This is a genomic window from Streptomyces caniscabiei (genome assembly GCF_014930365.1).
Taxonomy (GTDB): domain Bacteria; phylum Actinomycetota; class Actinomycetes; order Streptomycetales; family Streptomycetaceae; genus Streptomyces; species Streptomyces caniscabiei.
On the sequence record NZ_JABXWI010000025.1, the window covers coordinates 1 to 57,671 of the forward strand.

Annotated in this window: 44 protein-coding genes, 8 tRNA genes and 1 pseudogene (1 of these 53 running past the window's edge); 31 read left to right on the forward strand and 22 right to left on the reverse strand. The window is 70.4% G+C overall.

Going from position 1 to position 57,671, the window contains the following annotated elements; genetic code table 11:
- The 5 genes and pseudogenes from HW837_RS42020 to HW837_RS42040 all read left to right on the forward strand — a co-directional run.
- Nucleotides 1-794, forward strand: a pseudogene (locus tag HW837_RS42020) (DNA polymerase III subunit gamma and tau); the annotation flags it as partial.
- 207 nt (nucleotides 795-1,001) lie between these two features.
- Nucleotides 1,002-2,255: a phosphoribosylamine--glycine ligase gene (gene purD, locus HW837_RS42025; protein WP_093791068.1), complete on the forward strand. Its 1,254-nt coding sequence runs from the start codon at nucleotides 1,002-1,004 to the stop codon at nucleotides 2,253-2,255.
- A gap of 470 nt (nucleotides 2,256-2,725) precedes the next feature.
- Nucleotides 2,726-5,086, forward strand: a complete 2,361-nt coding sequence (locus HW837_RS42030; protein ID WP_193382725.1) for a M48 family metalloprotease — start codon at nucleotides 2,726-2,728, stop codon at nucleotides 5,084-5,086.
- A 417-nt stretch (nucleotides 5,087-5,503) separates the two neighbouring features.
- The gene (locus HW837_RS42035) at nucleotides 5,504-7,027 is read left to right on the forward strand and encodes a N,N-dimethylformamidase beta subunit family domain-containing protein (RefSeq protein WP_193381348.1); all 1,524 of its coding nucleotides are present in this window, start codon (nucleotides 5,504-5,506) and stop codon (nucleotides 7,025-7,027) included.
- Nucleotides 7,028-7,136: 109 nt separating this feature from the next.
- A complete protein-coding gene (locus tag HW837_RS42040) occupies nucleotides 7,137-8,036 on the forward strand; it encodes a phosphoribosylaminoimidazolesuccinocarboxamide synthase (RefSeq protein WP_045562548.1) in 900 nt (299 codons plus the stop codon).
- 64 nt (nucleotides 8,037-8,100) lie between these two features.
- On the opposite strand, the gene HW837_RS42045 is transcribed toward HW837_RS42040, so the two are convergent.
- From HW837_RS42045 to HW837_RS42080, 8 genes are all read right to left on the reverse strand, one after another.
- Nucleotides 8,101-8,173: transfer RNA gene (locus HW837_RS42045), tRNA-Gly, on the reverse strand.
- Nucleotides 8,174-8,196: 23 nt separating this feature from the next.
- Nucleotides 8,197-8,829, reverse strand: a complete 633-nt coding sequence (locus HW837_RS42050; RefSeq protein ID WP_045562549.1) for a response regulator transcription factor — start codon at nucleotides 8,827-8,829, stop codon at nucleotides 8,197-8,199.
- Nucleotides 8,826-10,187: a sensor histidine kinase gene (locus tag HW837_RS42055; RefSeq protein WP_045562550.1), complete on the reverse strand. Its 1,362-nt coding sequence runs from the start codon at nucleotides 10,185-10,187 to the stop codon at nucleotides 8,826-8,828. Before HW837_RS42055 ends, HW837_RS42050 begins: the two co-directional genes overlap by 4 nt.
- Nucleotides 10,188-10,200: 13 nt before the next feature.
- Nucleotides 10,201-11,046: an ABC transporter permease gene (locus HW837_RS42060; protein WP_093791064.1), complete on the reverse strand. Its 846-nt coding sequence runs from the start codon at nucleotides 11,044-11,046 to the stop codon at nucleotides 10,201-10,203.
- Entirely contained in the window at nucleotides 11,043-12,200 is a 1,158-nt protein-coding gene (locus HW837_RS42065; protein ID WP_313895639.1) for an ABC transporter ATP-binding protein, read from the reverse strand. The genes HW837_RS42060 and HW837_RS42065 overlap by 4 nt, the downstream gene beginning before the upstream one ends.
- Nucleotides 12,201-12,331: 131 nt before the next feature.
- Nucleotides 12,332-12,404 (reverse strand) — tRNA-Gly (locus HW837_RS42070).
- A gap of 80 nt (nucleotides 12,405-12,484) precedes the next feature.
- Nucleotides 12,485-12,556 (reverse strand) — tRNA-Gly (locus tag HW837_RS42075).
- A 158-nt stretch (nucleotides 12,557-12,714) separates the two neighbouring features.
- Nucleotides 12,715-13,032, reverse strand: coding sequence for a histone-like nucleoid-structuring protein Lsr2 (locus HW837_RS42080; protein ID WP_045562551.1), 318 nt, complete (start codon nucleotides 13,030-13,032; stop codon nucleotides 12,715-12,717).
- Nucleotides 13,033-13,373: 341 nt separating this feature from the next.
- On the opposite strand from HW837_RS42080, the gene purS reads away from it, so the two are divergent.
- From purS to purL, 3 genes are read left to right on the forward strand one after another with little or no spacing between them, the layout of a single operon-like run.
- Nucleotides 13,374-13,637 (forward strand): phosphoribosylformylglycinamidine synthase subunit PurS, encoded by a 264-nt coding sequence (gene purS / locus HW837_RS42085; protein WP_033526749.1) that lies wholly within the window; start codon nucleotides 13,374-13,376, stop codon nucleotides 13,635-13,637.
- Complete coding sequence (gene purQ / locus HW837_RS42090; RefSeq protein ID WP_045562552.1) at nucleotides 13,634-14,314, forward strand: phosphoribosylformylglycinamidine synthase subunit PurQ; 681 nt, start codon at nucleotides 13,634-13,636, stop codon at nucleotides 14,312-14,314. Before purS ends, purQ begins: the two co-directional genes overlap by 4 nt.
- On the forward strand, nucleotides 14,311-16,569 hold the full coding sequence (purL, locus tag HW837_RS42095; RefSeq protein ID WP_045562553.1) for a phosphoribosylformylglycinamidine synthase subunit PurL: 2,259 nt from the start codon (nucleotides 14,311-14,313) through the stop codon (nucleotides 16,567-16,569). Before purQ ends, purL begins: the two co-directional genes overlap by 4 nt.
- A gap of 66 nt (nucleotides 16,570-16,635) precedes the next feature.
- Here purL and HW837_RS42100 read toward each other — a convergent pair whose 3' ends face one another.
- Nucleotides 16,636-17,220: a Uma2 family endonuclease gene (locus HW837_RS42100; RefSeq protein WP_045562554.1), complete on the reverse strand. Its 585-nt coding sequence runs from the start codon at nucleotides 17,218-17,220 to the stop codon at nucleotides 16,636-16,638.
- Between the two features lie 125 nt (nucleotides 17,221-17,345).
- Here HW837_RS42100 and HW837_RS42105 point away from each other — a divergent pair, with 125 nt between their 5' ends.
- The 4 genes from HW837_RS42105 to purM all read left to right on the forward strand — a co-directional run bounded on the left by HW837_RS42105 (nucleotide 17,346) and on the right by purM (nucleotide 21,765).
- Complete coding sequence (locus HW837_RS42105; protein ID WP_045562555.1) at nucleotides 17,346-18,143, forward strand: maleylpyruvate isomerase family mycothiol-dependent enzyme; 798 nt, start codon at nucleotides 17,346-17,348, stop codon at nucleotides 18,141-18,143.
- Nucleotides 18,144-18,161: 18 nt separating this feature from the next.
- Nucleotides 18,162-19,016, forward strand: coding sequence for an META domain-containing protein (locus HW837_RS42110; RefSeq protein ID WP_419585530.1), 855 nt, complete (start codon nucleotides 18,162-18,164; stop codon nucleotides 19,014-19,016).
- Nucleotides 19,017-19,100: 84 nt separating this feature from the next.
- Nucleotides 19,101-20,627, forward strand: a complete 1,527-nt coding sequence (gene purF, locus HW837_RS42115) for an amidophosphoribosyltransferase (RefSeq protein WP_045562557.1) — start codon at nucleotides 19,101-19,103, stop codon at nucleotides 20,625-20,627.
- 67 nt (nucleotides 20,628-20,694) lie between these two features.
- Nucleotides 20,695-21,765 (forward strand): phosphoribosylformylglycinamidine cyclo-ligase, encoded by a 1,071-nt coding sequence (gene purM, locus HW837_RS42120; RefSeq protein WP_093791063.1) that lies wholly within the window; start codon nucleotides 20,695-20,697, stop codon nucleotides 21,763-21,765.
- A 202-nt stretch (nucleotides 21,766-21,967) separates the two neighbouring features.
- Here purM and HW837_RS42125 read toward each other — a convergent pair whose 3' ends face one another.
- The gene (locus HW837_RS42125; RefSeq protein ID WP_045562559.1) at nucleotides 21,968-22,225 is read right to left on the reverse strand and encodes a DUF3073 domain-containing protein; all 258 of its coding nucleotides are present in this window, start codon (nucleotides 22,223-22,225) and stop codon (nucleotides 21,968-21,970) included.
- A 312-nt stretch (nucleotides 22,226-22,537) separates the two neighbouring features.
- Complete coding sequence (locus HW837_RS42130) at nucleotides 22,538-23,632, reverse strand: Leu/Phe/Val dehydrogenase (RefSeq protein ID WP_093791062.1); 1,095 nt, start codon at nucleotides 23,630-23,632, stop codon at nucleotides 22,538-22,540.
- Between the two features lie 223 nt (nucleotides 23,633-23,855).
- Here HW837_RS42130 and HW837_RS42135 point away from each other — a divergent pair, with 223 nt between their 5' ends.
- Entirely contained in the window at nucleotides 23,856-24,713 is an 858-nt protein-coding gene (locus HW837_RS42135; protein ID WP_193381349.1) for a DUF8083 family protein, read from the forward strand.
- A gap of 612 nt (nucleotides 24,714-25,325) precedes the next feature.
- Entirely contained in the window at nucleotides 25,326-25,532 is a 207-nt protein-coding gene (bldC, locus tag HW837_RS42140; protein WP_003949541.1) for a developmental transcriptional regulator BldC, read from the forward strand.
- A 519-nt stretch (nucleotides 25,533-26,051) separates the two neighbouring features.
- Here bldC and HW837_RS42145 read toward each other — a convergent pair.
- The 7 genes from HW837_RS42145 to HW837_RS42175 all read right to left on the reverse strand — a co-directional run bounded on the left by HW837_RS42145 (nucleotide 26,052) and on the right by HW837_RS42175 (nucleotide 32,814).
- Nucleotides 26,052-26,243, reverse strand: a complete 192-nt coding sequence (locus HW837_RS42145; RefSeq protein WP_060884106.1) for a DUF6274 family protein — start codon at nucleotides 26,241-26,243, stop codon at nucleotides 26,052-26,054.
- Between the two features lie 255 nt (nucleotides 26,244-26,498).
- Nucleotides 26,499-26,573: transfer RNA gene (locus tag HW837_RS42150), tRNA-Asp, on the reverse strand.
- 100 nt (nucleotides 26,574-26,673) lie between these two features.
- Entirely contained in the window at nucleotides 26,674-30,651 is a 3,978-nt protein-coding gene (gene hrpA / locus HW837_RS42155) for an ATP-dependent RNA helicase HrpA (protein ID WP_045562563.1), read from the reverse strand.
- 138 nt (nucleotides 30,652-30,789) lie between these two features.
- Nucleotides 30,790-30,863: transfer RNA gene (locus tag HW837_RS42160), tRNA-Phe, on the reverse strand.
- A gap of 24 nt (nucleotides 30,864-30,887) precedes the next feature.
- Nucleotides 30,888-30,962 (reverse strand) — tRNA-Asp (locus HW837_RS42165).
- A 36-nt stretch (nucleotides 30,963-30,998) separates the two neighbouring features.
- Nucleotides 30,999-31,071 (reverse strand) — tRNA-Glu (locus tag HW837_RS42170).
- A gap of 81 nt (nucleotides 31,072-31,152) precedes the next feature.
- On the reverse strand, nucleotides 31,153-32,814 hold the full coding sequence (locus HW837_RS42175) for a metallophosphoesterase family protein (RefSeq protein ID WP_045562564.1): 1,662 nt from the start codon (nucleotides 32,812-32,814) through the stop codon (nucleotides 31,153-31,155).
- Between the two features lie 74 nt (nucleotides 32,815-32,888).
- On the opposite strand from HW837_RS42175, the gene HW837_RS42180 reads away from it, so the two are divergent.
- From HW837_RS42180 to HW837_RS42205, 6 genes are all read left to right on the forward strand, one after another.
- Nucleotides 32,889-33,239: a metallopeptidase family protein gene (locus HW837_RS42180; RefSeq protein WP_009327618.1), complete on the forward strand. Its 351-nt coding sequence runs from the start codon at nucleotides 32,889-32,891 to the stop codon at nucleotides 33,237-33,239.
- Nucleotides 33,240-33,385: 146 nt separating this feature from the next.
- Nucleotides 33,386-33,916 (forward strand): hypothetical protein, encoded by a 531-nt coding sequence (locus tag HW837_RS42185; RefSeq protein ID WP_045562590.1) that lies wholly within the window; start codon nucleotides 33,386-33,388, stop codon nucleotides 33,914-33,916.
- A 537-nt stretch (nucleotides 33,917-34,453) separates the two neighbouring features.
- A complete protein-coding gene (locus HW837_RS42190; protein WP_193381350.1) occupies nucleotides 34,454-36,670 on the forward strand; it encodes a DEAD/DEAH box helicase in 2,217 nt (738 codons plus the stop codon).
- A gap of 124 nt (nucleotides 36,671-36,794) precedes the next feature.
- Complete coding sequence (locus HW837_RS42195) at nucleotides 36,795-38,357, forward strand: amino acid permease (protein WP_237270624.1); 1,563 nt, start codon at nucleotides 36,795-36,797, stop codon at nucleotides 38,355-38,357.
- A gap of 232 nt (nucleotides 38,358-38,589) precedes the next feature.
- Nucleotides 38,590-38,662 (forward strand) — tRNA-Lys (locus HW837_RS42200).
- A gap of 270 nt (nucleotides 38,663-38,932) precedes the next feature.
- Nucleotides 38,933-42,457 (forward strand): WD40 repeat domain-containing protein, encoded by a 3,525-nt coding sequence (locus HW837_RS42205; RefSeq protein WP_196790118.1) that lies wholly within the window; start codon nucleotides 38,933-38,935, stop codon nucleotides 42,455-42,457.
- Nucleotides 42,458-42,549: 92 nt separating this feature from the next.
- On the opposite strand, the gene HW837_RS42210 is transcribed toward HW837_RS42205, so the two are convergent.
- Nucleotides 42,550-44,145, reverse strand: a complete 1,596-nt coding sequence (locus HW837_RS42210) for a site-specific integrase (RefSeq protein WP_193381352.1) — start codon at nucleotides 44,143-44,145, stop codon at nucleotides 42,550-42,552.
- Nucleotides 44,142-44,807, reverse strand: coding sequence for a helix-turn-helix domain-containing protein (locus tag HW837_RS42215; protein ID WP_193381353.1), 666 nt, complete (start codon nucleotides 44,805-44,807; stop codon nucleotides 44,142-44,144). Before HW837_RS42215 ends, HW837_RS42210 begins: the two co-directional genes overlap by 4 nt.
- Nucleotides 44,808-44,918: 111 nt before the next feature.
- On the opposite strand from HW837_RS42215, the gene HW837_RS42220 reads away from it, so the two are divergent.
- The 5 genes from HW837_RS42220 to HW837_RS42240 all read left to right on the forward strand — a co-directional run bounded on the left by HW837_RS42220 (nucleotide 44,919) and on the right by HW837_RS42240 (nucleotide 50,547).
- Entirely contained in the window at nucleotides 44,919-45,158 is a 240-nt protein-coding gene (locus HW837_RS42220; protein WP_060884114.1) for a hypothetical protein, read from the forward strand.
- 264 nt (nucleotides 45,159-45,422) lie between these two features.
- On the forward strand, nucleotides 45,423-46,685 hold the full coding sequence (locus HW837_RS42225; RefSeq protein ID WP_093791056.1) for a DUF3631 domain-containing protein: 1,263 nt from the start codon (nucleotides 45,423-45,425) through the stop codon (nucleotides 46,683-46,685).
- Nucleotides 46,686-47,078: 393 nt separating this feature from the next.
- Complete coding sequence (locus HW837_RS42230; protein ID WP_193381354.1) at nucleotides 47,079-47,930, forward strand: DUF2637 domain-containing protein; 852 nt, start codon at nucleotides 47,079-47,081, stop codon at nucleotides 47,928-47,930.
- Nucleotides 47,931-48,427: 497 nt separating this feature from the next.
- Nucleotides 48,428-48,835 carry a plasmid mobilization relaxosome protein MobC gene (mobC, locus tag HW837_RS50170; protein WP_313895640.1) on the forward strand — a complete coding sequence of 136 codons (408 nt, stop codon included), beginning with the start codon at nucleotides 48,428-48,430 and terminating at the stop codon, nucleotides 48,833-48,835.
- Nucleotides 48,832-50,547: a relaxase/mobilization nuclease domain-containing protein gene (locus HW837_RS42240; RefSeq protein ID WP_193381356.1), complete on the forward strand. Its 1,716-nt coding sequence runs from the start codon at nucleotides 48,832-48,834 to the stop codon at nucleotides 50,545-50,547. The genes mobC and HW837_RS42240 overlap by 4 nt, the downstream gene beginning before the upstream one ends.
- A gap of 257 nt (nucleotides 50,548-50,804) precedes the next feature.
- On the opposite strand, the gene HW837_RS42245 is transcribed toward HW837_RS42240, so the two are convergent.
- The gene (locus HW837_RS42245) at nucleotides 50,805-51,350 is read right to left on the reverse strand and encodes a flavoprotein (RefSeq protein ID WP_193381357.1); all 546 of its coding nucleotides are present in this window, start codon (nucleotides 51,348-51,350) and stop codon (nucleotides 50,805-50,807) included.
- Nucleotides 51,347-52,636 (reverse strand): helix-turn-helix domain-containing protein, encoded by a 1,290-nt coding sequence (locus HW837_RS42250; protein ID WP_193381390.1) that lies wholly within the window; start codon nucleotides 52,634-52,636, stop codon nucleotides 51,347-51,349. The genes HW837_RS42245 and HW837_RS42250 overlap by 4 nt, the downstream gene beginning before the upstream one ends.
- Nucleotides 52,637-52,812: 176 nt before the next feature.
- Between HW837_RS42250 and HW837_RS42255 the strand changes: the two genes are divergently transcribed.
- The 6 genes in view from HW837_RS42255 to HW837_RS42280 are tightly spaced (at most 39 nt apart) and all read left to right on the forward strand, a layout consistent with a single transcriptional unit that may run on beyond the window.
- Nucleotides 52,813-53,244, forward strand: a complete 432-nt coding sequence (locus HW837_RS42255) for an ATP-binding protein (RefSeq protein ID WP_193381358.1) — start codon at nucleotides 52,813-52,815, stop codon at nucleotides 53,242-53,244.
- Between the two features lie 39 nt (nucleotides 53,245-53,283).
- Nucleotides 53,284-54,570, forward strand: coding sequence for a UDP-N-acetylglucosamine 1-carboxyvinyltransferase (locus HW837_RS42260; RefSeq protein WP_193381391.1), 1,287 nt, complete (start codon nucleotides 53,284-53,286; stop codon nucleotides 54,568-54,570).
- Nucleotides 54,567-55,802, forward strand: coding sequence for a metallophosphoesterase (locus HW837_RS42265; RefSeq protein ID WP_193381359.1), 1,236 nt, complete (start codon nucleotides 54,567-54,569; stop codon nucleotides 55,800-55,802). Before HW837_RS42260 ends, HW837_RS42265 begins: the two co-directional genes overlap by 4 nt.
- Entirely contained in the window at nucleotides 55,799-56,338 is a 540-nt protein-coding gene (gene dcd, locus HW837_RS42270; RefSeq protein ID WP_193381360.1) for a dCTP deaminase, read from the forward strand. The genes HW837_RS42265 and dcd overlap by 4 nt, the downstream gene beginning before the upstream one ends.
- Nucleotides 56,335-56,871 carry a dCTP deaminase gene (locus HW837_RS42275; RefSeq protein WP_193381361.1) on the forward strand — a complete coding sequence of 179 codons (537 nt, stop codon included), beginning with the start codon at nucleotides 56,335-56,337 and terminating at the stop codon, nucleotides 56,869-56,871. The genes dcd and HW837_RS42275 overlap by 4 nt, the downstream gene beginning before the upstream one ends.
- Nucleotides 56,868-57,671, forward strand: partial view of a glycosyltransferase family 4 protein gene (locus HW837_RS42280; protein WP_193381362.1) — the 5' portion only. 312 nt of this gene lie beyond the right edge of the window; only the first 804 of its 1,116 coding nucleotides appear in the window; the start codon lies at nucleotides 56,868-56,870; the stop codon falls past the right edge of the window. The genes HW837_RS42275 and HW837_RS42280 overlap by 4 nt, the downstream gene beginning before the upstream one ends.

Here is a 57,671-nt window from a genome sequence, read left to right on the forward strand (position 1 = left end):
GATGGCCGACGGCCGCGCCCGCCGGCGGCTCCGCGCCCACCCCCGGCCCGGCCGCCCCCGCGCCCCCGGCGTACGCCCAGCCCGGTCCTCCCGCGGCGGCCCAGGTCCCGACCGCCGCCTACAACCCCGCCCCCGGCGGACCCGACCCCCGCACGCTCTGGCCCAACATCCTGGAGACGGTGAAGAACCGCCGCCGCTTCACCTGGATCCTGCTCAGCCAGAACGCGCACGTCGCCGGTTTCGACGGCACCACCCTGCAGATCGGCTTCGTCAACGCGGGCGCCCGTGACAACTTCGCGAGCAGCGGCAGCGAGGACGTCCTGCGCGCGGCCCTGGCCGAGCAGTTCAACGTCCACTGGAAGATCGAGGCCGTCATCGACGCCTCCGGCGGCTCGGTCGCCCCGCCAACCCCCGGCGGCTACGGTTCTCCCGCCCCGTCCGCAGGTGGTTACGGAGGCGGCGGCTACGGAGGCGGCGGCGCGGGCGCCGGTGGCTACGGCGGTGGCGGCACCGGCGGCGGCTACGGCGGCTCCCCGGCCCAGGCCTCCCACCCCGGCCCGCCCCAGGCACCGGCCCCCACCTCCCCGGGCACGGCCGCGCCCCACCAGTCGACGCCGACCGCCCGGCCCACCGCCCCCGCACCACCCCCGGCCCCCGAGCCCCCGCCGGTCTCCCCCGAGGACGACATCCCCGAGGACGACGACCCCGACCTCGACGAATCCGCCCTCTCCGGCCACGAACTGATCGTGCGCGAGCTGGGCGCGACGGTGGTCGAGGAGATCGTGAACGAGTAGCGGGGGGGCGCGCCGGAGGGCGAGGACACGCCGGGGCGTGCTGTGCTGGGACGTCCTGTGCTGGGACGTCCTGCGCCGGGACGTGCACGCCGGGACGGCAACGCAGGGCGTGGGGCACCCCCGTTCGTGCGATCCGACAAACTCCCGCCGTCCCACCCTTCGGAAGCCCCCACAAAGCCCCCCACCCCCTCCGGCTAGGCTGGCCCCGTGAAGGTCCTCGTCATTGGTACCGGTGCTCGTGAGCACGCGCTGTGCCGTTCGCTGTCCCTCGACCCCGATGTCACCGCACTCCACTGCGCCCCCGGCAACGCGGGCACCGCGGAGGTGGCCGAGTCGCACTCGGTCGACGCACTGGACGGCGCCGCCGTGGCCGCCCTGGCCACGCGGCTGGAGGCCGACCTCGTGGTCGTCGGGCCGGAGGCCCCGCTGGTCGCGGGTGTCGCCGACGCCGTGCGCGAGGCGGGCATCCCGGTGTTCGGTCCGTCCGGCGAGGCCGCGCAGCTGGAGGGCTCCAAGGCCTTCGCCAAGGAGGTCATGGCCGGGGCCGGCGTACCCACCGCGCGGTCGTACGTCTGCACCACGGCCGAGGAGATCGACGAGGCCCTGGACGCCTTCGGCGCGCCGTACGTCGTGAAGGACGACGGCCTCGCGGCCGGCAAGGGCGTCGTCGTGACGGCGGACCTCGCCCAGGCCCGCGAGCACGCGCTCGCCTGCGGCCGGGTCGTCATCGAGGAGTTCCTGGACGGCCCCGAGGTCTCCCTCTTCGCGATCACCGACGGCGTGACCGTCGTCCCCCTCCAGCCCGCGCAGGACTTCAAGCGCGCGCTCGACGGCGACGAGGGCCCCAACACCGGCGGCATGGGCGCGTACTCCCCGCTCCCGTGGGCCGATCCGAAGCTGGTCGACGAGGTCCTGGAGACCGTGCTCCAGCCCACCGTCGACGAGATGCGCCGCCGCGGCACGCCGTTCTCCGGCCTGCTCTACGCGGGGCTGGCGATCACCGGTCGAGGCGTACGGGTGATCGAGTTCAACGCCCGGTTCGGCGATCCGGAGACCCAGGTCGTCCTCGCCCGCCTCAAGACCCCGCTGGCCGGTGTCCTGCTCGCCGCCGCCAACGGCACCCTCGGCGACCTCGAACCCCTGCGCTGGAGCGGCGACGCGGCCGTCACCGTGGTCGTGGCCTCGCACAACTACCCCGGCACACCGCGCACCGGCGACCCCATCACCGGCCTCGACGAGGTTGCCACGGTGGACGCCCCGCACGCGTACGTCCTGCACGCCGGCACCAAGCGCGCCGGCGACGACATCGTCAGCGCCGGCGGCCGCGTCCTCTCCGTCACGGCCACCGGCAAGGACCTCACCCAGGCCCGCGACCGTGCCTACACCGCCGTGGCCCGCATCGGCCTGGACGGCTCCCAGCACCGTTCGGACATCGCGGCGAAGGCGGCGTCCGAGGCCTGACCGTCCGGCTCGGGCCCGACCGGCTGAGGGTCGCGCGACACCGCGACCCGCACGCCCATCCTCACGCAACCGAACACAACCGCCCCGTTCGCGACATCCGCATACGAAGCCTCATCAACGGGTACGAACCCCAGGCCCCGGAATCCCTCGGAGACCCCAGGAAACCCCTGGAGAATCCATCGGAATCCGGGGCCCCATCCTTGCCCAGCGTCATTCACCTCTCCCCAAAGCCATTCCATCGAGTGAGCGATGGTCCATCCGGCTGACGACGGCCGGACCCCCAACTAGGGTGCGGCGCAAGCATTCCGGCACTTGGCCCACCGGCATTGCGATGTCAGTGGTGGGTGCCACAGTGGGGGAGTGAGCAACGTCAGGGCATCCGGCGGCGACCACTTCGACGAGAAGTCGTCGAGGTCGTCGCGGTGTGCGCCACACGGGACAGCAGGGGGTGACGTCGGGTCGTGACCGGTATGGCAGGTGGTGAGGAGGCGGGCGCGCAGGCCGCGCGTTCCCGGGCCCTCGCCGTGCTGCGGGTCCGCAGCAGGGCGCTGGCCGTGGCATTGCTCCCCGCGGCGGTCGCCGTCGTCCTGCTGGCCGGCGGGGCGACCGGTCATCTGACCGGCCCGGGCTGGTCCATGGCGAGCTGGATCATGTCCGGCATCGCCGTCGTCGTGCTCCTCGCCGCCGTCGGCATCGCGCTCGTCGTCGCCCGCGCCCGGCCCGCCGTGAGCCCCACGGTCTCGATCACCGAGCAGGCGGCTCCCGATCTCTACCGCCTGGTCCGGGATCTGGCGGACCGTCTCGACGTCCCGCCCCCTTCCGCGATAGCGCTCACCCCGGACTGCGACAGCTGGCTGGAGGACCGCACCCACCCGTCCCACAGCTCGCCCGACCCCCGTTCGGAGACCGCCGGGTCCGGCTCGGCCGACAGCGGCACCGGCGCCGCGGGCACCGACCGGGCCGACGAGATGACGGACGCCCGAGGTTCAGCCCCCGGCGCCCCCGGCGCCCCCGGCGCCCCCGGCGCCCCCGGCGCCCCCGGCGCGCACTCGGGTCCGCGGTCGGGCCTGCCGTCCGGTCTTCAGTCAGGTCCGCGATCAGGCGCACCCTCGGGCGTGGAGCCCGGCTTCGCCGCTTCCCGTCGGCATCGCCCGCCCACCGCCCCGGTGCTCGTCATCGGTTCGCCCTTCCTGTGGTGGATGCGGGTCGGGGAGCTACGAGCGGTGCTGGCACCGGTCGTCGCCGGTACGGGACCGTCGGCGCACCCGGACATAGCCGCGGCCCGCCGTTTCGTACGCGGGCTGGACGCGGCCGTGGCCGTCTCCTCGTCGCCGACACACGGCCCGCTCGTCCGTTCGGTGCTGGCCGGGGTCGGCTGGGTCACCCGGCTGCTCCTGCGCGGCTGCCGCGTGCACGCGGCCGAGATGGAGCGCGGGGTCGCCGCCGCGGCGGCCGAGCGTGCACAGGCTGTGGACTACGGTCTGCGGATCGTCGCCCAGGAGCAGGTCGGCCTGGCCTACGCGGGCTGGGACCGCCTCCTCACCCGGGTCGCGCTGCCTGCCTGGCGGATGGGCCGCTGGCCGTCCCGCCTGGACGCGGGTGTCGTCGCCGCGCTGACCGAGCTGTCCCGGCGCGACCGCCTCGCCGAGGGCTTCGCCTCCCGGCTCGGCGAGCGCCCCGCCTGCGACCTCCTCGAAGAGCCCGGCACGGTCGACGAGGCCGCGTCCCTCCTCGCCGCCCGCCTCTTCCACGGCGGCCCGGCCGAGTCCGGCGCCGACTGGTCCCCGGTCGACTGGCACGAGTACCCGGACGAGGTCGTCGACCGCAAGTGGCGCACCGACGCGGCTCGCCTCCACCGCGTCCTCGACACGTTGGGCGCCCGCCACACCCCGAGCGACCCGGCCCCGGACCCCACCGGCCCGGCCCCCGGCGGCCCCACCCTCTCCCGGGTCCTGAACCATCTGACGACATCGACGACCCCGACGACCCCGACGACCCCGGCCCCGACCGAAGCCGCCGCGCACGAGCGGCATCACGGAAGCCCCGCCGACCACGAGCCGCACACCACAGCGCCCGACGAAGAGCCGCCCGCCCCGCCCACTGCCACCGGGCACACCGCCGACGGCGACTGGTCCACCGAAGGCCCCCGCACCGACCGCCGATACGAACACAACCTCTCCCAGGAACCGGACCGACACCACATATCCCATCCCGGCGACGGCGACGGCGACGGCTACCGCGTCCGCGACGGCGAGGGCGACCGCGACGGCGAGGGCGACCGCCCCAGCGCCGCTGCCACCCCCAACGCCAACGGCGACTTCGGTGCCGGCCTCAGGGCCAGCGACAGCGTCGGTATCCACATCGACATCGACATCGATCCCGGACTCGCTGAAGACGACGACGAACCCGGTCTCGCCAACGCCCGGTCCGCAGGTCTGGCCGCCGCGCTGACCGCGGAGTTGGCGCGGGAGGAGGCCGCGGCCCCGGCTGCCGTGTCCACCGCGGCCGGCGGAGTCGAGGCGCAGGGACCGGATCGGGCGCTGTGGGACGACGGACTGCTGCCGCTGTTCCCGATGCAGCCGCCCCGCACGGGCCGTGAGCTGCTGGCGGAGCACGTCACGGCGATGGTCTGCTGCGCGGCGATGGACACAGCCGGCGCGGCCCCGGGTCTGGACTGGCTGGACGGCCCCTCCCTCCTCGTCGACGGCGAACGAGCGGCCGACCTCGCCCCCAGGGTCCTGACCCTTGTGGAGGACGGCGACCCCGCCCCCCTCCGCGACTGGCTCCGCCGCCTCGGCGTCCGCCCGGAGAAACCGGTCCGCCTGGTCTGAGCACGGCCCCGCCACCACCCACGGCCGCCAGCTGACCCCAACCCACGGCCGAAACTCACCCCAACCCACGGCCGAAACTCACCCCAGCCCACGGTGGCCAACTCACCCCCACCCAGCCCGCGCCAACGCCCGCCGGCCCCGCCCAATGTCCCCCCACCCGACCCAGAACTAACGCCCCAAAGTTCCCACCCACGGGACCCCCCACCCGCCCAGCCCGAGGAACCCACCCGCCCCACCTGCGGGATCACACCTCACCCCTCCACCCCACCCAACTCCCCACCCGGAGCCAGCTGTTCCACTCTCGCCAATTAGCAACGAACGGTGACGGAGCGCGTGCGTAATGTGATGTGCTGGGACCGATCGCGTACATAGCAAGGGCTTGCGAAAGCTCGCGGGGGACGAAGGAGGGGACCCTTCATGGGCTCGGAGCACACCATCCGCCGTTGGGAGTCGGGCGCACTCGCCCACGCCGTGACGGACCCCTTCGGCCAGGGCCCCGTTCCCTGGCTACGGGGCAATGTGACGTACTTCGACGACACGGGCCACGTGGTCCCGTGGTACGTGGAGCCGGGCCCGCCGGAGCCCGACCCGCCGGCCAAAGGCGGCCGCACGGGCACGCGAGCCCGCGTGCCCGCCCCCCGCACCGCACCGGGCGGCCCCCGCTCCGCCGACGACGTGCGCCGCCAGATCAAGGGCTTCACCGCGACCGGCGCCGCCGCCCCCGGCGAATCCATCGACTTCCACATCACCGTCGACCCGCCCCAGGAGTTCGGCGTCGACATCTACCGCATCGGCCACTACAGCGGCGACGGCGCGGCCAAGATCACCACCAGCCCCCGCCTCTCCGGCATCGTCCAGCCCCCGCCCCTCACGGCCGACCGCACCGTCTCCTGCCACCACTGGTGGCTCTCCTGGCGCCTGCAGATCCCGGCCTACTGGAACGTCGGCGCGTACGTGGCGGTCCTGACCACCGCCGACGGCTACCGCTCGCATGTGCCGTTCACCATCCGCGACGACCGCCAGGCCGACCTGCTGCTCCTGCTCCCGGACATCACCTGGCAGGCGTACAACCTGTATCCGGAGGACGGCCGCACCGGCGCCAGCCTCTACCACGCCTGGGACGAGAACGGCCGGCTGCTCGGCGAGTCCGACGCGGCGACGACCGTCTCCTTCGACCGCCCGTACGCCGGTGCCGGCCTCCCCCTGCACGTCGGCCACGCCTACGACTTCATCCGCTGGGCCGAGCGCTACGGCTACGACCTCGCCTACGCCGACGCCCGCGACCTGCACTCCGGCCGCGTCGACCCCACCCGCTACCGGGGCCTGGTCTTCCCGGGCCACGACGAGTACTGGTCGCCGCAGATGCGCCGCACGGCCGAGCTCGCCCGGGACGGCGGCACCTCGCTCGTCTTCCTCTCCTCCAACACCATGTACTGGCAGGTGGAGCTGGGCCCGTCCCCGTCCGGAGCCCCCGACCGCCTCCTCACCTGCCGAAAACGCCGGGGCCCCGGCAAACCCGCACTGTGGCGCGAAATCGACCGCCCCGAGCAGCAGTTGATGGGCATCCAGTACGAAGGCCGGGTCCCCGACCCCCACCCCCTGGTCGTGCGCAACGCCGACCACTGGCTCTGGGACGCGACCGGCGCCCACGAGAACGACGAGCTGGACGGCATGGTCGCCGGCGAGGCCGACCGCTACTTCCCGCGCACACCGCTCCCCGAGCACCAGGGCCGCATCCTCCTCGCCCACTCCCCGTACCGGGACGCCCATGACGTCGTCCGGCACCAGGAGACCTCCCTGTACCGGGCCCCCTCCGGCGCCTGGGTCTTCGCATCCGGAACGTTCGCATGGTCCCCGGCCCTGGACCGACCGGGCCACGTCGACACCCGCGTCCAGCGAGCCACCGCCAACCTCCTGGACCGCATCTGCAAACGTGACTGAGTCCCGTATCGAGTCCCGCGCCGACCCTCGTCGGGGCGACCCCTGGGCAAGACCGGTCGCCCCCGTACGGGAGAATCGAGCCACTTGGACATCACCACGGGGAGGAACCGTGTCCGGATTCGTAGAAAAGCCCGAGCCGATCCAGGTTCCGGGCCTGGTGCATCTGCACACCGGCAAGGTGCGCGAGCTGTACCAGAACGAGGCGGGCGACCTCGTGATGGTCGCCAGCGATCGAACGTCCGCGTTCGACTGGGTGCTGCCGACGGAGATCCCCGACAAGGGACGCGTCCTCACGCAGCTGTCGCTCTGGTGGTTCGACCAGCTCGCCGACCTGGTCCCCAACCACGTCCTGAGCACCGAACTCCCGCCGGGCGCCCCCGCCGACTGGGCGGGCCGCACCCTCATCTGCAAGTCGCTCACCATGGTCCCGGTCGAGGCCGTCGCCCGCGGCTATCTCACCGGCTCGGGCCTGCTGGAGTACAACGACTCCCGTACGGTCTGCGGTCTCGCCCTCCCTGAGGGCCTGGTCGACGGCTCGGAGCTGCCGGCGCCCATCTTCACCCCGGCCACCAAGGCCGCCGTCGGCGAGCATGACGAGAACGTCTCGTACGAGGAGGTCGCCCGCCAGGTCGGCGCCGAGACCGCCGCCCAGCTGCGCCAGACGACCCTTGCCGTGTACAGCCGGGCCCGGGACATCGCCCGTGACCGGGGGATCATCCTGGCCGACACCAAGTTCGAGTTCGGCTACGAGGGAGACACTCTCGTCCTCGCCGACGAGGTCCTCACCCCTGACTCCTCCCGCTTCTGGCCGGCCGACCTCTGGGAGCCGGGCCACGCCCAGCCGTCCTACGACAAGCAGTTCGTCCGCGACTGGCTGACCTCCGAGGTCTCCGGCTGGGACCGCAAGAGCGAGCAGCCCCCGCCGCCGCTGCCCGAGGAGATCGTCGCCGCGACCCGCGCCAAGTACGTGGAGGCGTACGAGCGGCTGACGGGCACGAGCTGGTCGTAGAGCCGTAGGACGCGAAGAAGGCCCCGGTCCAGTGGACCGGGGCCTTCTTTCGATCTATCTCACGAGCGGACGACCAGGTTCGAACTGGCGACCTCAACCTTGGCAAGGTTGCGCTCTACCAACTGAGCTACGTCCGCGCTGCGCCGTGGCGCGAGGCCTACTATACCCAACCTCGCTCCCGGGCGAGCCGCACCGCCGCGTGCCGGTTCTCCACGCCGAGCTTGGAGACGGCCGAGGACAGATAGTTCCGGACGGTCCCCTGGGACAGCGCGGCCCGCTCGGCGATCTCCGCGACGGGCGCCCCGTCGGCGGCGAATTCGAGCACCTCGGCCTCCCGCGCGGTCAACGGCGAGTCCCCGGAGGAGATCGCGTCGGCGGCCAACTCCGGGTCCACATAACGGTTCCCCGCGTGTACGGTCCGGATGATCTCCGCGAGCCGCTGCGCGCTGACGGTCTTCGGGACGAACCCGCGCACACCCGCTTCAAGCGCCCGCTTCAGATGTCCCGGCCGGCCATGACCGGTCACGATCAGCACGCGGCAGCCCGGCAGTTCGGCCCGCAGAGATGTGGCGACCCTCACACCGTCCGCACCCGGCATCTGCAGATCCAGCACCGCGACATCCGGTTCGTGCGCCCGCGCCATCGCCAGCGCCTCCGGCCCGCTCGCCGCCTGCGCGACCACCACCAGATCGTCCTCCAGCGCCAGCAACGCGGCCAGCGCCCCCCGGATCAGATGCTCGTCGTCGGCGAGCAACAGCCGTACCCGCCGCCCCGCCTCCCGTACGTCGGTCATGAAGCGCTCTCCCGTACGACAGCCGGCCCGACACCGGCCCCAGCGCCTCGCGACGCCGCCCCGGCCCCCATCGCCTTCCCCTTCACCGAGTCCACCGAGTCCACCGAGCCCGACGCACTTCCCGTGCCCGTGGACCTCAACGGCACCCGGGCCACCACCCGGAACATCTCACCGCCCACCTGCCCCGCCTCCAGCGTCCCGTCCACGACCGCCAGCCGCTCCCGCAGCCCGGCGAGCCCGGACCCGGCACCGACCGAACGCCCGGGGTCGCCCGTCGCACCGTCGGCCGTGCGGATCCCGTCGTTCTCCACGGTCAGCACCACCTGCCCCTCCCTCACCCGCAGCACCACAGCGCACTGATCGGCGTTCCCGTGCCGCAGTACGTTCGTCGTCGCTTCCCGCACCACCCAGGCGAGCGCCGACTGCACTTCGCCGGGCAGCCCGGCGGTGTCCGCCCCGTCGACCGAGCAGTCGATGCCAGCCGCCGTCAACACCCCTTGCGCACCGGAGAGTTCGACCCCGAGGTCGGCCTCCCGGTAGCCCCGTACGACCTCCCGCACCTCGCGCTGCGACTCATGCGCGATCCGCTGGACCTCGATCATCTGCTCGACGGCCTCGGGCCGTTCCCGGCGGGCCAGCTGGACCGCCAGCTCGCTCTTCAGCGCGATGACCGCGAGGTTGCGGCCGATCACATCGTGCAGATCACGTCCGAAGCGGAGCCGCTCCTCGGCGACGGCGAGGCGGGCGCGCGTCTCGCGGGCGTCCTCCAGCTCGTAGACGGCCTTCAGCAGCCAGACGGAGAAGAAGGACGTGAAGGAGATGAGGGTGGTGCCGAGGAACACCGCCACCATCGTGGCCAGCGCGGAGGCGACGTCGGCCCCCACACCGAGGGCCCACGCCCCGCCGCCGACGGAGCAGGACACGATCAGGGCCAGCAGACGCCGACGGCCGTGCACGCCGAGCGCGAGGGTGCCGATGCTGAAGATCAGCACGCCCCCGAACGCCACGCCCAGCGCCGTGCGAGCCTCCTCGTCGAGGTTCGCGCTGCGGGCGAGCAGCATCGCGACGAGACCGACCAGTGCGGAGACGGCCCCGAAGGCCCAGAGCAGGCGTACGGGCTGGGCACGGCGCCCGCGCACCCCGTCGAGCGCCCGGGAGACAGTGAAGGACGAGAGCACGCCGTGCGCGCAGAGCAGGACGAAGAACCAACTGGCGTGCCGCGTCGGCACCTGGCCGAAGAGGGGTACACCGAACCCGCCGACCTCGATCAACACAAACGAGTGGAACGACCACCGTGTGTACGTGTCCACCTTGCCCGCGGTGCTCTTCCCCCGCCACCAGGCCCCCGGCCCCCGCATGGCTCAACTCCCCTCATCGGCGCGGTTCCCAGCGGAACCACCGCTGTACAGCAAACACGGCGAGCACGGTCCAGGCCAGCGCGGTGGCGACGGCGCCGAGGGCGTCGTACGCGGACAGGTCACCGGTCCAGCCGCCGCGCACCAGTGTGATGACGGGGCTGAGCGGCAGCAGTTCGCAGATCGACGCCACCCGGTCGGGCAGCACTTCGAGCGGCACGGTGATGCCCGATCCCAGCAAGGAGACGAACATCAGCGGCAGGCTGGTGACCTGCGCGCTCTCGGCGGTGCGGCTGAGGCTCGCGGTGACCGCCGCCAGCGCCACGCACAGCACGACGCCGAGCAGCACTCCGAGGACGGCCAGGTGGGGCGATGACGGCGCTCCGGCGTCGAGCAGGATCGAGCAGCCGACCGCCATGAGCAGGCACTGTGCGAGCCCGATGCCGACGGCGGGCAGCGAGGCCCCGACGAGGATCTCCGGGTCGCGCAGCTCACCGGTCCGCAGCCGCTTCAGGACGAGTTCCTCACGGCGTACGACGTAGATGTTGGTCAGGGCGGTGTAGATCGCGAAGAGCAGCGAGAAGCCGATGCCGGCGGGCAGGATGACCGTCCCGACGCTCAGTCCCGCCTCCTTCAGGTCCATCTGGTCCGTCGCCGACTTGACGCTGAGCGGCAGCAGCAGCGGCACGAACAGTGCCGTGAGCAGCGTGGCCCGGCTGCGTCCCAGCAGCGTCAGTTCGGCGCGGGCCAGCGCGGTCATCCGGCCCCTGAGGGTCGTCCCGACCGTGCCGACGGGCTCCGCGCCCGCCGCCGTACCCGTGGTGGTGCCTGCCGTACCCGTGGTGCCTGTGGTCGCGCTCATGTCGTCTTCCCGCCCTTGCGTGATCCCGTGCCCGAAAGGAACCCGGTGCCGGAGAGGAACCCGGTGCCGGAGAGGAGCCCGGTGCCCGTACGGGATCCGGCACCCGCCCCGGCGCCCCGGCCCGCGCCCCCTCCCGGTCCCGGGCCGTCGGCCCCCGTACCGGCGCGCGCCCCCTCGGCGGCCTGCGCCGACTGCGCCGCCTCCGCCGTCTCCCGCGCGATGCGCAGGAACGCCTCCTCCAGCGAGGCGGACCGCACCTCCAGCCGGCGCAGTTCGACCCGGGCCCGTTCGGCCCAGGTCAGCAACCCGGTGGCCGCCCGCTGCAGTTCGTTCGTGCGCAGCACCACCACGCGGTCGTTCTCCTCGTGCCCGGTGACGCCGAGTTCGCCGAGCGGCGGCAGGTCGCCGAGGAAGTACCCGGTGGGCAGTTCGAAGGAGATGCGGGACGGCTGGGAGGCGGTGACCTCGGCCGGGGTGCCGGTCGCGGCTACGGTGCCCTCGTGGAGGATGGCGAGCCGGTCGGCCAGGTCCTCCGCCTCCTCCAGGTAGTGCGTGGTGAGCAGCACGGTCGTCCCCGCGTCGCGCAGCTCCCGGACGAGCTCCCAGGTGTCGTGGCGCCCTTCCGCGTCGAGCCCGGTCGTCGGCTCGTCCAGGAACAGCACCTCGGGGCGGCCGAGGAGCGCGAGCGCCAGGTCCAGGCGCCGCTTCTCGCCCCCGGACAGCTGCTTGACCCGTACGTCGGCCCGCCGCCCGAGCCCGACGATGTCCAGAGCCTCGCCGACCGGACGGGCCCCGCTGGTGCAGCCGGCCCACATCCGTACCGTCTCCGCGACGGTCAGCTCGGAGGGGAAGCCGCCCTCCTGGAGCATCACGCCGATGCGGGGGCGTACGGCCGCGCGCTCCCCGTAGGGGTCGTGCCCGAGGACCCGCACCCGGCCGCCGGACGGCGGTGCGAGGCCTTCGAGCAGTTCGACCGTCGAGGTCTTCCCCGCGCCGTTGGTGCCGAGAAGCGCGAAGAGTTCTCCCCGGCCGACGGAGAAGGTGACCCCCCGTACGGCCTCGAAACCGCCCCCGTACACGCGCCGCAGGTCGGTGACCTCGATCACGTTCTCGTGATCGTGAGTGTTCACGTCCTCGTGCCCGTTCGTTTTCATGTCCCCAGCGTCCCGGCGGTACGGGGCGTGAGGCAGTGCGCGGTGTCATCACCCGGCATGACAAATGTCAGACGGGGGTGGTGGAACACGAAGAAGACCCCGGTCCAGTGGACCGGGGTCTTGCTTTCCAGAGCGGACGACCAGGTTCGAACTGGCGACCTCAACCTTGGCAAGGTTGCGCTCTACCAACTGAGCTACGTCCGCATTGCCTCCGACCGGCTCCCACCGATCGGCGCTAGGACTACTTTACCTGATCCACAACAGTGGTCCGGCAAGTGGTCCAGAGCGGGTGACAGGAATTGCACACTGCGCCTTCCCCCTGGAAGGGGGATGTTCTACTACTGAACTACACCCGCGTGACTCCGGTGAGCCGGGCCTTTCGGCCTTGCCCCTCGGCGTGCTCCAGACTCTAGCTGATCCGCCGGGGGGCAACGCAAGTCGGTTGTCCCGGAGGTCCAAGTCAGCCACCCTCAGGGCCCGCTGACGGGCCCTGAGGGTGGCCGACGCGGTCCGCCTACTGAGCCTCGGCGAACGCCTCGTAGACCCGCTTGGGGATCCGGCCGCGCGCGGGGACCTCCAGCTTGTTCGCCTGGGCCCAGGCGCGGACGGCCGCCGGGTCCGGAGCGACCTGGGTCTGCTTGTACGCCTTGCCCGACCTCGACCGCTTGCGGCCGGCGTCGACGTAGGGCGCGAGCGCCTTACGCAGTTTCTTGGCATTGGCTTCGTTCAGGTCGATCTCGTACGACTTGCCGTCGAGTCCGAAGGCGATCGTCTCCGCCGCTTCCGAGCCGTCGATGTCGTCGGAGAGAGTGACCACGACACGCTGCGCCACGAATATCGGTCCCTTCGTGCGACATCTCTCCGTTGACGTGCCCTGACGTCAGGGAGATGTCGGCTGTCCGGCTGTTAATTGGGCAAAGTATCGGCTATTGCCAATTCATTTGTACAGTGCCCGGCATTGCAATGTGAACACAGACTTAATCCGCCCGCGTGTCCCTCGCGCAATAGGGATCCTGGATCTTTCCCGGAAGTTTTCGTGACGGTGATCGTCCGATACCTGATCGTGACCGCCGTCACTTGGAATCCCTGTAGTTTCCTACGAATCTACCCGCGTAGAAATTTTGTACGGGTAGTCTGAAGGAACCTGCTCAGCACCACACACCGGGAGTGCCAGTGGCACGCGTCGTAGTCGACGTCATGCTCAAGCCGGAGATCCTCGACCCCCAGGGCCAGGCGGTGCAGCGCGCGCTGCCGCGTCTCGGTTTCGAGGGCGTCTCCGACGTACGTCAGGGAAAGCGATTCGAACTGGAAGTTGACGGACCGGTGGACGACGCCGCGCTCGCCCGCATCCATGAACTGGCGGAATCCTTCCTCGCCAACACCGTGATCGAGGACTTCACCGTCAAGGTGGAGGAAGTCGCGGAGGTCGGAAAGTGACCGCACGTATTGGCGTCGTCACTTTTCCCGGCAGCCTCGACGACCGGGACACGCAGCGTGCGATCAGGCTCGCCGGTGCCGAACCCGTCGCTCTCTGGCACAAGGACAAGGACCTCCACCAGGTCGACGCCGTGGTGCTGTGCGGCGGGTTTTCCTACGGCGACTATCTGCGCGCCGGAGCCATCGCGCGCTTCTCGCCGGTGATGGAGACGCTTCTCGAGCAGGCGAAGGCCGGACTGCCGGTCCTCGGCATCTGCAACGGCTTCCAGATCCTCACCGAGGCCCACCTCCTGCCCGGCACGATGCTGCGCAACGACCACCTGCACTTCATCTGCCGCGACCAGAAGCTGCGGGTGGAGAACGCCGAGACCTCCTGGACCACCGACTACACGGCCGGCCAGGAGATCCACATCCCGCTGAAGAACAACGACGGGCAGTACGTCGCCGACGCGTACACGCTGGACAAGCTGGAGGCCGAGGGCCGTGTCGCCTTCCGGTACCTCGACTTCAACCCCAACGGCTCCCAGCGGGACATCGCCGGCGTCACCAACGAGGCCGGCAATGTGGTGGGCCTCATGCCGCACCCGGAGCACGCCGTGGAGCCGCTGATCGGCACCGGCCGCACCGACGGCCTCCCCTTCTTCACCTCGATCCTCAAGAAGCTGGTCAACGCATGAGCCGGACGCCTCTGGACACGGTCGAGCACGCGGCCGCGACCCCCGACGTCGAGCTGCCCTGGGCCGAACTGGGCCTGAAGAAGGACGAGTACGAGCGGGTCGTGGAGATCCTCGGCCGCCGCCCGACCGGCGCCGAGCTGGCCATGTACTCCGTCATGTGGTCCGAGCACTGCTCGTACAAGTCCTCGAAGGTCCACCTCCGCCAGTTCGGCGAGAAGGCCCCGCAGTCCGACGCCCTCCTCGTCGGCATCGGCGAGAACGCCGGCGTCGTCGACGTCGGCCAGGGCTACGCGGTCACCTTCAAGGTCGAGTCGCACAACCACCCGTCGTACGTCGAGCCGTACCAGGGCGCGGCCACGGGTGTCGGCGGCATCGTCCGCGACATCATCGCGATGGGCGCCCGCCCGGTCGCCGTCGTGGACCCGCTGCGCTTCGGCGCGGCCGACCACCCCGACACCAAGCGCGTCCTGCCGGGCGTCGTCGCCGGCATCGGCGGCTACGGCAACTGCCTGGGCCTGCCGAACATCGGCGGCGAGGTCGTCTTCGACGCCTGCTACCAGGGCAACCCGCTGGTCAACGCCGGTGCCATCGGTGTCATGCGGCACGAGGACATCCACCTCGCGAAGGCCTCCGGCGCGGGCAACAAGGTCATCCTCTACGGGGCCCGCACGGGCGGCGACGGCATCGGCGGCGCCTCCATCCTGGCCTCCGAGACCTTCGACGACGCCAAGCCCTCCAAGCGCCCCGCCGTGCAGGTCGGCGACCCCTTCCAGGAGAAGCTCCTCATCGAGTGCACCCTGGAGGCGTTCAAGGAGAAGCTGGTCGTCGGCATCCAGGACCTCGGCGCGGCCGGCCTGTCCTGCGCCACGTCCGAGCTGGCCTCGAACGGCTCCGGCGGCATGCGCGTGACGCTGGACGACGTCCCCCTGCGCGACTCGACCCTCTCGCCCGAGGAAATCCTCATGAGCGAGTCGCAGGAACGCATGTGCGCGGTCGTGGAGCCGGAGAAGGTCGACCGCTTCCTGGAGATCTGCGACAAGTGGGACGTCATCGCCACGGTGATCGGTGAGGTCACCGACGGCGACCGGCTGGAGATCTTCTGGCACGGCGGCAAGATCGTCGACGTCGACCCGCGCACGGTCGCGCACGACGGCCCGGTCTACGAGCGCCCGTACGCCCGTCCGTCCTGGCAGGACGAGCTCCAGGCGGACGACGCGAACAAGCTCCCGCGCCCGGAGACGTCCGAGGAGCTGAAGGACCAGGTCCTGAAGCTGGTGGCGTCCCCGAACCAGGCGTCGAAGTCCTGGATCACCTCGCAGTACGACCACTTCGTGCAGGGCAACACGGTCCTCGCCCAGCCCGAGGACTCCGGCATGATCCGCGTCGACGAGGAGAGCGGCCTGGGCGTCGCCATCGCGACCGACGGCAACGGCCGCTACGCCAAGCTCGACCCGTACCACGGTGCCCAGCTGGCCCTGGCGGAGGCGTACCGCAACGTCGCCACCACCGGTGCCAAGCCGCTCGCCGTCTCCGACTGCCTGAACTTCGGCTCGCCGGAGGACCCGGCGGTCATGTGGCAGTTCGCCGAGGCCGTACGCGGTCTCGCGGACGCCTGCCAGCAGCTGGGCACCCCGGTGACCGGCGGCAACGTCTCGCTCTACAACCAGACGGGCGAGGTGGCCATCCACCCCACCCCGGTCGTCGCGGTCCTGGGCGTCATCGACGACGTGGCCCGGCGCACGCCGGTCGCCTTTCAGGAGGAGGGCCAGCTGCTCTACCTGCTCGGCGACACCCGCGAGGAGTTCGGCGGCTCGGCCTGGTCCCAGGTCGTCCACGACCACCTCGGCGGTCTGCCCCCGCAGGTCGACCTGGAGCGCGAGCGCCTGCTGGCCGAGATCCTGATCTCCGCCTCCCGCGACGGCATGATCGACTCCGCGCACGACCTCTCCGACGGCGGCCTGATCCAGGCGGTCGTGGAGTCGGCGCTGCTCGGCGGCAAGGGCGCCCGCCTGGTCGTCCCGGACGGTCTGGACGCGTTCACCTTCCTCCTCTCGGAGTCGGCCGGCCGCGCCGTCGTGGCGGTCCCCCGCTCCGAGGAGGTCCGCTTCAACGACATGTGCGGCGCCCGGGGGCTCCCGGTCACCCGCATCGGTGTCGTGGACGGCGACACGGTCGAGATCCAGGGCGAGTTCACCCTCTCCCTGGAGGAGCTGCGCACGGCCCACGAGGGCACGATCCCGGCGCTGCTGGCGTAGTCCCGCATACGACGAAGCCCCGCCCGGATCGGTACGTCCGGGCGGGGCTTCGCCGTGTCCTCGGGGTCAGCGGACGTAGTTCTTGAGGATCTCTGTGTCCAGTTCGATGTTCATCGGGCCGGGGATGCAGACCTTCTCGCCGAACTTTGCGGTGTGGACAGCGCGGTAGCCGCCAACCTGTCGGTCCGGCTTGCTGTGCACGGTGACCGTGCAGGAGTCCCGGTCGATCAAGAGATATAGGGGGATTCCAGCCTGACCGTAAGCAGTCGGCTTCTCGTGCCGGTCCCGCCGGTCGGTGTCCGAGTCGTACGAGGTGACCTCTACGACCATGAGCGCGCCGTCAGGGGCGGCCCATTCACCGTGTCCTGCGAAGTGGGCCTCGGGCGCGAGCACCGCATCCGGTTTCGCCCTTCCCTCCCGATAGGTCTCCACCCGGAGACCTTGGCCGTACGTCAGGTCCAGGTCGGGCCTGGACTGCATGCAGCGCCGGGCCAGCCAGGAGACGATGACGTTGTGGTCTCCGTCTGCCACCTTCTTGACTCCGATCCGTCCGTTGATGAACTCCAACGTGACGGTCTCGGGAGCGGCGGCGGCGATCGTTTCGAACTCCACCACCGACATCTGAGACGTGCGCTCGGCCATAACCGTCATGTTGCACCCCTTTCCAGGCGAAGGCCAGTGTCGCCAGTGGGCGTCGGACAGGGGTGCGCTTCGCCGTCGACCACACTTTCGAGTGACGTGGAGTCCACGAAGGCACGGCCGCATACGCTCACCCCATGCCGCCCGCCAGGAAACGCCCCCGCGCCTACGACCCCGCCAAGACCCGCAAGGCGGTGCTGGCCCAGTTCGAGAACGTACGGGAGGCGGTGGGCACCCTCACCGCGGAGCAGCTCGCCTTGCCCACACGGCTCGGGGAGTGGACCGTGCGGGACCTGGCCGCGCACCTCACCATGGTCGTGGAGAGCGTCAGCCGGGCTCTGGAGCGGCCGGAGCCCCCGAAGGCCGAGCTGAACGCCCTCGACTACCCCTCCGCGACCGCCGCGCACGCCGGTGCCATCGCCGAGAGGAGCCACCACCTGGCCGAGGCCCACCCCGACCTCGCCGCCCGCTACACGGACGTGGAGCGGCGGATCACGGACGCGCTCGAAGCGGCCCCGCAGGGCCGGATCATCGACACCCGGGCCGGCGGCATGCTGCTCGACGACTACCTGGTCACCCGCACGATCGAGCTGGTCGTCCACACCGACGACCTGAACGCCGCGGTCCCCGGCCTCGACGTCCCCCTCGACCGGACCGCCCTCGCCACCTGCGTCCGGGTCCTCGCCGACACCCTCGCCGCGCGGGCGCCCGGCGGCTCGACGGAGGTGCGGATCCCGCCGTACGCCGTCGTGCAGTGCGTGGAGGGGCCCCGGCACACCCGGGGCACCCCGCCGAACGTCGTCGAGACCGATCCGCTGACCTGGATCCGGCTGGCGACCGGCCGTGCGGAGTGGGCGGCCGCCCTGGACGCGGCCGAGGTCAGCGCGAGCGGCGAGCGGGCGGACCTGAGCGGGCTGCTGCCCCTGATGCGCTGATCCGGGCCACGAAACCCGGTGGAACCACCCACGCACCCCACCCGTCCCACCGCCATGGACAAGCGACTGACCCTCACCGCCCTGGCACTGCTCCCGATCCCGCTGCTCGCGGCCTGCGGCACCGAGTCGGCCGGCGACTCCGGCAGCGGCAACGTCGGCTCGGCCGCCACGAAGTCCTCGGTCACCGGCGTCCGCTGGAAGGTCGACAGCCTGACCGTGGGCGGGAAGACCGAGCAGGCCCCCGACAGCGCCTATCTGAAGATCGCCGACAACGGTGACGTCGACGGCAACTACGGCTGCAACACCTTCGGGTCCACCGCCGCCTTCAAGAGCGACGGCATCGACTTCGAGACCGCCCGGTCCACCGAGATGGCCTGCGGCGACGCCCCGATGAAGTTCGAGAAGAACTTCGCCCGCACCCTCGACGCCGAGAAGTTCACGGCCGAGACGACCGACGACGGCAAGCTCACCCTCACCACCGGCGACGGCGACACCGTCGAGCTGTCCGAGGAGAAGCCCGCGGAGCTGTACGGCACCAGGTGGCGGATCGACTCCCTCATGGACCACGACGTGGCCACCTCGCTCCCCGAGGCCGCCCAGGGCAAGGCCTGGTTCACCCTCGACAAGGAGGCGGGCACCCTGAGCGGAAGCGTCGGCTGCAACGACGTCTCCGCGAAGGCCACGGTGAGCGAGGGTGAGATCACCCTCGGCAATCCGCGGACCACCCGCAAGATGTGCTCCGACTCACTCATGGCCGCCGAGCGCGGTCTCCTGGAGCTCTTCAAGGGCACGGTGAAGTATCGGATCGATCACCGCAGTATCACGCTGACCAGCGAAAACAACGCGGGTGTGGGAGCCGTGGCCGACAAGTGACGTGCGGCGGCCCGCAGTCGGGAACCGGGGCGGGCGAGATCACCGGATTCGGACCGGTGCGCGATCTCGCCTACACTCGGTGGCGTGCCACGTGGTGACGGACGACTCAACCACGACCTTCTCCCCGGCGAGAAAGGCCCCCAGGACGCCTGCGGCGTTTTCGGTGTCTGGGCCCCGGGTGAAGAGGTCGCCAAGCTCACGTACTTCGGGCTCTACGCCCTCCAGCATCGGGGCCAGGAATCCGCGGGTATCGCGGTCAGCAACGGCTCCCAGATCCTCGTCTTCAAGGACATGGGCCTCGTGTCCCAGGTCTTCGACGAGACCTCGCTCGGTTCCCTCCAGGGTCATATCGCGGTCGGTCACGCCCGCTACTCGACCACCGGTGCCTCCGTGTGGGAGAACGCCCAGCCGACGTTCCGTGCCACCGCGCACGGCTCCATCGCGCTCGGCCACAACGGCAACCTGGTCAACACCGCCCAGCTCGCCGAGATGGTCGCCGACCTGCCCAAGCAGGAGGGCCGTACGCCGCGCGTCGCGGCCACCAACGACACCGACCTGCTCACCGCGCTCCTCGCGGCCCAGGTCGACGAGGACGGCAATCCGCTGACCGTGGAAGAGGCCGCCCCGAAGGTCCTCCCGCAGGTCCGCGGTGCCTTCTCCCTGGTCTTCATGAACGAGCACACCCTGTACGCCGCCCGTGACCCGCAGGGCATCCGCCCGCTGGTCCTCGGCCGGCTGGAGCGCGGCTGGGTCGTCGCCTCCGAGGGCGCAGCCCTCGACATCTGCGGCGCGAGCTTCGTCCGCGAGATCGAGCCGGGCGAGTTCATCGCCATCGACGAGAACGGCCTGCGCAGCTCCCGATTCGCGGAAGCGAAGCCGAAGGGCTGTGTCTTCGAGTACGTCTACCTGGCCCGCCCGGACACCGACATCGCCGGCCGGAACGTGTACCTCTCCCGGGTGGAGATGGGCCGCAAACTGGCCAAGGAAGCCCCTGTCGAGGCCGACCTGGTCATAGCGACCCCGGAGTCCGGCACCCCGGCCGCCATCGGCTACGCGGAGGCCTCGGGCATCCCGTTCGGTGCGGGTCTGGTGAAGAACGCGTACGTCGGACGTACGTTCATCCAGCCCTCCCAGACGATCCGCCAGCTCGGTATCCGGCTGAAGCTGAACCCGCTCAAGGAAGTCATCAAGGGCAAGCGCCTGGTGGTCGTCGACGACTCGATCGTCCGCGGCAACACCCAGCGCGCGCTGGTCCGGATGCTCCGCGAGGCGGGCGCCGCCGAGGTCCACATCCGGATCTCGTCCCCGCCCGTGAAGTGGCCCTGCTTCTTCGGCATCGACTTCGCGACCCGCGCCGAGCTCATCGCCAACGGCATGACGATCGACGAGATCGGCACCTCGCTCGGCGCCGACTCCCTGGCGTACATCTCCATCGACGGCATGATCGAGGCGACCACCATCGCCAAGCCGAACCTCTGCCGTGCCTGCTTCGACGGCGAGTACCCGATGGAGCTGCCGGACCCCGAGCTGCTCGGCAAGCAGCTCCTGGAGACCGAGCTGGCGGCCGGACCCGCCGCCACGGCCGCGGCCGACGCGATCCGTCGCCCGTAAGACTGCCCGTAGACAGCCGGTAACACCTGCTTACCCGCCGCTGTACGACACGAAAGTTCTCACCGTCATGTCTGAGACAACTGGTGCCAGCTACGCAGCCGCGGGCGTCGACATCGAGGCGGGCGACCGCGCCGTAGAGCTGATGAAGGAGTGGGTGAAGAAGACGCAGCGCCCCGAGGTCCTCGGCGGCCTCGGCGGCTTCGCCGGCCTCTTCGACGCCTCCGCCCTCAAGGGATACGAGCGCCCGCTGCTCGCCTCCGCCACCGACGGCGTCGGCACGAAGGTCGACATCGCGCGTCAGCTGGGCGTCTACGACACCATCGGCCACGACCTGGTCGCCATGGTGATGGACGACATCGTGGTCTGCGGTGCCGAACCGCTGTTCATGACCGACTACATCTGCGTCGGCAAGGTCCACCCCGAGCGGGTCGCCGCCATCGTCAAGGGCATCGCCGAGGGCTGTGTCCTCGCCGGCTGCGCCCTCGTCGGCGGCGAGACCGCCGAGCACCCCGGCCTCCTCGGCCCGGACGACTTCGACGTCGCGGGCGCCGGCACCGGCGTGGTCGAGGCGGAGCATCTGCTCGGCCCGGATCGTATCCGTACGGGTGACGCGGTGATCGCCATGGCGGCCTCCGGCCTTCACTCGAACGGGTACTCGCTCGTCCGCCACGTCCTGCTCAACCAGGCCGGACTCTCCCTGGACGCCGAGATCGCCGACCTCGGCCGCACCCTCGGCGCGGAGCTCCTGGAGCCCACCAAGATCTACTCGCTGGACTGTCTGGCCCTCACCCGCACCACCGAGGTCCACGCCTTCAGCCACGTCACCGGCGGCGGTCTGGCCGCCAACCTGGCCCGTGTGATCCCCGACACCCTGCACGCCACGGTGGACCGCTCCACCTGGACCCCGGCCCCGATCTTCGACCTGGTCGGCAAGACGGGTCAGGTCGAGCGCCTGGAGCTGGAGAAGACCCTGAACATGGGCGTGGGCATGATCGCCATCGTCCCCCAGGAGTCGGCGGACGTGGCCCTGACCACCCTGGCGGACCGCGGGGTCGAGGCCTGGGTCGCGGGCGAGATCACCGACCGCGCCGACCACACCACGGGCGCCGAACTGGTCGGCGACTACGCACGAGGCTGAGCGGCAGTACGCCCCTGATGAGGGCCGAAGGCCCAACCATCAGGGGCGCGGGGAACTGCGCGAGCAACCACACGCGACCTGCGGTCGCCAACGTGCGGTGGACCCGAGCTATGAGGCGCCCCAGCCCCGAGCGGAGCGAAACCGCACAAAACCCGGTCCGGCGGTGCAACCCGCCCGGACCGGGTGGAGCGCGACTGGAGCGTCAAGCGCCGCGACGATGAGAGGCGGGACCGGACTGTTCGTCCTCGTCGTCCTCATCGTCGTCGTTGTAAAGATCCGCGTACTGGGCGTACGGGTCGTCTTCGTCTTCGTCGTCCTCGAACGGTTCGCCGTTCGGAGGTTGGTTCGAAGTCGAAGCGCCCAGCTCGCTGGCCAGACGCGACAGGTCAGTCCCGCCGCTGTTGTACTTCAGCTGGCGGGCGACCTTCGTCTGCTTGGCCTTGGCCCGGCCGCGCCCCATGGCTCGACCCCCTCGGTGACGGGGCTCGACGGCCCCAGAGTCTTGACACGCGTTCATGTTCTAGAACGGGCTCTCCGTGGAGAGACCGGTCCGTAGGGCTTCCACGGTACCTGAGCCCACGCCCATACGGTACGTCGCCCGCAGGACGTGCCCGTGCCCAGAACCTGCGAGGAGCCCTTTCCCCGCTGGTCAACGGTGATTTTAACCGTTTCTGGACGGGCGACCCGCCGTACGAAGTGAGAGTTCTCTCTAAAGCCGCCGACGGGTACCGCCGGCGCCGCACGACAACCGCGCGGCGCCGGCGTCCAGGGTTCAGCGACCGTGTGCCGCCGCCGCCTCGTGCATCCGCTGCTCGGCGATCCGGTCGGCCGCGGCGGCCGGCGGGATACCGTCCATCTTCGCACGTGCGAAGATCGCCAGTGTGGTGTCGAAGATCTGCGCGGCCTTCGCCTTGCACCGCTCGAAGTCGAACCCGTGGAGTTCGTCGGCGACCTGGATGACCCCGCCGGCGTTCACCACGTAGTCCGGCGCGTAGAGGATGCCCCGGTCGGCGAGGTCCTTCTCGACACCGGGGTGCGCGAGCTGGTTGTTGGCCGCGCCGCACACCACCTTGGCCGTGAGCACGGGCACGGAGTCGTCGTTCAGGGCCCCGCCGAGCGCGCAGGGGGCGTAGATGTCGAGTCCCTCGGTCCGGATCAGCGCGTCGGTGTGCGCGACGGCGGTGACCCCGGCCGGATGCCGGTCGAGGATCCGCCGTACGGCGTCCGCGCGCACGTCCGTGATCACGACCTCGGCGCCCTCGGCCCGCAGATGCTCCACGAGGTGGTGGCCGACCTTGCCGACGCCCGCGATCCCGACCTTGCGATCGCGCAGCGACGGATCGCCCCACTGGTGCTGTGCGGAGGCCCGCATGCCCTGGTAGACGCCGAAGGCGGTGAGGACGGAGGAGTCTCCGGCGCCGCCGTTCTCGGGGGACCGGCCGGTCGTCCAGCGGCACTCGCGTGCCACGACGTCCATGTCGGCGACATAGGTGCCGACGTCGCACGCGGTGACGTACCGGCCGCCGAGGGAGGCCACGAACCGTCCGTAGGCGAGCAGCAGTTCCTCGCTCTTGATCCGGTCGGGGTCGCCGATGATCACGGCCTTGCCGCCGCCGTGGTCGAGACCGGCCATGGCGTTCTTGTAGGACATGCCGCGCGCGAGGTTCAGGGCGTCGGCGACAGCCTCCGCCTCGGTCGCGTACGGGTAGAAGCGCGTGCCGCCGAGTGCGGGGCCGAGCGCGGTGGAGTGGAGGGCGATGACGGCCTTGAGGCCGCTGGCCCGGTCCTGGCAGAGCACGACTTGCTCGTGACCGCCCTGGTCCGAGTGGAACAGGGTGTGCAGGACGCCGGCAGATACTTCGGTCACTGTGGTGACTCCTGGGTAAGAAGCGGCGGTGGGTCACAGGCTCCCGTTCGGGTGGCGGGGTCTGTGAGCATGAGATTAGAGCCTGCGTCCGCCGTACAGCGGCGCAGCCTCAGGATCACCCCCCGGCCGGAGTACCGGCGTGGTGCGATCCGCACAGTTTTCCGGCCCGCCGGTGTGCGGGTTCGGCAGGTTTCCCCGGTGGCAGCCGGGGGAGGGAGCAGGCGTGCCCAAGGTGTCCTCGGTGATCGTCCCGTATGCGTCCTACCTCCGCGTGTACGAGCCGCTGGCGGCCTTTCCCGAGCCCGAGCGCGACCACTGGGCCCGCTACGCCCGGCGCCCCGACCGTCCCTCCTACCAGGACGAGCTGCGCCGCTCGCTGGCCGACCTGCTGCCGACCCCGCCGATGCCGGTCCCGGTGCACGAGAGCGACGACGCCTTCGTGCTGGAGGTCGACGGGGTGGTCTGTGTCTGTCCCTGGCGGACCCGGCTGCGCGGCTGGCAGGCGCTCGGCGACCTGGCCGAGGAGCTGCCCGCCCCGGTCCTGGACGCGGTGCTGCCGCCACTGGTGCGCCACCAGGCGAGCCAGGACTACGAGCGCTGGATGGCCGGCAACCCCGACGCCCGGCCCTGGATCCGCACCGCGACCTGGCAGGTGCCGCTGAACTGGTTCGTCCTCGTCTCGGACGAGGAGCGGACGTACGAGAAGGGGTCGGGCGAGAAGGGATCCGGCGAGATCTCGCCGGTGCTTCGCTATCGCACTCCCATGGTGCAGGCCCGGCGGCGCGTGGCGCGGGGGCTGCGGACCCTGCGGGAGGCCATCGACGAGGGGCCGCTCGTCGACGGTCTGATCGACGTGGGCCGCTGGCTGGAGGAGTTCCACCCGCGCTCGCTGGTCGAGCTGGACTACGGCGGCCTCGTGCACGTCCTGCCCGCCGACGAGCTGGACGGCGACCACTCCGCCGCCGACGTCGCCGAGGGCATCGAGGCCCTGCGCGGCGGGGACGGCCTGGCCGCCGGGGAGGCCTACGGGCGCCTGGTGGAGCGCTGGCGGGCGGTACGGGACAGGCGCTCGGCGAACTGAATCCGGCCGAACCGGTTGAACCGGCTCAACCCCTCGTCCGTACTTGTGACTTGTGGGGCCGATGGGAAAAGGCTTTCCACGGAGGCCGAACCGTGGTGAACTGTCCACCCTTGACCCAAGCTTGACGCAACGCTGTGACCTGCGGGTGTCACGGGGGGACGTAGGTCCCCGATACGGGCTTTTGTGTCAAGAAGCCGCCAAGCGTGACGGATTGCACTTACGCGGGCCTTGCCTCTTACGCACCTCCTCGTGTCAAAATAGGACAAGGAGCCCGGGGGAGGCTCCTTCTGCCCACGTATGGGTGGAATCTCAGCATTGCACGCTATTGGGGGGTCTCGTGACTCCTGCACGCCACTGTGACTGATCGTCACAGTGGCGTGACTGTCCGCTATGGCATGGTCCATCGGCATCCGTCGCTGATGAACACCTGGGAGGGCAATTCCATCGGTTTGGCCGACGCGGCTGGACAGATGGTGTAGTTGTAGTGCCGAGGACAAGCCGTTCGTCCTATAACCGACTCGACTCGCGTCCGCCATTTCGGGCAACGCGGGTCAAGGTGCAGAATTTAGAGGAAAGAACCGAGAAGGTTCGGTTCTCCCGAGGAGGCCGCTCATGACCGCTCGCACCCCTGATGCCGAGCCGCTGCTGACCCCGGCTGAGGTCGCCACCATGTTCCGTGTGGACCCGAAGACGGTCACACGGTGGGCGAAGGCCGGCAAGCTCACGTCCATCCGCACGCTCGGCGGACACCGCCGTTACCGCGAGGCTGAGGTCCGCGCACTGCTCGCGGGCATTCCGCAGCAGCGCAGCGAGGCCTGAACCACCGCATGACAGGGCGTTTCGGCTGGTCCCCCAATCGGCCGGAAGCCTGAAAGCACCGCTCAGCAGCTTCAAGCGACGCGGGTTCTGCCCCAACAGATCCCACGCCCGAGCCACACAGAGCTTTCCGGGAGGCCCAGGCTTCCCGGTCGTCGTCAGGCAAGCACCAAGGGTGCGTCGTAGATCGCGCTGGACTCCGCCGGGTCCAGCGCGATCTTTTTTGTGCGCGGAGTCGGCGGAATCGGTCGTTCCGGGTCCGGAACCGACGGGTTGTGCGCGGGCTTGTCGGACTCTGGGGAGGGGTGTCGGATCTCCTGTGCAGGACCCTGGGGACTGGTGCAATTGCACATATTAAATTGACTAGTTGTAGGGGACTGGTAAGAACCGGCGTTCCGAAAACTCGTTCAGTGACACCCGTCACATGTCGGGCGGCTTGTTGCCCGAGCGGCATCTGCGGTAGAGGGGGCGGGAGTTGAGCGCGGCGCGCCCTCGCGGAAGATGTTCCCTACGGGACGCGTCTCACGCCTTGGCCGGCGTCTCGTCCTCCGCGGGGCCCTCGGCGCCGTCCTCGCCGCCGGTGGGGTGCTCCGTGGCCAGCCGCAGCAGGCGGTGGCAGATCGGGCAGTGGTGGGTGAGATGGCGGTACGAGGAGGCGGCCGACAGATGGGCACGGAGTAACGCGCGCGTCTCGTGCCGAGCGGACGCCGCCATACGCCACCTCCGGGGTCTTGGGGCCCTGAATCTGAGGTACCGGCGGAATGTGACGCCGTCAACCCCCACGGCGCCGGCGGAGCCGCCGCCGGCGGCTCACGGAGGCGCGGGGAACTGCGCGATCGCCACAGACGCCCCGCGCACGCCCAACGACCCCAGCACCCCGAGTTCTTGGGCGAACAGAGCAGGAAGCCGTGGCGCAGCCGCACAGCAAGAAGGCCCGCATCCAAAAGGATGCGGGCCTTCGACATCGTGCGGTCCTGACGGGATTTGAACCCGCGGCCTCCACCTTGACAGGGTGGCGAGCACTCCAAACTGCTCCACAGGACCAGGTTTCGCAGTCCGCGCCTTGTAGCCGCGCTGGCCTGCGAGAAGAGACTCTACAGGAGCGGTGGCCCCGCGGTCGAACTCACCCGGTGTGCACGGTCGATCACGGAGCGGCCGCGTCGATCGCCTTCACGATCCGCTTGTCGGAGACGGGGTAGGCCGTGCCCAGGGCATGCGCGAAGTAGCTGACCCGCAGCTCCTCGATCATCCAGCGGATCTCCGTGACCGAGGAGGGCACGGGCCGCCCCTGGGGCAGCTGTTCCAGCAGCCAGGCGTACTCGTCGCGCATCTCGTGGACCTTCTCCATCCGGGACGTGTCCCGCTGGACGCCGGTCGGCATCTGCTGGAGCCGGCGGTCGGCCGCCACCAGATAGCGCATCAGGTCCGGCAGCCGCCGGAGCCCCGCCTCCGTGACGAACCCGGGCTTCACGAGGGCGTCCAGCTGCCCCCGTACATCCGCGAGGTTGGCGAGGAGGGCCGGGCTGCGGGTGGACTTCAATCGGCGTTCACAGGCCTGCCAGGCGGCCAGCACCTGCTGCACCTGGCCGACCGTGCGGACCGTGGTGTCGACGATCTCCGCGCGCACCTTGTCGTACAGCTTGCGGTACGACGACTCGTCCCACGCCGGGCCGCCGAAGTCGGCGATCAGCTTGTCGGCCGCGGCCATCGCGCAGTCGTCGAAGAGCGCCTGGATCGAACCGTGTGGATTGGCGGACAGTGCCAGCTTCTGCGCGTTGGTGAGCTTTTCGCTCGCGAACTTCGCAGGGTTGACCGGAATGTTTCGGAGGATGAGCCTTCGGGTGCCCTTCCACATCGCCTCCGACTGTTCCGCCTCCGTGTCGAAGAGGCGTACGGAGACGGTGTTCGCCTTCGGTCCGTCGTCGACGAGCGCCGGGTACGCCTTCACCGGCTGGCCGGCGCGGCGGGTCTCGAAGACCCGGGTGAGCGAGCCGATCGTCCAGTCCGTCAGGCCCGTCCGTTCCACGGACTCGCCGCCCTGGCGCTCGGCGGTGGCCGCCGCGGCCTGGGACAGGGCCTTGCGCGCCCTCGGCTTCAACTGGAGCGTCAGCGCCTCCAGGTCCTTGTCCTCGGCCAGCTTCCGGCGCCGCTCGTCGACGATCCGGAAGGTGATCTTCAGGTGGTCGGGGACCCGGGACCAGTCGAAGTCCTCGGGCGTCACCGGCACGCCCACCATGCGCTTGAGCTCGCGGGCCATCGTCACCGGCAGCGGCTCCTGGAGGGGGACCGCTTGGTCCAGGAAGCGCCGGGCGAAGTTGGGCGCCGGTACGTAGTTCCTGCGGATCGGCTTGGGGAGGGAACGGATCAGCTCCGTCACCACCTCCTCCCGCAGGCCCGGGATCTGCCAGTCGAAGCCCTCGTCGGTGACCTGGTTGAGGACCTGGAGGGGGATGTGGACCGTCACGCCGTCCGCGTCGGCGCCCGGCTCGAACTGGTACGTGACGCGGAACTTGAGCTGTCCCTGCCGCCAGGAGTCCGGATAGTCGTCCTTGGTGACCGCCTCGGCCGACTCCCGGATGAGCATCTCCCGCTCGAAGTCCAGGAAGTCGGGCTGCTCGTGGCGCTTGTGCTTCCACCAGGAGTCGAAGTGCGCGCCCGAGACGACATGGTCGGGAACCCGCTGGTCGTAGAAGTCGAAGAGCGTGTCGTCGTCGACCACGATGTCCCGGCGCCGGGCCCGGTGCTCCAGCTCCTCGACCTCGCTGAGGAGCTTGCGGTTGTCGGCGAAGAACTTGTGGTGCGTACGCCAGTCGCCCTCGACCAGCGCGTTGCGGATGAACAGCTCACGGCTGGCCTCGGGGTCGATCCGGCCGTAGTTGATCTTCCGCTGGGCGACGATCGGCACGCCGTACAGCGTGACCTTCTCGTACGCCATCACGGCCGCCTGGTCCTTCTCCCAGTGCGGCTCGCTGTAGGTGCGCTTGAGCAGGTGCTCGGCGAGGGGCTCGACCCACTCGGGCTCGATCCTCGCGTTGACGCGGGCCCACAGGCGGCTCGTCTCCACCAGCTCCGCGGACATCACGAAGCGCGGGGGCTTCTTGAAGAGGGCCGAGCCCGGGAAGATCGCGAACTTGGCGTTGCGGGCGCCCAGGTACTCGTTCTTCCCCGCGCCCCTGCCGCTCTCGGCCCCGGCGTCCTTCACGTCCTTCATGCCGATGTGCGAGAGCAGGCCGGCCAGCAGGGAGACATGGATGTGCTGTTCCGGCGCGTCCTCCTCGTTGAGGTGGATGTCCATCTGCCGGGCGACCGTGCGCAGCTGGCTGTAGATGTCCTGCCACTCCCGGATGCGCAGGAAGTTCAGGTACTCCTGCTTGCACATCCGCCGGAACGACGACGAGCCGCGCTCCTTCTGCTGCTCGCGGACGTACCGCCAGAGGTTGAGGAAGGCGAGGAAGTCGCTGGTCTCGTCCTTGAAGCGGGCGTGCTGCTGGTCCGCCTGGGCCTGTTTGTCGGCGGGGCGCTCGCGCGGGTCCTGGATGGAGAGCGCGGCCGCGATCACCATGACCTCGCGGGCGCAGCCGTTCTTGTCGGCCTCGACGACCATGCGGGCGAGCCGGGGGTCGACGGGCAGCTGGGAGAGCTTGCGGCCCATCGGGGTGAGGCGCTTGCGTACGTCCTTCTGCGCCGGGTCGAGCGCGCCGAGCTCCTGGAGGAGCTGGACGCCGTCGCGGATGTTGCGGTGGTCCGGCGGGTCGATGAAGGGGAACTTCTCGATGTCGCCGAGGCCGGCCGCGGTCATCTGGAGGATGACGGAGGCGAGGTTCGTCCGGAGGATCTCAGCGTCCGTGAACTCGGGGCGGGCCTCGAAGTCGTCCTCGCTGTACAGCCGGATGCAGACACCGTCCGACGTACGGCCGCAGCGGCCCTTGCGCTGGTTGGCGCTGGCCTGGGAGATCGCCTCGATCGGCAGGCGCTGGACCTTGGTGCGGTGGCTGTAGCGGCTGATGCGGGCGAAGCCCGGGTCGATGACGTACTTGATGCCGGGGACGGTGAGGGAGGTCTCGGCGACGTTCGTGGCCAGAACGATCCTGCGGCCGGTGTGCGGCTGGAAGACACGGTGCTGTTCGGCGTGCGAGAGCCGGGCGTACAGGGGGAGGACCTCGGTGAAGCGGTAGCTCTTCTTGATCAGCGCGTCGGCCGTGTCCCGGATCTCGCGCTCACCGGAGAGGAAGACGAGGATGTCGCCCTTGCCCTCGGCCTGAAGCTCCTCGACGGCGTCGCAGATGGCGGTGATCTGGTCGCGGTCGGCGTCGTCGGAGTCCTCTTCGAGGAGGGGGCGGTAGCGCACCTCGACCGGGTAGGTGCGGCCGCTGACCTCGACGATCGGCGCGTCGCCGAAGTGGCGGGAGAAGCGCTCGGGGTCGATGGTCGCGGAGGTGATGACGACCTTGAGATCGGGGCGCTTGGGCAGCAGCTGGGCCAGGTAGCCCAGCAGGAAGTCGATGTTGAGGGACCGCTCGTGGGCCTCGTCGATGATGATCGTGTCGTAGGCGCGCAGTTCGCGGTCCGTCTGGATCTCGGCGAGCAGGATGCCGTCCGTCATCAGCTTGACGAAGGTGGCGTCCGGGTTGACCTGGTCGGTGAACCGCACCTTCCAGCCGACCGCCTCGCCGAGCGGCGTCCGCAGCTCCTCCGCGACGCGTTCGGCGACCGTGCGGGCGGCGATACGACGGGGCTGGGTGTGCCCGATCATGCCGCGTACGCCACGCCCCAGCTCCATACAGATCTTGGGGATCTGCGTCGTCTTGCCGGAGCCGGTCTCGCCCGCGACGATCACGACCTGGTGGTCGCGGATCGCGGCCGCGATGTCGTCCTTCTTCTGGCTGACGGGCAGCTGCTCGGGGTACGAGACGGCCGGCACGCGCGCGGCGCGCTCGGCCATGCGGGACTCGCCCTTGGCGACCTCCGCCTCGATCTCGGCGAGAACGGCGGCCCGGGCTTCGGGCTTACGGATCTTGCGCGCGCCTTCGAGTCTGCGCCCGAGCCGGTGCGCGTCGCGCAGGGACAGCTCGGCCAGACGGGGGGCGAGGGCGCCGAAGGCGGGGGCAGGTGGCGTAGACATACGCCGTCCAGGATCTCACCTCGGCGAAACGAGGGGCGAACGCTTTTGCGTGCGGCCGTCCCGGGGCACCGACGGACCCATCTGCTGCCGCACACGCGAAGACCCCCTCCGGCTTCCCGGAGGGGGTCTTCGTCGATGTGGCTGGGGCCGGGGTCGAACCGGCGACCTATCGCTTTTCAGGCGATCGCTCGTACCAACTGAGCTACCCAGCCGCGATGTTTCACGTGAAACACCAGCGGTCCTGACGGGATTTGAACCCGCGGCCTCCACCTTGACAGGGTGGCGAGCACTCCAAACTGCTCCACAGGACCAAGGATGCGTACGACAGTGTCGCACACGTTCTTGCGTGCCCCCAACGGGATTCGAACCCGTGCTACCGCCTTGAAAGGGCGGCGTCCTAGGCCGCTAGACGATGAGGGCTATCGGCCCGCCTGGGCGCTTCGTCAGCGCGTCGGGGACGTGAGAAGCATATGGGATGGCGGGAGGTATCGCCAAAACGGTTTACGGGCCGCCGGAAGGCTCGCCCGTCGACGTGGTTCCGGAGGGGGACGGGGACCGCTCGTCCCCGGGCTCGGCACCCGGCTGGTTCTCCTTCGGCAGGTGGCGGCTGACCTCGGCCGTCGTCAGGCCCAGCCCGCCGAGCTTGATCTCGTCCCAGGCCTGGAGGCGCCGGGTGTCGCGGTCGAGGTACAGGACCGAGGCCTGGATGGGATCGGGGTACTTGCCCTCCACGGCACGCAGACCGCTGCCTCCGGTCGAGCCCTCGATACGCAGACGGGTGCCCTGGTCGAGGATCTCCATCTCGGGGTGGTGCACATGCCCGGCGAGCACGAGCGGGACCTCGCCGTCCGTCTCCCGGGCGGCGTCCGGGTTGTGGGCGATCGCGATGTCCACGGGGCTGCCGGCCGTCTTCTGCGCGCGCAGGGCGTCCGCCAGCCTCCGCCCGGCCACCTCCTCCGAAGGCAGGCCCGCCTTGTCGGTCGAGCGGTCCGGGGTGAACTGCGGGTCCCCGATCCCCGCGAAGCGCAGCCCGCCGACGGTCACCGCCCTGCCCTCGTCGAGGACGTGCGTGTGGTCGATGCCCTCCAGATAGCGCTGCGTCGCGCGGGAGTCGTGGTTGCCGCGCACCCAGACGTACGGTGCGCCGAGGTCGGCGATCGGGTCCAGGAACGGGTTCTCGGCGGCGCTGCCGTGGTCCATGGTGTCGCCGGAGTCGACGATGACGTTGATCTCGTACTGCTCCACCAGCGAGGCGATGATCTTCCAGCTCGCGGGGTTCAGATGGATGTCGGAGACGTGCAGGACGCGGATGGTCGTCGGGTCCGGCTGGTACGCGGGGAGCGTGGACGTGACGTCGTACAGCTTGGTCACGTTCGTCACCAGGCGGGCCAACTCCTTCTGGTAGATGTCGAATTCGGTGACGATGCTGCGCGCGTTGCCGACGAGGGAGGGCGCGGAGGAGAGCAGGCCCGAGAACTTGGGTTCCAGGACGGAGTTGGGGTTCCAGGTCGCGGCGGCCGTGCCGCCGGCGCCGGCCAGCAGGACGAGGGCGAGGCCACCCGCGGCGAGGGCGCGGCGGGGGCGGCGGAACACGGCGAGACCCAGGGTGGTGGCGCCGACGACGACGGCGACGCCCGACCGCACGGCCAGGTCGACGGTGCCGTGCTGCACGTCCGAGGCGATCTCCTCCTGCAGCCCGGAGATCCGCTCGGGGTGGTCGACCAGGGCCTGGGCGCGCTCCGGGTCGAGCTGGTCGACGTTCACGTCCAGGCGCACGGGGGCGTTGTGGCTGCGCAGTTCCAGGGCGCCGAGCGGGGAGACGTTGATCTTCGTGCCGCCGGTGAGGGACGGGCGCAGGGTCATCGTCGTGTTCATCGGGCCGACGGGGGTGCGGACGTTGCCGACGATCAGCAGGCCCAGCCAGGCGCCGAGCAGCACGACCGCGACGAGGCCGAGCGCGCGTCCCCAGGGGTGGGGGTGGTGGACCAGTTCGAGCGTCGGGTGCGTGCGGCGGGAGCGGTAGTGCCGGGCCAGGGCGCGGGGGGCCCGTGGCATGGCCCGGGCGACGCGGTGCAGAGCGGTCCGCAAGGTGGTCCTCATGGCGCTGCCGGTAGTGCCGGCGTCGGCGGTGCGGTTGGCTGGGGCGGCGGGGACGCGTGCCATTGGTCCCGTATGCCCAGCGGTGCGGACGGATATGCGGGGGGCGAGTCGCGGGGGTCGTGCCTGACAATGGCCGTGTGCTGGAGATGACGCGCGAGGAGTTCGAGGAACTGGTCGCCGAGGCGTTGGACCGGATTCCGCCGGAGCTGACACGGCTGATGGACAACGTGGCGGTGTTCGTGGAGGACGAGCCGCCCGCCGACGATCCCGAGTTGCTCGGGCTCTACGAGGGGACTCCGCTGACCGACCGCGGCGAGTGGTACGCCGGGGTGCTGCCGGACCGGATCACGATCTACCGGGGGCCGACGCTGCGGATGTGCGAGTCACGGGAGGACGTGGTCGCGGAGACCGAGGTGACCGTGGTGCACGAGATCGCGCATCACTTCGGGATCGACGACGCGCGGCTGCACGCGCTCGGGTACGGGTGACGGACGGCTGTTTCGGGGCGCCTGGGCTGGGGGTGCGGCACTTCCGCACCGCGCGGGCAGGGGCCTGCGGCCGCGCGTGTCCTCTTGTGGGCGGCGGGAGTTGGGCAGGGGGACTCCTCATTCCGCCCCCCTCGGAGGTGGCCGCCGTGCGCGCCTTGAACGTATCCGTCCGTCTGGCCGCCACGGTCCTGGCCGTCGCGGCAGCCGGCGGCTGTATGAGCGTGGGGGACGACGGGCGGAAGCCCGGGCCGTCGCCGTCCGTGGGGCAGCGCGGCGGGGAGAGCCCGGACGGGGGCACCGCGATGACGGGCGGGGGCGGCCCGGGATACCAGTCCGGGCAGGGCGAGCGCCGTGGTTCCGCCCCGCCCCGCCCCTCCGCCGCCGGCTCCGCGTCCGCCTCCGCCCCGGCGTCCGGGGCGGCCGAGCCGTCCGGCAGGGCGACGCCGCCCAAGGGGGGCGGGGACGAGGGGAAGGGCGAGCGCCCGGAGAAGCCCGAGCCGACGAAGGGGGAGCCGACTCCGACGCCGACGGTGGTGCAGCCCGAGCCGGAGCCGACGAAGCCGGTGGAGCCCCCGCCGTCGCCCGAGCCCTCGGCCGAGCCGTCGTCGTCCGCGCACGAACAGGGGGCCCAGCTGATGGAACGGGAACCGGCACCACAGGCGGGCAACACGGCGTAGGCCTGCGGCGGTTGGGCCGGAGGGGCGTGGGGGTGGGCAGGGTTCCCTACGGCTCGGACGGCGGGGTCCGGGAGGCGCCGGTGGGGTTCGGTCGGCGCCGGTGACGGGCGGCTGGGCTCTGTGTCCGTGACGTCGGCGGGAGCTTCGGCCGGCGCGTCGCCGCCCTGCGCGCTCGTACGGGGCTTCGAGTCGTGCTTCGCCGGGGCGCTGCGATCTTTGCCCCTGTTGAATCCACCACATCGCGTGCCCCGCGCCCTCGGTGTCCCGTGCCGGATGTGCCGGAGACACGGCCGTCCGCGCCTCCCGCTGAAGTACCCGTCTCACCCCTGACCTGGGGTTATCCGCTCAGTTTGCCTTGAGGGGTGGTGGGTGCGTATGGTGGTAGATCGTTTGATCCCATTTGCCCGGCGCCACCACAGAGCGCGCCGTGTGGCGCGTACTCTCCCTTGCCGTGGCGGACCGCATAGAGGCGGTCGTGTGCGAATCACGGAGTTGACGGGCGCGTGCCGACGAGACTCCGGAAGGTTTCGCATACGCATGTCCATTTCCAGTACTGATCACGTCGTCGTGCCCGAGAACGGCGAGAACGACTCGGTCGAGACGGCGGCCCCCGAGGCCACCTTCGCGGACCTCGGTCTCCCCGAGGGCGTCGTGCGCAAGCTCGCGCAGAACGGCGTGACCACCCCCTTCCCGATCCAGGCCGCGACCATCCCGGACGCCCTGGCCGGCAAGGACATCCTCGGCCGTGGCCGCACCGGCTCCGGCAAGACCCTCTCCTTCGGTCTGCCGACCCTGGCGACGCTCGCCGGCGGCCGCACCGAGAAGCACAAGCCCCGCGCCGTCATCCTCACCCCGACCCGTGAGCTCGCGATGCAGGTCGCGGACGCGCTCCAGCCGTACGGCGACGTCCTCGGTCTGAAGATGAAGGTCGTCTGCGGCGGTACCTCCATGGGCAACCAGATCTACGCCCTGGAGCGCGGCGTCGACGTCCTCGTCGCCACCCCCGGCCGCCTCCGCGACCTCATCAACCGCGGCGCCTGCTCGCTGGAGAACGTCCAGATCGCCGTCCTCGACGAGGCCGACCAGATGTCGGACCTGGGCTTCCTGCCCGAGGTCACCGAGCTGCTCGACCAGGTCCCGGCCGGCGGCCAGCGGATGCTGTTCTCCGCGACCATGGAGAACGAGATCTCCACGCTGGTCAAGCGCTACCTGAGCAACCCGGTCACGCACGAGGTCGACAGCGCCCAGGGCAACGTCACGACCATGTCGCACCACATCCTGATCGTGAAGCCCAAGGACAAGGCGCCGGTCACGGCCGCCATCGCCTCCCGCAAGGGCCGCACGATCATCTTCGTCCGCACCCAGCTCGGTGCCGACCGTATCGCCGAGCAGCTGTGCGACTCCGGCGTGAAGGCCGACGCGCTGCACGGCGGTATGACGCAGGGTGCGCGTACCCGGGTGCTGGAGGACTTCAAGAAGGGCTACGTCAACGCGCTCGTCGCGACCGACGTCGCTGCCCGAGGCATCCACGTCGACGGCATCGACCTCGTCCTCAACGTGGACCCGGCCGGTGACCACAAGGACTACCTGCACCGGGCCGGCCGTACGGCGCGTGCCGGGCGTACGGGCACGGTCGTGTCCCTCTCCCTGCCGCACCAGCGTCGGCAGATCTTCCGGCTGATGGAGGACGCGGGCGTCGACGCCGGGCGTCACATCATCCAGGGTGGTTCGACGTTCGACCCCGAGGTCGCCGAGATCACGGGCGCCCGGTCGATGACCGAGGTCCAGGCCGAGTCCGCCGGCAACGCCGCGCAGCAGGCCGAGCGTGATGTCGCTCAGCTCAGCAAGGAGTTGGAGCGGGCCACGCGCCGCGCCGCGGAGCTGCGCGAGGAGGCCGACCGGCTGACCGCGCGGGCCGCCCGGGAGCGGGGCGAGGACCCGGCGGCGGCCGTCGCCGCCACCTCCGGGGCCGCCACCGCCGTGGTCGAGGCCGAGGGTGCGACGCCGGTCGAGGCTCCGGCCGCGATCGCCGAGCAGCCGGTGCACGAGCGGCCCGCGCGCCGCGAGGAGCGGGGCAACGGCTACGGCAGCGGCGGTTTCGACCGCCGTGACAACGACCGTGGCGAGCGGGGCGACCGTGGCGGGTTCCGCCGGGACGACCGCCGTGACGGTGAGCGCGGTGGCTTCGACCGCCGTGACGACCGTCGTGACGGCGACCGTGGTGGACGTTCCTTCGAGCGTCGTGACAACGACCGCGGCGGTTTCCGCCGGGACAACGACCGTGGTGGACGTTCCTTCGAGCGTCGTGACAACGACCGCGGCGGTTTCCGCCGGGACAACGACCGTCGTGACGGCGACCGTGGCGGGCGTTCCTTCGACCGCGACCGCAACGACCGGGGTGGCTTCCGCCGGGACAACAACGAGCGTGGCGGCTTCGAGCGTCGTGACGGTGAGCGCGGTGGCCGTTCGTTCGAGCGTCGTGACAACGACCGTGGTGGGTTCCGCCGGGACAACGACCGCGGCGGCCGCTCCTTCGAGCGTCGTGACGAGCGTGGCGGGCACCGGGGCAGCGACCGTCCCTTCAACCGCGACCGCCAGGGCGAGCGTCCGGGCTTCCGCTCCGGCGGCCACGAGCGCCCGTACGGCCGTCGTGACGACCACCGAGGCAGCGGCACCGGCACCGGCACCGGCACCGGCACCGGCTCCTCCTTCGGCCGTCGTGACGACAAGCCGCGCTGGAAGCGCAACGGCTGACGGTAAGTGAGACAGCGAAGGGCCCGTACGACTCCGGTCGTACGGGCCCTTCGGCCTTGGTTCCGCCGGTTTTCGGCCATGGTGTGGCGCATGTCACGTCCCTGGAGAGGGAATTGCTGGGGGCATGACAGATGACGACATAGCCCGTGGGGCAGCCGGGGCTTCGGTCCCGGACTCTGTGTCGGTCTCGGTGTCCGACGAGGAGCGGCTCGCCCAGCTGGGCTACACGCAGGTCCTCGCCCGCCGTATGTCCGCGTTCTCCAACTACGCGGTCTCCTTCACGATCATCTCGGTCCTGTCCGGCTGTATGACGCTCTACCTCTTCGGCATGAACACCGGCGGGCCCGCGGTGATCACCTGGGGCTGGGTCGCGGTCGGTCTGATGACGCTCTTCGTGGGTCTGGCCATGGCCGAGATCTGCTCGGCCTACCCGACCTCCGCCGGCCTGTACTTCTGGGCGCACCGACTGGCCCCGGCCCGCAGTGCGGCGGCCTGGGCGTGGTTCACGGGCTGGTTCAACGTGCTCGGCCAGGTGGCCGTGACCGCCGGCATCGACTTCGGCGCGGCGTCCTTCCTGGCGGCCTATCTGAACCTGGAGTTCGGCTTCGAGGTGACCCCGGGCCGGACCATCCTCCTCTTCGCCGCGATCCTGCTGCTGCACGGCCTGCTGAACACCTTCGGCGTCGGGATCGTCGGACTGCTGAACAGCATCAGCGTGTGGTGGCACGTGGTGGGTGTGGTCGTCATCGTCGGTGCGCTCGTCATCGTCCCGGACAGCCACCAGTCGGCGTCCTTCGTGTTCACCGAGTTCGTCAACGAGACGGGCTGGGGCAGCGGGCTGTACGTGGTGCTGCTGGGGCTGCTGATGGCGCAGTACACCTTCACCGGGTACGACGCCTCCGCCCATATGACCGAGGAGACGCACGACGCGTCGACGGCCGGCCCGAAGGGCATCGTCCAGTCCATCTGGACGTCCTGGGTGGCGGGCTTCGTCCTGCTCCTCGGCTTCACCTTCGCCATCCAGTCCTACGACGGCGCCCGCGAGTCGGCGACCGGGGTGCCCCCCGCGCAGATCCTGCTCGACGCCCTCGGCGCGACCGGCGGCAAGCTGCTCCTGCTCGTCATCATCGGCGCCCAGCTGTTCTGCGGCATGGCCTCCGTCACCGCCAACAGCCGCATGATCTACGCCTTCTCGCGCGACGGCGCCCTGCCGTTCTCGCACGTCTGGCACACGGTCAGCCCGCGCACCCGCACCCCCGTGGCGGCGGTCTGGCTGGCGGCGGGCGGCGCGCTCGTCCTCGGCCTCCCGTATCTGATCAATGTCACCGCGTACGCCGCCGTCACCTCGATCGCGGTGATCGGCCTCTACATCGCGTACGTCATCCCGACCCTGCTGCGGCTGCGCAAGGGCGACGCGTTCGAGCGCGGGCCCTGGCACCTGGGGCGCTGGTCGCGGGTGATCGGGCTGATCGCGGTGGTCTGGGTCGTCTTCATCACCGTCCTGTTCATGCTCCCGCAGCTCTCCCCGGTCACCTGGGAGAACTTCAACTACGCCCCCGTCGCCGTGCTCGTGGTGCTGGGCTTCGCGGCGATCTGGTGGGCCGCGTCCGCCCGCCACTGGTTCCTCAACCCCGAACACGCGCGCAGTGTGGCGCGGAAGGGGGCGCCGGAGCCGATCGATCCGTGATCCCGTGACCGGGCCCGGGCTCCCGCGCGTTCGTGAACCCGTGACCGGGCCCGGGCTCCCGTGGTACTTCGCCATCGGGTCACGGCCCGGTCAACTCGCCCGACTCCCGCCGATCTTCCGTCCGTTCTGTTCTGCGGCGAACCTTTTTACGGCCCTTCGACGCGGCCGGGTCACCGATACCCGATCGGACTCCCGGCCACGTCCGGCTATGCTCGTGGGGGCAACATCGTCTGGGCCCTTAGCTCAATTGGCAGAGCAGTGGACTTTTAATCCATTGGTTGTGGGTTCGAGTCCCACAGGGCCTACGGTTCGCGGGTGGGGGTTACCCCTTCTGACCTGCAGTGCAGCGTCCGAGTCGACTTCGGTCGGGTCGGGCGCTGTGGCGTTTCCGGGGTTCGGCGTGAGCGATGCGTGAGCGGATGTGTCCGTGGCCTGCGGGTCGGCCGCCCGCGTCTGGTGGTTGCTGGTCGATGACGAACGGGTGTGCATAGAGTCGGCGGCACGTTTGGTGATCTGTCGAGGTGGGGGCACGGGTGGATCGTCGTCCGGTAAAGCTTGTCGCGGATGTTCTGATCATGTTGGTCGGTGCTCTGCTGGGCATCGCGACCAACTACGCCACTGACGACACGGATACCGCGCCCTGGGGGCTGCGTGTGCTGCGGGAGTGGTCGGTACCGCTGATCGTGCTCGCGCTCGTGCTTCTGGTCGCGGGGCAGGTGTGGCTGCATCTCCTGGAGCGCCCCGCTGCGATCCGGCGGAAGTGGAATGCCGCCCAGCCGCCTTATCCCGGTCTGGAGGCATTCACCGAAGACGACGCCGGAGTGTTCTTCGGCCGGGACCCGGAGATCAGGGATCTTGTCGGCAGGCTGCATCCCTCCGTACCGGCTCGTGCGCACCGGTTCGTCGGTGTGATCGGTCCCTCCGGCAGTGGGAAGTCCTCGTTGGTGTTGGCCGGGCTGCTGCCGGCTCTCAGACGGCGGCGAGGGCACTGGGAGATCGTGCCACCCTGCGCTCCGGGTACCGATCCACTGACCAGTCTGGCGTCGAGTCTGGCCGCGACGCGGATGGACATGACCGTAGAGCAGGTGCGGGCGGAGTTGGCCGGGGGCGCTGTGGGCCTCAGGCGGTGTACGGATCGGCTGCGTGCCATGCGGGGTGGGCGGGCTGTGCCGCTGCTGCTGGTCATCGACCAGCTTGAGGAGATCTTCACGCTGAGCGGGGAGCAGGAGCGGGAGACCTTCCTCTCTCTGATCAGGGATGCGATCGCCGCAGATCCTCTGCTGTGGGTGGTGGCCACGTTGCGGTCGGACTTCCTCACGGATTTCCTGGAGAGCGGGCACGCCGAGTTGGTGCGGCAACCGACGCTGGTGGGAGTGCTCGGGCGTCCGGAGTTGCTGCAGGTGATCGAGAAACCGGCCGCGTGCGCGGGCATGGCCTTCGCACCGGGGGTCACCGCTGTGATGGTGGACGACGCCGGAGGCGGCGACGCGCTGCCGTTGCTCGCGTACACGCTCCAGGAGCTGTATCTGCGGGTAGGCGCCGGCGGCACTGTGACGTCGGAGGACTACCGCAGTCTGGGCGGTGTCGCCGGGACGCTGTCTGAACAGGCCAACCGGATCACCGCGGAGCTGCGGGCGTCGGACGGGGACGCTCCTGTGCTTACGACCCTGCTGAAGTTCGTCACCCTGGAGCACGGTGAGCCGACCCGCCGCCGCGTCGAACGCGGACACCTCACGGAGCGGGAGCGCGCCGTGGCCGAGGCGTTCGTCGTCGGCCGGCTGCTCACCGGTGCTGACGGCGTCCTGGACGTAGCCCATGAGGCGCTGTTCCGTCAGTGGCCGCCGCTGCGCCAGGCTGTCGCGGCTCGCACGGAGGAGCTTCGTCACCGTACGGAGCTGGAACGGTGGGCGCGGGACTGGGAGCGCTCGGCCCGCCAGGAGGCGTATCTGCTGAACGGCGAGCGGCTGCGCGTCGCGCGCCAATGGGTGGATGAGGCGGACGGCTCCCTGGCCGACGTGCCGCTCGTGGCTGAGTTCCTGGAGAGTTCGGCCCGTTTGGATCGAGCGTCCCTGGAGCGGCTCGCCGACGCGGTGGCCGTGCGTGTGATGGAGATCGCCACGAGTGATCCGGAGTTGGCGATCCTGGGTGCGCTTGCTGCCCTTGAGGAGTGCGCCCCGACTTCGGCCGCCCAACAGGCGCTGCACACCGCCCTCAACGCCTCTCGGGTACGGGCGGTCCTCCGCGGCCACGGGCAGGACATCAACGCTGTGACCTGGTCACCGGACGGAGCCCGCCTGGCCACCGGCTCCGACGACGGGACGATACGGGTCTGGAACACAGAGCGGTCCGCTGATCCAGTCGTCCTCACGCCCGGTGGCGGCGGTCACCGGGTGCAGTCGGTGGCCTGGTCGCCCGACGGGAAGCACCTCGCGAGCGGCTCCCGGGACGGCACCGCCACCGTGTGGGACGTCGAGACCGGGACCGAGGCCGGTCTGCTCACCGGGCATGACGAGGCGATCGAGAGCATCGTGTGGGCATCGGACGGAGAACGGCTGGCCACGGCGAGCGGTGACCGCACCGTACGGCTCTGGGACGTGGCGAACTTGGTGGAGGTGGCCCGGTTCACCGGCCACGAGCGGACCGTGTGGGATGTGGCGTGGTCTCCCGATGGGCGGAAGCTCGCCAGCGCGTCGGACGACGGCACGGTGCGTGTCTGGTCCTCGGCCAGCGGCCGCGAAGTCGCCGTTCTGGCACGGCACCGGGCCGGGGTCTCGGCTGTGGCGTGGTCGCCCGACGGCCGGCTGCTCGCTTCGGTGTCGGAGGACCGTATGGTCTTCGTCTCGGCCGTCGCCGAAGCCGAAGCCCCTCCGGGAACCCCTGGTACGGGGGCGCTGCGGAGGCAGTTGGAATGCAGGGAGAAACTGAGCTGTGTCGCGTGGTCCCCTGACGGACGGCGTCTTGCCGTGGGCGACGAAGTCCGAACAGCCCTCATCTGGGACCTGGACACCGACGAGCAGACACTGCTGCCCGGTCACACCGACAGCATCAACGGCATTGCCTGGAACGGCTCTCGGATAGCCACTGTCTCCCGCGACAGGACCGTTGCCGTCTGGGACAGCACCGCGCCCGGCGGACAGAGCAGCACCCTGCTCGGCCACAAGGGATCGGTCGTGAACGTCTCTTGGGCTCCGTGCGGCACCCGTCTCGCCACCGCATCCCAGGACGGTACGGCAGTGGTCTGGGATGTCGACCGAGGCTCGGCGGTGGCGTCCCTCAGTCATGCAGGGGACGTGTCCGACGCGGCCTGGTCACCCGACAGCACACGGCTGGTCACGGTTTCCCAAGGAGGCGCCGCCACCGTATGGAACGTCGGCGACGGGACCGAACTCTTGCTGCTTCGCGGTCACCGTGACGAGATAACGAGCGCCGCCTGGTCGCCTGACGGCACGCGGATCGCCACGACATCGCGGGACCGCACCGCTCGCCTGTGGAACGTGGTGGATGGCGCCGAACTCATGGTGCTCCAGGGCCGGGACCAATGGCTCGGTGGTGCCGCGTGGTCTCCCGACAGCCGCCATCTCGCCACGTCGTTGACGGACAGGGCGCTCTGCGTCTGGGACCTCGAAGCGGGAACCCTTGCGACAACGCTCCACGGTCACACGGACTATGTGTGGAGCATCGCGTGGTCTCCCGAGGGACAGCGGCTCGCCACCGGCTCCCGGGACAACACCGTCCGTATCTGGGACCCCTTCACCGGCACCGAACTGCACACCATGACCGGCCACCGGGAACGGGTCCAAGGTGTTGCCTGGTCTCCCGACGGCGCTTGTCTCGCCACCGCGTCCTGGGACCGGACTATTCGGCTGTGGAACCCCGCCGACGGCCAGGAGCTGAAGGTGATCGGAGTCCATGACGATCAGGTGAACGGCTTGGCCTGGCACCCCGACGGCTCGCTCCTGGCCACGGTCTCCCGCGACCGCACCGTCAGGATCTGGGATCCGTCCACAGATCTCGACACCCTGCTCGGCTCGGCTCGTACACGTGTCTTCCGGCAACTCACCGGGGACGAACGGCAGGGCTTTCTTCTCCCGAGCCGGTGAATTCACGGTCCGGCAGCTGCCGGACACGGGAGGGGATCGTCCCTGGCCTGATACGCCGCGCGAGGGTCGGCTTCGGCCGCCTCAGCCGTTGCTCAGCTTTCGGGGCCCTGCGTGCGCGAAGCGTGAGCGGATGTGTCCGCGGCCTGCGGATCGGCTGCGGCTGAGGCCGACGGTTCGATGGCTACCGGACGCGATCGCGGGATCAGCTTCGCTGCCTTCTCGGCGATGTCACGGTCCAGCTCAGGGAGCAGACTCGTGTACGTGTCCGAGGTCAGCGTGATGGTGGAGTGGCGCAGGGTCTCCTTCACCGTGTGGATGTCGCCGCCGCCTCCGTGCGTGAGCGTTGCGGAGACGTGGCGGAGGTCCCGCAATGTGATGGGCGGCAGGTCGGTTGTGGCGAGGATGCGGCGGAAGGTCTCTGAGACCGTCTCCGGGTGAAGCCAGGAGCCGTCCTCCTTGGTGAACACCTTGCCGGTGTTCTGCCAAGCGGTGCCCCACTCGGCGCGCTCCTTCTCCTGGCGGGCCTTGTGGTCGCGTAGGGCGGCGATGTTCATGCTGTCGAGCGCGATCGTGTTCGCGCTGCCGTCCGTCTTCGGCTCGGACTCGTAGGGGTCCCAGCCGTCCACCACGATCTCCTTGGCGGGGGTGATGAGGCCGGCGTGGAGATCGATCTCGTGCCAGTCCTGGCCGACCGCCTCGCCGCGCCGGAGGCCGCGCGTGCCCATGAGGGGGAAGATCGCGTACAGGCGGTCGCCCTCGGCGGCGTCGAGGAAGGCGCCGAACTGCTGCGGGGTCCACACCATGACCGGGCCCGGCATCTCGCCCGTCTCGCGCCACCGCCGGACCCGCTCCTCCGTCCACAGGAGGGGCTTCGGGCGCCTGCCGGACTCCAACTCGACGTGGGACGCCGGGTTGAAGGTGATCAGCTGCTGGGCGATCGCGGAGTTGAGGGCCGCGCGGAGAGTGCGGCGAATCGCCTGACGACTGGCCGGGCCGGTTGTCTTCCGGAACGGCTTCATCTCCGCCAGCTTGGCCCGTTCGGCCGCGAGCAGCTGGCGCTCGGCTCCGACGGGGCGACCGGGCTTGCTCGGCTTGCATCGGGCGATCTGCTCACGGCGGGCTTCGTTCTCGGCCGCGATCACCTCGTTCTCGTCGGCGATCGCGTCGAACATCTCCACCAGGTGGCCGACGTTGAGGCGGTCGAGGCGTACGTGCCCGATGCGGGGCTTCAGATGGACGCGGATGTGGGAGGCGTAGCCGTTGAGCGTGGTCTTGCGGCGCTTCTTCGCGGCGAACCACTGGTCGAGCCATTCGCCGACGGTGAGGCGGCCACGGAGAGCGAGACCCGCCCTCAGACGGCGTCGGGTCTCCTCGATGGCCGGCAGCGGGGCCTTCTCCACCGCGACCTCCTCCAGCATCGCGACGAGGCGCTGGAGGCTGTCCGGGTCGTCCTTGTCCGCCAGAGCGAGCAGGGAGCGGACGTGGTCGAGGTCCGCCTGGGCGGCCTTCAGGGACTCGTAGCCAGCTCGGCTGAAGGAGCGACGGGTGCCGTCCTCGTGGGGCGGGAGCTCCTGGCGTATGGAGTATGCGCCGTGCTTGCGGCTGGAGAGCTGGGGGCACTTCTTGCCGAGCGGTTTGCCGGTCTTGGGGTCGCGGCAGTAGCAGCGGCGGTGGGTGGAGCCTTTCAAACGCGTTCCTCCGGGGTGGTGTTGGGTTCTTCATCGGGTGGGTCGACGTCGCCCAGCGCGGGTGGCAGATGGGGTGGGGTGGCGCCCTCCTCGCGGAGCTCGCGGCGGAGGTGGCGGAGGCTGTACTTGGCGGAGATGGCCTGGTCGGCGTACTTGGTCCGCTTGCGCTCGGCTTCCTCCTGCTGGGCGCGGCTGGTGGCCGTCTTGGCCGCGAACCGGGCCTGTTCTTCCTCTTCGAGGGCGGCGAGGGCGGTTTGCACGAGGCTGGCGTGGCGCTCGAAGTCGGGGACCAGGCCCGCGTCGTACATCGGCACCTCCTCTTCACCGGTGAAGTGTCGTAGCGCGTCCCAGGTGGGGATGAGGTGCTGGAAGGGGAGTTCCTGGGTCTGCTCGACGTAACCGACCGGGAAGATCAGGCAGACCGGGTACGTCTCCAGGGCCGCCGCCAGGACCATGACGTCCACGAGCGGCAGATTGGCCCGACGGCCAGACTCCATGTTGGCGATCACGTTGCGCGGGATGGGATGCCCGAGTTGCTCGCACCGGTCCGCCAAGTCCTGTGCGCTCCATCCCATCTCCTTCCTTCTGCGCCGGACTTCGCCGGCCACGTTGGCCTTGATCCGATCTGCCCACTCCGGGAAGTCGTCCTCATCAGCATCCATACGGTGTTGTGTCATGAAGACACAGTAGCTTGCGCATGATGGTTGGTACCCGCCTGGAGCCGGATGTGATGGGCATGTTCGCCGAGGGCTGTACCGAAAGGGGCGCACTGCATGCGCGAAGACGCGACGAACGGACGGTCGAAGGGCTCGAAGGGGATGAGCCGGGAAGAGCTGCTCGCCCTGCCTGTGGCTGTTGACCTGGATACGAGCAACCGAGCACTGGGGCTGGGGCGGAGCAAGGGATATGAGCTGGCGAAGCGGGGCGAGTATCCGTGCAAGGTGCTGCGGCTCGGCAACGCCTACCGGGTAGTGACCGCAGACCTGCTGGAGCTGCTCGGGCTGGCGGCGTGAAAGCGGGGCAGCGTAGCAGACGGTTCTGCGCTGAGCTGACACAGAAACGCTGGACTGTCGACGGGCGTGGACGTACTGTCCGTGTTCCCTCGGGGAACAACGCGAGCGTCCCGTCTCGGGACAGAGCGAGTGTTCAGTCTCTGAACGCAGCGAGCCTCCGGCGCGGTAACGCCGGAGGCTCGGGAAACCCCGCCGCCCGCATCCAACGAACGATCCGCGCGCACCGGGCCTGCATGCCCGGTGGCGCAGAAGAGGAGCCGCCCTGTGCAACCTACGACACCCGAGCCCTATTCCGCGCCCGGTACCGCCGCCTGGCCGCTGGTCGCGGTGCCGGGCAACCCCGACCAGCGCGAACCCGAGGACACCGTGCCGGTCGAAGCCGCCGCGCCCTCGGACACACCCCTGGATCCGGAGCCGACACCGGGCTCGGCGCTGCTGGACGAACTGCGCGCGAAGATAGCCAGGTTCGTGATCCTGCCCTCGCCGGAGGCGCTGGACGCGGTCACGCTGTGGGTGGCGGCGACGCATCTGCAGCCCGCGTGGCAGCATGCCCCGCGTCTGGCGGTGGTGGGGCCGGCGAAGCGGTGCGGCAAGTCGCGGCTGCTGGACGTGCTGACCGAGACGGTCCACGAGCCGATGCTCACCATCAACACCACCCCGGCGGCGGTCTTCCGGTCCATCACCGAGGAGCCGCCCACGCTGCTGGTGGATGAGGCGGACACCATCTTCGGCACGCCGAAGCAGGCGGAGAAGAACGAGGAGATGCGCGGCCTGCTCAACGCCGGACACCAGCGCAACCGGTACGTCACCCGGGTGGTCGGCAACGACCACACCCCGCACCGGTTCGCCACCTTCGCCATGGCCGCACTCGCGGGCATCGGCGACCTGCCCGACACGATCATGGACCGGTCCGTGGTCATCCGCATGCGCCGCCGGGCCGAGGGTGAGAGCGTCAAACCCTTCCGCTCCCGCCGCGACACCCCAGCCCTCCACGACCTCCGCGACCGCATCGCTGCCTGGGCCCGGCCGCTGCTCGACGAGGCCGCCGATCTGGAACCGGCGATGCCGGTGGAGGACCGCGCCGCCGACACCTGGGAACCCCTGGTGATCGTCGCCGACCTCGCCGCCGGCCCTTGGCCCCGCCTCGCCCGCGCGGCGTGCGCGGAGATGGTGGCAGCCGAAGTGGCGGCCGAGGAGGACCACCCCAGCTCAGCGCGGATCCTGGCCGACATCCGCCGGGTCTTCGTAGCCCAGCGGGAGGTCGACAGCCTCTCCACGGACGAACTCCTGCACCACCTGCGCCAGGACCTGGAAGGCCCGTGGGCGGAGTGGGGTCGTAAGGGGCTGGGCCCGCGTGAGCTCGGCTCGCTGCTGCGCGCCTTCGACATCAGGCCCGGCAACGTCCGCCTCGCCGACGGCACCCAGCGCAAGGGCTACACGCGCAACAAGTTCCTCGATGCGTGGCGGCGCTACTGCCCCACCGTTCACTCAGTGAACGCCGAACCCACCACCCCAGCCTCGGGCTGAGCCCCGCCTCCCCCGGTGACCGTCCCTGCCGTCCCTGCCGTGATCCCGCAGGTCAAACGGCATGCGGCCGGGACGGAAACCGGGGGCAAGACGGCAACGCGATCATGAAGAGCGTGCTGCCACCAACCTGACGCTGCCCGGATCCGTCTTGTGCCGTCCCGGGCGTCCCCGCCGTATCACCGCAGGTCACCGCGTATGCGGCCGGGACGCCAAGACGGATGCGATCCGTCCGTGGCCACCGAACCGCAGCACCCGCCGCCCGTGTGTGCCCCCAGGACGCGCCGGCGCCGCAAGGACGGAACACCAGCCCTTGTGCCGTACCGGCCCTGACCTGCGCTTGCAACGGCCAAGACGGCAAAGACGGACCACGCCACCACCCCAGGAGACCCCCGCTTGACCACCCTCTCCACACCCACCCACCGGGACCATCGCCCCGACAGAGGGCGGCCGATGACGACCAAGCAGGCGGCCGAGCGATACGCGCTCATCGCGGCCGGAGTCGTCATCGTGGCGCTCACTGCCGGCGGGTTCTGGCTGTCGTACGCGCACCTCGCGGAGGTCGCCGGACAGCACGGCCTCAAGAGCTCCCCGGTCCGCCAGTGGGCCTGGCCGGCGACTCTGGACGCGTTCATCGTCGCGGGCGAACTGCTCATGCTTCGCGCGGGCCTGCGCCGGGTGACCGACGGCTGGGCGATCGCCCTCACCGCCACCGGGTCGGTCGGCTCCATCGCGCTCAACGTGGCCGGGGTCAGCGGTACGGGCAACGCCAGCGCCGTGCCCCTGCTCGACTATGTGGTCGCCGCAGTCCCACCGACCGCCGCTCTGCTGGCCTTCGGTGTCCTGATGCGGCAGATCCACCAACTGGTCGACCAACCCGCCGACCACTTCGACGCCGCACCCGTCCAGGCGCCGATATCACCGGTCACCGCGCCCGCCGAGCCCCCGGCCGAGCCGGTCCGCCCCACTGAGCCTCCGGCGGCTGGTTCCGGCCAGCCGACGGAACCACCGCCCGAAGTTTCGGAGAGCAAGCCGCGCGGTGGTCGTCCGCCCAAGGCCACACTCGCGGAACTCGTGGAGATCGGCCGGATCGCCCTCGCTGAGCACGGCACACTCAGCCGCTCCCTTCTCCGGAAGACCGTCAAGGACAGGAACTTGACGATCGGCAGTCAGCGGCAGACCGAGGTGATGGAGATGCTCCGGCCCGAAATCGAAGCCGCCGCCAAGACCCGTCCGAGCAGCGGCTGACCGGAATCCCTGCGGGGTGACCGGAACCCCTTCCGGTCACCCCGGCCAGCCGACCATAGGTGCCGCTTGCCGCCCGCCAATCCACAGCTGTGGATGGCGCGCCGGCCACCAGCACTCCGCCAGTCCTTCCCCCCGACCGGCCTGCCCCCGCCTCTTCTGGAGAACCGCCTGTGACGCACGACCCGTACCGCTCCGATCACGCTCCAGACGAACCGCTGCCGCTGACGAAGTCCCCTACTCTGATGGGGCGTTTGCGGCAGGCGTTCGGACGGGCTGCCCCTGGCGGAGCCAGTAGTACCCCGAGTCCGACTCAAGGCCGGACGTCGGGGGTCTCCGCCCCGGGGGCGGCGGAGACGGCCCAGCGCCAGGGGGCGCCGGACCAAGGGGTCGCAGCCGAGGGCGGATCCGACCCGGACACGCTTCACCCCGTCCAGCGAGCCGTCCTGCGCCCCGAAGACAGCACAGCCATCGCCGCCGGCGAGCCTGCCGTGCAGAGCGTGCAGCCCACGATCCGCCGCTTCACCGGCACCAAGCGCACCGACCGTGTCGGCCCGCTGCGCTTCACCGGCGACCAGCGAGCCCGTCTCCAGCAGGCCGCTGCCGAGCACGGCTACAAGGGCGACTCCGGCTTCGCCGCCGACATCGTCCTCGCCTTCATCACGGGCCGGTTCACCGCCAACCTGCCCCTGTCCGAAGACCGCCGCCGCACCCACCACTTCCGTGTTCAGGTTCTGCGTCAGCTCAACCGGATCGGCGGCAACGTCAACCAGATCGCCCGCGCCCTCAACAGCGACCACACCCCACCCGACATCCGCCAACGCCTTACCGAACTCCACCACCTGCTGGAGCTGATCGCCGAGGCCCTGCGCCAGCCCGCCGACCCGGAGACGGAGGCATCCGCGTGATCGCCGCCATCAAACCGGCCGGGGCCAACACCCGTGGCCTGCTCGCCTACCTCTACGGCCGCGGAACCCACGACGAGCACTTCGACCCGCACATCGTGGCCGGGTTCGCGATGCTCGGCATGCCCGACCCCGGCCGCGACGAGAACGCCACCCTCACCGAGCTCGCCCGCTACCTCGACGAGCCGGTCTCCTTGCGCAACCGCGAGTTCGGCAAGCCGGTCACCGACCACGTCTGGCACTGCCCCGTCCGCGCCGCACCCGAGGACCGCTACCTCTCCGACACCGAGTGGGGCGAGATAGCCCAGCGCATCGTCCAGGCCGCCGGCATCGCTCCGGCCGGTGACGACCTGGCCTGCCGCTGGATCGCCGTGCGCCACGCCGACGAGCACATACACATCCTCGCCACCACCGTCCGCGAAGACGGCCGCCGCCCCAAACTCCACGACAGCGGCCTCCGCGTCGGCGACGCCTGCCGCGAGATCGAGAAGGACTACGGGCTCAGGCAGTTGAAGAAGGGCGACCGCACCGGCGCCCGCCGCCCCACCCAGGCCGAGATGCACAAGGCCGAGCGCCTCGGCTGGGACCAGCCCAGCCGCGCCTGGCTCCAGGACCGCATCCGCGCCGCCATCCCGCACGCGACCAATGCCGAGGAATTCATCGCCTACCTCGAAGCCAGCGGCATCGAGGTCCAGGTCCGGCGCGGCCCGTCAGGAGACCTCCTGGGATACGCCGCCGGCCGCCCCGGCGACGTCAACGAGGCCGGCGAGCAGATCTACCACCCCGGAAGCAAGATCTCCCCCGACCTCTCCCTGCCCAAAATCAAGGCCCGTCTCGAATCCAGCCGCCCCGAAGAACACCCCACCGCCCGCCGTAACCACCCCAGCACCCCCTGGCACCAAGCCACCGATGCCCTCGACACCCTCCACACCGACCTCACCGACGACACCCACGCCCAAGCCCACATCACCGCCCTCGGCGAACTACTCGAAGCCACCGCCCAGACGGCACCCGCCCATCTGCGCGCCGAACTCCAAGCCGCCTCCAAGGCGTTCGCCAGGGCCCAGCGGTCCCAGATCCGGGCCGAAGACCGAGCCGCCCACGCCCTGCGCACCGCGGCCCGCGACATCGTCCACACCGCCACCGGCCCCGACGGCAGCGCCCTGGCCGCACTCATCGCAGCCCTCGTCTGGGCCGCCATCATCGCCGGACGCTGGCACGAAGCGAAGCACCATGCCCACCAGGCCGACGCCGCCCGCGAAGCCGTCCAGCACCTCCAGACAGCCGCCGACCGCGCCCTCACCCCGACGCTCGCCGAACTCACAGCCCGGCCACCCAGGGATCAAGCCCGGCGCGTTCTGGCCAGCGACGTACGAGCAGCCGTCCCCGACCACGCCGAGCGAATCCTCGCCGACCCGGCCTGGTCCGCGCTCGCCACCGTCCTCGCCGACGCAGAAGCCCGCGGCCACCAACCCCACCAACTCCTCAAGGAAGCCGTCGCCCAGCGCGAGCTGACCACCGCACGACAGCCCGCTCGCGTGCTCATCACCCGCATCCAGCACACCGGCCGTAACCCAGCACCCAATCGCCGAGCCGAAGCCGCCCGCCTGCAGACGACCACGGCAGGCTCGGTCCCCACTCAGCAGACCCGAAACGGTCGGCTCCCAGCGGTGATTCCATCGCCTACCGAACAGCAGCACCGACAGCGCAGGTAGGCACCCAGCGCAGTGTGCCCATCCGGCATGGCCAAATCAGACTTGGAAGCGGAAGGTGGCTGGCCCGCTGTCTCGACACCACGGCGCCCGCGAGGCGCTGGAGGTTCGGGTCGAACCCTCATTGACGTGGTGGACGTGGTACTTGGGCGGGCCGGCGGCGGGTTCTGAGCCGGTACAAGCGCTCCGACTGAGAGGCCATGAACGGGCCCGGCTACCGGTGCTGGCCTGTAGGCGTGACGGCGCACGGCGCAGCGTGATCACGACCGCTCGAACAGCCCAGGGGCGAGCAGCTCCAGTACTTCCTCCCACCGGTAGCGGTCGGCCCCGCCGCCGGCCTTCGGGCGATGGGGCTCGTACGAGCCGATCAGGACGCCCATCTCGCGGAGCTGCTCCAAGCTCCTGCGGTAGGCGGGGTGGGCGGCCTGGGCGGAGTTGAGGTACGGCAGTACGGCGATGGGGACGTCCATGGCGGGTGCTTCGCACAGGATGCCGAGGGCGAGGTTGTCGGAGATTCCGGCGGCCCACTTGTTGACGGTGTTGAAACTGGCCGGGGCGACCGCGATGGCATCGGCGGGCCGGGTCGGGCGCGGTTCGCCCGCCGAGCGCCAGGCGGAGCGGATGGGGCGCCCGATCTGGCCCTCCACCGCCTCCACATCAAGAAAACCGAGCCCTTGTGGTGTGGCGACGACGCCGACGTCCCACTGCCGCTCGTGCGCTGCGGTGATCAGCTTGCCGACGTCCCCGGCGACTCCGGCCGCGCAAACCACGATCTGGAGGAACGGCTTGTCGTGCTGATCACTCACGCGGGCACTCCCAGTTGGCGGCTGAAGTGGTGCAGCTCGGGCAGGGCCCGGCGGCGGTCGCGGGCTGCCATGTCGGCGACCAGTTCGCGTACGGCCGGGCGGCGGATGTCCTGTGCCGCGCAGCTCTCGGCGATGCGCAGGGCCTGGTAGCCGTCGGCGAGTCTGCCCTGCTGACTGTAGGCGCGGGCGGTCTCCACCCACAGGGCGGCCCGGCGCTCGGGGACGGGAATGTGGCGGCGCATGAGGGGCCGGGCGGTCTGCAGGGCTATGCCGGCGTCGCCGAAGGAGACGGCCGCGCTGACCTCGTGCAGGGCGACGTTGGTGGGGCTGAAGTTCGCCCAGGCGTCCGGTTGGTCGAAGGCGACGTAGCGGGCCACTTCCTTGGCCTCGGTGAGGAAGCCCTGGGTGGTGTCGCGGTCGCCGTTTCTGCTGGCGGCGGTCGCCCCGCGCAGCAGGAGCAGTCCGAGTGCCGCCAGGTATCGGGGGGCGCGCTGGTCGTAGGAGCCGGTGAGCTGGTCGGCGGTGTGTCGGATCATGTTCACGGCCTGGGCGGTGTGCTTGTCCCGTACGAGGACGTGGGCGTGCACGCGGACGCTGGCGGCGAGGACGACCGGGTCTTCGGACCGTTCAGCCTCGGCCATGGCCCGACCGGCCGCGAGCCAGGCGTTGCCCTGGTCGGCTCGTTTCAGCAGCAGGCTCACCGATGTCTGGTACGCGGTCGCGAGCAGCCCGGACGCCTCCGCCGAGCCGGAGGAACCACCGTCGGCGGCCAGGCGCAGGTCGGCGATCAGCCCCGGCAGGGCCTGCTCCAGTTCCGCGTAGTCGCACACGTAGAACATCCGGCGTACTGCCCGCACCCGGTCCCGCAACTCGCCGATGCCCAACGCTTGGCCGGTGGCGGCGGGGCCCGTGCCCGGCATCAGAACCTGGATCAGGTCGTGATGCGCGGTGGTCGACGACGATGATGGCGACGGCGGGGCCGCGAGCGCGGCCACGCTCGCGGCGAGGAAGGTACGGCGGTGCATGTCCTCTGCTCCGGGCTCGGCGGCGGGGCCGGTCTCAGCAGCGGCGGCGAGGCCGAGACGGTGCGGCGGAATGTCCAGCACCTGCGCGACCTCGCGCAGCGTGCGCACGTCCTCCGTGCCCCTGCCGCTTTCCAGACGGCTCACCTTCGACTGGTGATACCCCAGTGCGGCGGCCACGTCCTTCTGCGAGCGCCGCTGTAAAACACGTGCCTGACGGATCACTCCGCCGATCCGTCTCGCCTCGCTCTGTTCTTCGGCCATCTGTGCCACGGCCCCTCCTGCCGTCGCCGATCCTGCCTGCTCAACCGAGCGTAACCGAGCGGCGATTCACCGCGATGCGGCTCCTGCATAAGTGATGCAGCCCCAGCACACGGCGTAGTCCCGCTTGCCTCCGGAGCGGTTGCGTGGAGCAGCCGCACCAATCCAGGAGGCAGCTCATGGAAGCGCACCAGATCCGATTCTCCGTTCACTGCACACCTGCCGCCGCCCGATCCGCGCGGCAGCAGCTCGTGAACGGGATACGGCGCTGGAACGCCTCCCTCGACCAGGACCTGCTGAGCACGGCAGAACTGGTCGCCGCCGAGCTGCTGACGAACGCGGTACGGCACGCGGGCCGCGGCCCGATCTCGGCCGGCGCCCGCCTCGACGGCGAGCGTCTGCTGATCGAGGTGACCGATGCCAGCCACACGGTCCCGCGAGCCGGACTGCCGGACATGGAGGCAGAGGGCGGGCGCGGCCTGTTCCTCGTCGCCACCCTGGCCGATCGCCACGGAGTCGATCCGCTGCCGTCCGGCAAACGCTGCTGGGCCGAGTTCAAGGTCGGCGCCCCAGCCCAGCCCTCACGACACGTTCCTCTGCAAAGGAGTTGACGGTTGACAGCCGTACGGATCCCTCCAGTCGCCGCCGAAGTGGTGGCCATCCGACCCGGGAGCCCTCTCACCGGCTCCGTCACAGTCGACGGGTCCAAGAACGCAGCCCTGCCGCTCCTGGCCGCCGCGGCGGCTCTGCACCGCCCAGTGCATCTGGGCAACGTCCCGGCGAACGCCGACGTACAGACGATGCTCGCCCTGCTCCAGCAGGCCGGCTGGCACACGGCCCGGCCCGTCAGCGACCCGCAGACCGCAGTGATCCTGCCGGGCCACAAGTCCGAAGCCGGGACCGACCTCGACATCGCCGCCCGCATCCGGGCCTCGTACTACCTCGTCCCCGCCCTGCTGGGCACGTACGGGCGGGCCCGGCTCCCCTGGCCGGGCGGCTGCCGGATCGGGGAACGCGGCATGGAGCAGCACTTCAAGGTCTACGAACACTTCGGCGACCGCACTACCGTCGACGACGACGGCTACGTTGTGGAGGCAGCCGGCACTCCCAGGGCCGGAACCGTCGCGATCACACTGCCCTTCCGCTCCCGGGGCGCGACCATCGCCGCCCTCCTGCGCGCGGTCGTGGCCGGACGGCCACTGCGGCTGGGGATGCCCAACCTCTCGCCGGAGGTGCTCGCTGTCGTAGAAGCGTTGAGGGCGGCTGGTTGGCAGTGCCGAGTGAGCGAGGCGCTTCTCGCTCTCGCGCCGTCCTTGTCCGTTCCTCCGGAGAGCATCGTGTGGCGGGTTCCCGGCGACAAGATCGAGGCTGGGACTTTGGCGTGCGCGGTCGCGGTCACAGGCGGCGACACGCGCATCTGCGGCGTACGCGCTGACGATGTCGTCCCCTTGGTCAGGGCCCTCCGATGGCTCGGAGTCCCCGCCGACACGGAGGACGACGTACTCATCGTCCGAGCGCGAGACAGCCGTCCCACCAGCCGGTCACTTCGAGCTGTCGCTTCCCTCGCCCCCAGTGGCCTGGACGCCGACTTCGAGCCCTCCCTGGTGGCCTTGGCCCTCACCCGCCCCGGCACCCACCTCTTCTCCGACACCATCAACCCCGGCCGCCACGGCAACCTGCTGCCGCAGCTGGCCCGTCTCGGTGCCGTGATCCACGAACTGTCCCCCACCAAGTGCCGTCTCACCGGTCCGCAGCAGTTGACCGGCGCCGGAGTGGAGGCCACCGACATCCGCACCGGCTCCGCCCTGCTCATCGCTGGCCTGACCGCGCACGGCGTCACCACCCTGGGCGGCCTCGACCAGCTCCGACGCGGCCACGCCGACCTCCCCACCAAGCTGTACGCCCTCGGCGCCGACATCTGCGAGGTCACGCCATGAACCGACAGTTACGGCGGATCATCGCCACGACCGATGTCCACTCCGCCTTCGCCTCCCCCGCACCGATGCTCGCCCACCTCCATGCCGCCAGGGCCGAGAGCCTGATCGTGGACTGCGGCGACTTCTTCGAAGGCAGCGGCTTCTACCGCCTCGGCCAGGGCCAGATCGAGCACGAGATCCTCACCAGCCTCTACGACTTGCTGGCCCCCGGGAATCACGGTTGGCGGCACCATTTCGAGCCGGGGCTGCGCGAGATGACCGTGTGCGCCAACACGACTGACGACGCTGGCAAGCCCCTCTTCGACCGCGTACGCATCGAGCAGATCGCCGGCCGACGCGTCGCCGTCACCGCAGTGATCGGGGCCCAGGCGTTCGACGCGATTCCCGCCGGCGATCGCATCGGTCACCACGTCACCGATTCTGCCCAGGCCCTGCGCGAGGTGATGCTCGCACTCCACCACCGCGCCGACACCTGGATCGTGCTGTCCCACTCCGGCTTCGACGAGGACCTGAAGCTGGCCGCCGCCTGCCCCTTGGCGGACGTCATCTTCTCCGGGCACTGCCACAGCGACACGTACGGTCCCGTAGCCGTCGGCGACACCCTCGTCGTCAAAGGACGCGAACTCGGCATCGGGTACGCCGCCGCAGAGCCCGTCGGAACCGGCTGGGCCGCCCGCAGGGGCACCTTCCCCAGCTCGCACGGGTGGCCCGAGGGCCTCGCCACGGTGCGAGACGAGATTGAACTCATCGACCGGAGGCTCGCGAGTCCGCTCGGCAACGTGAACGAGCCCTACCGCAATACCCCGTTGGACCGACACCAGTTGCTGACAGAGGTCGCCGGCCGACTGCACTCGGGCCTCGGCGCGGACGCGGTCGTCCTCAACGAGACCGCCCTGCGTTCCACACCTCTCGGCGAAGTGCTCACCCTCGGCGACCTGCTGACCATCGAGCCCTTCGACAACCAACTCGTCCACGCCCACCTCTCCGACGACCACGCCCAGGACCACGAGAAGCTGCTCGGCCACCTCACCGAACGCGTCGGCCCCCTGGTCACGGCTCCCACTCCTCTGCCCCCAGCCACGAGCAGCGTGTTGACGACTGGCTACCTCGCCAACAGCCACCTCGGCGGACGAACACATCAGGCCGGACTACGGCTCGGCCAAGCCGTACGAAGCGTCCTGGCCACACCCCTGGCAGACACCGACCCCACCGTCGCAGGAGGCGAGCGATGATCCTCACCGGACCCGAGATCACCGCCGCTGCCCACGACGGCCGCCTGACCATCGCCCCCTTCGAACCGGATCAGGTCAACCCCAACAGCTACAACGTCCGCCTCGGCCCCACCCTGCTGACCTACACCGACACCGTGATCGACGCCCACCGCCCCAACCCCACCCACGAGATCACGATCAGGAAGAGCGGATACGTACTCCGGCCCGGCGAGCTGTACCTCGGACACACCGTCGAACAGGTCGGCTCCGACACCTACGTACCGCTGCTCTTCGGCCGCTCCTCCGTCGGCAGGCTCGGGCTGTTCGTCGAGATCACCGCACCGATCGGCGACATCGGCTTCCACGGCCAGTGGACGCTGATGCTCTCCCCGATTCGCCCTGTACGGGTGTACGCGGGCATGTGTATCGGGCAGATCATGTTCTTCGTCTCCACCGGCGCCATCGCCCCCTACCAGGGCAAGTACCAGGCCGCCGTCGGCCCGCAGCCCTCCGCCTACTGGCGCGACACGGCCCGGCTCAAGGCGGTCGCCTCGTGATCCTCACCGGCCCCGCGATCAGCGCCGCCATCCAGGCAGGTGAGATCACGATCGACCCGTACGACCCTGCCCGCCTCTCCCCGAACGCCTACGACTGGCGAGTCGGCGACACCATCCGTATCTGCGATGGCGATCTGGATGCAGCCCTCCCCACTGAGTGCGCCGAGCAGACCATCCCCGCGACGGGCCTGGTGCTGAAGCCGGGTGTTCTCTACCTCGGCGTCACGCTGGAGAGGACGGGCTCCGAGTCGTACGCGCAGATGCTCAACGGCGATCGGACCATCGGCGCACTCGGTATCTGGGTCCATGTCTCCGCCCCGCTCGGCCACCAAGGCCATGCCATCCGCTGGACCCTGGAGATCCATGCCGCCCGGCCGGTTCGCATCTACGCGGGCATGACCTTCGGCAAGCTCGTCTTCCTCAGCGCCTTCGGCACACCGGCCAGCTACCAGCAGCAGGACGCCAAGTACGCGGCGACGGACGGCATCGACATCTCCCGCCTCTACGAAGAGAACCCTGGAGGAGTCCGGTGACCCCGCGACCGACCGCTGGGCCGCTGGCCGCCACCCTGCTGGACCTGCCTGCCGGAAGCCCAGGAGGCAGTGTCGAACTCTTCCTCGACCTCTACACGGGCGAGCAACCGCTCATCCCGGCGCGGGCGTTCATGCTCGCCCCCACAGGCCCTCGACCTCCCCTTCCGGCCGGCCTCGACCTCCTCCAAGTCCCCGGGAAGTGCCTGGAGGGCCCAGCCTTCAGCCGATACGTAGCCGCCCTACGTTCGGCACTGACGGCCGCGATCGACCCGACCCGGATCGATGTCCTGCACCTGCAGCACCTCACCTTCGGCGCCACCCCCGCCCTGATCCGCGCGCTCCCCGCGCACCCCCGCATTGCCCTGGTCCACGGCACCGACCTGCTCTTCGCCGAGGCCCACCGCGACCAGCTCCAAGTGCTGCACGAGACCACGAAGGCCGTCGACGCCATCGTCGTCCCCACCAGCGCGATGGCCGACCAACTCCGCAAACTCGTCCCACTGGTCAACCGCCGCAAGATCACCCACATCCCCTGGGGCATCCCCGACCACCTGATCACCGATCCACCGGCCCGGCCTGCCCGCTCTCCAACGAGCCACCTACGGCTGCTGTACGCGGGCCGACTCACGGCCGAGAAGGGCGTCGAGGCCCTGGTGAAGAGCCTGGCCTTGGTGCCGGGCGTTGAACTGAGCGTCGCCGCACCCCCAGCCCAGTTCCACACGCTGGCCCTACTGCTGCAACGAGCCGACGTACGAGCCCGCTACCTCGGCTGGCTCCGCCGCCCACAGCTGTGGAAGACC

Bases quoted from the DNA above. Each gene is read 5' to 3' on its own strand.
- HW837_RS42030 (WP_193382725.1), top strand. From the start codon at position 2,726: ATGGCAGGTGGTGAGGAGGCGGGCGCGCAGGCCGCGCGTTCCCGGGCC.
- HW837_RS42035 (WP_193381348.1), top strand. From the start codon at position 5,504: ATGGGCTCGGAGCACACCATCCGCCGTTGGGAGTCGGGCGCACTCGCC.
- HW837_RS42050 (WP_045562549.1), bottom strand. From the start codon at position 8,829: ATGACCGACGTACGGGAGGCGGGGCGGCGGGTACGGCTGTTGCTCGCC.
- HW837_RS42055 (WP_045562550.1), bottom strand. From the start codon at position 10,187: ATGCGGGGGCCGGGGGCCTGGTGGCGGGGGAAGAGCACCGCGGGCAAG.
- HW837_RS42060 (WP_093791064.1), bottom strand. From the start codon at position 11,046: ATGAGCGCGACCACAGGCACCACGGGTACGGCAGGCACCACCACGGGT.
- HW837_RS42065 (WP_313895639.1), bottom strand. From the start codon at position 12,200: ATGAAAACGAACGGGCACGAGGACGTGAACACTCACGATCACGAGAAC.
- purL (WP_045562553.1), top strand. From the start codon at position 14,311: ATGAGCCGGACGCCTCTGGACACGGTCGAGCACGCGGCCGCGACCCCC.
- HW837_RS42100 (WP_045562554.1), bottom strand. From the start codon at position 17,220: ATGACGGTTATGGCCGAGCGCACGTCTCAGATGTCGGTGGTGGAGTTC.
- HW837_RS42105 (WP_045562555.1), top strand. From the start codon at position 17,346: ATGCCGCCCGCCAGGAAACGCCCCCGCGCCTACGACCCCGCCAAGACC.
- purM (WP_093791063.1), top strand. From the start codon at position 20,695: ATGTCTGAGACAACTGGTGCCAGCTACGCAGCCGCGGGCGTCGACATC.
- HW837_RS42125 (WP_045562559.1), bottom strand. From the start codon at position 22,225: ATGGGGCGCGGCCGGGCCAAGGCCAAGCAGACGAAGGTCGCCCGCCAG.
- bldC (WP_003949541.1), top strand. From the start codon at position 25,326: ATGACCGCTCGCACCCCTGATGCCGAGCCGCTGCTGACCCCGGCTGAG.
- HW837_RS42145 (WP_060884106.1), bottom strand. From the start codon at position 26,243: ATGGCGGCGTCCGCTCGGCACGAGACGCGCGCGTTACTCCGTGCCCAT.
- hrpA (WP_045562563.1), bottom strand. From the start codon at position 30,651: ATGTCTACGCCACCTGCCCCCGCCTTCGGCGCCCTCGCCCCCCGTCTG.
- HW837_RS42175 (WP_045562564.1), bottom strand. From the start codon at position 32,814: ATGGCACGCGTCCCCGCCGCCCCAGCCAACCGCACCGCCGACGCCGGC.
- HW837_RS42190 (WP_193381350.1), top strand. From the start codon at position 34,454: ATGTCCATTTCCAGTACTGATCACGTCGTCGTGCCCGAGAACGGCGAG.
- HW837_RS42195 (WP_237270624.1), top strand. From the start codon at position 36,795: ATGACAGATGACGACATAGCCCGTGGGGCAGCCGGGGCTTCGGTCCCG.
- HW837_RS42205 (WP_196790118.1), top strand. From the start codon at position 38,933: ATGTTGGTCGGTGCTCTGCTGGGCATCGCGACCAACTACGCCACTGAC.
- HW837_RS42215 (WP_193381353.1), bottom strand. From the start codon at position 44,807: ATGGATGCTGATGAGGACGACTTCCCGGAGTGGGCAGATCGGATCAAG.
- HW837_RS42220 (WP_060884114.1), top strand. From the start codon at position 44,919: ATGCGCGAAGACGCGACGAACGGACGGTCGAAGGGCTCGAAGGGGATG.
- HW837_RS42250 (WP_193381390.1), bottom strand. From the start codon at position 52,636: ATGGCCGAAGAACAGAGCGAGGCGAGACGGATCGGCGGAGTGATCCGT.
- HW837_RS42255 (WP_193381358.1), top strand. From the start codon at position 52,813: ATGGAAGCGCACCAGATCCGATTCTCCGTTCACTGCACACCTGCCGCC.
- HW837_RS42265 (WP_193381359.1), top strand. From the start codon at position 54,567: ATGAACCGACAGTTACGGCGGATCATCGCCACGACCGATGTCCACTCC.
- dcd (WP_193381360.1), top strand. From the start codon at position 55,799: ATGATCCTCACCGGACCCGAGATCACCGCCGCTGCCCACGACGGCCGC.